The following is a 57,671-nucleotide window of genomic DNA, read 5'->3' on the forward strand; positions in this document are numbered from 1 at the left end:
CTTCTGTGTCTAAGAAGTTACGAATTGTTTTTGTTACGTCGTGACGCATTTTGAATGTGTTGAACATTACAGGACGACGTAAGTCTAAATAACGATATTTTAAACGCACATCTTCTGATGCATCTGTATCATCAGCAATAATGATTGGCGTTGTTTTCGCTGCATTTAATACGTTTACCTTCGTTGCTTGTACTTCAATACGACCAGTTGCCATATTGTCATTAATTGCGCCTTCACCACGCTCAACAACTGTACCTTCCACGTGTAATACGTATTCGCTACGAATTGTTTCTGCTACTTCTAGCGCTTCTTTTGATGTTTCTGGGTTAAATACAACTTGTACGATACCTGTACGGTCACGTAAGTCGATAAAGATTAATCCACCTAAATCACGGCGTTTTTGTACCCAACCTTTTAATTGAACTGTTTGTCCAACTGCTTCTACTGTTACTTTTCCACATGCATGCGTTCTTTCAGCCACTGTAAGTTCCCCCTATATTAATTTCTCTGCTACGTATGAAGCAAATACATCTAATGCTACTTCTTCTTGTTCGCCTGTTGCCATATCTTTTAAGTTAATGATGCCTTTATCTAGCTCATCTTCCCCTAATACAGCTACAAATTTCGCTTTTAGACGATCTGCTGATTTAAATTGTGCTTTCATTTTGCGATCTAAATAATCTTTTTCAACTGATAACCCAGCTTTACGAAGATCAAACGCAACTTTTGCAGCATGGTCTTTTGCTTTTTCTCCAAGCGCTACAACGTAACAATCAATACTATGTTCAATTGGTAATTCAATGTTTTCAGCTTTTAGCGCCATAATTAAACGTTCAATACTCATTGCAAAACCGATACCTGGCATTTCTGGTCCACCGATTTCTTGTACAAGTCCGTTATAACGGCCACCACCGCTTAATGTAGTGATCGCACCGAAACCTTCTGCCTCACTCATAATTTCAAAAACAGTGTGTTGGTAGTAGTCTAAACCACGCACTAAGTTCGGATCTTTTTCAAACGGAACATCCATCATCGTTAATAGTTCTTGAACTTTGTCGTAGTATATTGCTGAATCTTCGTTTAAGTATTCTGTAATAGATGGTGCTGTTCCCATTAATTCATGGTTACGGTCCTTCTTACAGTCTAAAATTCGAAGTGGATTCTTTTCTAAGCGAGATTGACAGTCAGAACAGAATTCGCCGATACGTGGCTCAAAGTGTGCGATTAATGCATCACGGTGTGCTTGACGGCTCGCTGCGTCACCTAAACTGTTTAATACAACTTTAATATTTTTTAAGCCCATGCCGCGGTAAAATTCAACAGCAAGTGCAATTACTTCTGCATCAATTGCAGGGTCATTACTGCCGATTGCTTCGATACCGAATTGTACGAATTGACGATAGCGACCTGCTTGTGGTCTTTCATAACGGAACATTTGACCGATATAGTATAATTTCGTTGGTTGTGTTGCATCACCAAACATTTTATTTTCAACGTAAGAACGTACAACAGGTGCAGTACCTTCTGGACGTAATGTTAAGCTACGCTCTCCACGATCTTGGAATGAGTACATTTCTTTTTGTACGATATCTGTCGTATCACCAACACCGCGTAAAAATAGCTCAGTGTGCTCAAAAATTGGTGTACGAATTTCTTTATAATTGTAACGACGGCAAATTTCGCGTGCTTGCCCTTCGATATACTGCCATAACTCAACAGTGCCTGGAAGAATATCTTGCGTTCCGCGTGGGATTTGAATAGACATATTCAGTTCCTCCTCAAATTGTTTTAATCTTAATAAAAATAAAAAAACTCCCGCCTCTACTGTTTAAACAGTAGGGACGAGAGTATTATACCCGTGGTGCCACCCTAATTGAAGCACGTATGCTTCCACTTTTTTAATAACGCTTAAATGTGCGTTCATCCCTACTAAGCGTATATGCCGTTCAAGTTGAAACCTCTAGAGTGTCATTCAATCAGTCATCATGCAGAAATGTTTTCAGCCTAAGACATTCCTTCTCTTTCCATGTGTGTCTCATTTACTCTTCTCTATCAACGGTTATATTCATATGTAAATATAAAATTACTATACGTTTGTTAAGTAGGATTGTCAAGTGCTCTAAGAACGTTCAATCTGCTTCTTTAAACGCTTTACATCTTGAAGAGAAATCCCAAACTCGGAAGCAAGCTCCATTGAAGTATTGTTTTGCTCTTTTGAAATAAAATCATGAAAATTCACGTTAAATAGTTGATTTGCACCATTTGTAACAGAATGCCCTTTTTCATTCATACGCATACGTATATCCCTCACATTCAATATGGATGTTTTACTTTTTATTGTTCCATATTGATGAAAGAGTTATACATAAACGAAACTGCTATTGATTCCAAATAAATGAACAAAACATACAACAATGTATAAAAAAGAGAGGATTATATAACCCTCTCTTTTTTATCAACACTATTTACTTTCTACAATTAAGGTCACCGGACCATCATTGATTAAAGAAACATCCATCATTGCTCCGAACTTCCCTGTTTCCACATGTAATCCTTGTTTACGAACTTCTTCATTAAAGAAATCGTATAAACGCTCTGCATAATCAGGTTTCGCAGCATCCATAAAGTTTGGACGTCTTCCCTTGCGGCAATCTCCGTATAATGTGAATTGCGAAATAGATAGAACTTGTCCTTCTACATCAAGTACAGAATGATTCATCTTTCCGCTCTCATCTTCAAAAATACGTAAGTTTGCAATTTTTTCCGCAATGTAAGTTGCATCTTTTTCTGTATCTTCGTGCGTAATGCCAACTAGTAATGTTAAACCGAACGGAATTTGTCCTACGATCTCACCGTCTACTGTGACAGACGCTTTCTTTGATCGTTGTAAAACAACTCTCATCTTTCTACACTCCCTATTAATGCATCATGCGTCGTACTGCATAAATTTCTGGAACGCGTTTAATGCGTTCTACTACTTTTTTCAAGTGTTGTAAGTTACGAATCGAGATTGACATATTAATTGTTGCCATCTTATTACGGTCACTTCTACCAGAAACAGCTGAAATGTATGTTTTCGTCTCTGTAACAGCTTGCAGTACTTCATTTAATAAACCGCGGCGATCGTAACCTGAAATTTCAATATCAACGTTATACTCTATTTCTTTTTCAGGGCTACCTTCCCACTCAACTTCTAATAAACGTTCTATCGCTTCTTCTGTATGAACATTTACACAATCACGGCGGTGAATCGATACACCTCGGCCTTTCGTAATATACCCAACGATATCATCACCCGGAACTGGGTTACAGCATTTCGATAAACGGATTAATAAATTATCAGCACCGCTTACCTTTACACCAGAATCCCATTTTCGAATTTTCATCGGTTTACGAACTTCTTTAACTTCAACAATTTCTTCTTCTTCGCGTTGCTTGCGGAACTTGTCCGTTAGTCGCGTAACAATTTGCGAAGCTGTAATTCCGCTATATCCAACTGCTGCAAACATATCTTCTTCATTTGCAAAGTTAAATTTCTCAGCGACGCGTTTTAAGTTATCAGGCGCTAATACTTCTTTCATCTCATACTCTAGACCACGTACTTCCTTTTCAACAAGTTCACGGCCTTTTTCAATATTTTCGTCTCTACGTTGTTTCTTAAAGAATTGACGAATTTTATTTTTCGCATGAGATGTTTGAGCAAGTTTTACCCAATCTTGACTTGGGCCATATGAATGTTTCGACGTTAAAATTTCAATGATATCGCCGGTTTTTAATTTATAATCCAGCGTTACCATTTTCCCGTTTACTTTTGCACCAATTGTTTTATTCCCAATTTCCGAATGGACACGATACGCGAAATCAATTGGAACCGATCCAAGTGGTAATTCCATTACATCGCCTTTCGGTGTAAAGACGAATACCATGTCAGAGAATAAATCAATTTTTAATGACTCCATAAATTCTTCTGCATTAGAAGCTTCATTTTGCCATTCTAATATTTGACGGAACCACGTGAGTTTCTTCTCTAATGTACCTGTTGTTTCTGCTGTTTTTCCTTCTTTGTATGCCCAGTGTGCCGCGATCCCGAATTCTGCAATTTCGTGCATTTCTTTCGTACGAATTTGCACTTCAAGTGGATCACCTTTCGGTCCAATTACAGTCGTATGAAGAGATTGATATAGATTTGCTTTTGGCATTGCAATATAATCTTTAAAACGACCTGGCATCGGCTTCCAGCACGTATGAATAATTCCAAGCACTGCATAACAATCTTTGATACTATTTACAACAACACGTACAGCTAATAAATCGTAAATTTCATTGAACTGTTTATTTTGCAGTGCCATTTTACGATAAATACTGTAAATATGTTTCGGTCTTCCAGAGATCTCAGGTTGAATTGCAACTTCTTTTAATTTCTCACGAATACCAGTCATTACTTCGTCTAAGTATTCTTCACGTTCTGCACGTTTACGCTTCATTAAATTTACAATACGATAATATTGTTGTGGATTTAAATAGCGAAGTGACGTATCCTCTAGCTCCCATTTAATAGTACTAATTCCGAGTCTATGTGCTAAAGGTGCAAAGATTTCTAGCGTTTCATTCGCTATGCGACGCTGCTTCTCTTGAGGCAAATGTTTCAATGTACGCATGTTATGAAGACGATCAGCTAGTTTAATTAAAATAACTCGAATATCTTGAGCCATTGCAATAAACATTTTGCGATGGTTTTCTGCTTGTTGTTGTTCGTGAGATTTATATTTGATCTTCCCAAGCTTCGTAACACCATCAACAAGCATAGCAATTTCTTTGTTAAATTCCCGTTCAATATCTTCTAACGTAATCTCTGTATCTTCCACTACATCATGTAAGAAACCTGCTGATACCGTAGCTGGATCCATGTGTAAATCAACTAAAATACCTGCAACTTGAATTGGATGAATAATATACGGTTCACCCGATTTTCTGTATTGTTCGCTATGCGCATCGCGTGCATATTCATAGGCACGTGCTACTAGCTCAATATCTTCATCCACTAAATATTGACTTGCTTTCTCGAGTACCTGTTCAGCTGTTAGTACCTGCTCATTTGCCATCGAATCACCTTTTATTGAAAATTGACTTTATCTTTATTTAATAGAATAAATTATATTCTATCATTATAACCCAATGATTGTGAATTGTGAAAAGGAAAAGATTTTACTGACATTTCACCATGATTTTTTGTTCAATTATACAAAAGTACCCGCTCCTCTCCAAGAGATTCACGGGTACTTTTTATCACCGTAGTTTTACCTATATAGTGATTAGTATTTTTCTAATACTAATACATCGTAACCATCTAACATTTTACGACCATCTAAGTAAGTAAGCTCTACTAAGAATGCAATCCCTGCTACAACTCCGCCAAGTTCTTCAACTAGCTTAATTGTCGCTTCAATAGTTCCACCTGTAGCTAATAGGTCATCTGTAATTAATACGCGTTGACCTGGCTTAATTGCATCTTTATGGATTGTTAAAACATCTTTACCATATTCTTTACCGTAGTCAACTGTAATTACTTCACGTGGTAATTTTCCTAATTTACGAACTGGCGCAAATCCTACTTCTAACGCATAAGAAACTGGGCAACCGATAATGAAACCACGAGCTTCTGGTCCTACTACAACATCGATATCTCTTTCTTTTGCGTATTCAACGATTGCATCTGTTGCTGCTTTGTATGCTTTACCGTCATTCATTAAAGGTGTAATGTCTTTAAACACAATACCTTCTTTCGGATAATCCGGTACAATTGCGATATGTTGCTTGAAATCCATATTTCTGAATCCTCCTCAGATCTAAAAGGTTTGTAAATACAAATCCTTTACCCTAACTGTTCTACTTCTTTATGATTACGAATCGTTTCAAACCATGTATATAGTTGCTGATATGTGCTATAAACCAATTCTTTTTCTAATTGTAAGTGGTTCATTTTCTCACGATATGTGTTCGATTCAATTAAATCACGCTTTTGTTTTTTGTCTGCCATAAAAATGACGCCATCTTTTATTGTAACAAATTCTAACTCAAAAAACACCTGTGTCATAAAATTTACTGTATCTTTTGACCAACCTTTATGACGACATAGTTGTTCTCCATATTGTCTTAAAGAAAATGGTGTTTTTTGGCTTAAGAAAGAATAGTACCATTTAAAGTGTTCTCTCGTCGGAACTGTACTAAATAAGTGGTTATTCTCTTGATAAAATAGCGTATAAATTCGCGCTGGGAATCCTGCCTTAAATAACTCACGTAATTCATCGGTTCCTTTTGGTAAATCAAGTAACACGATATATTGATCATCTAAATGCGTTACTTCTGAAGCATGCATGAGCTTTTCTTTATAGCTCTCTAAAGAAAATTTATTCAATACCTCTTCAGAAAAATACACCATTGTTATTTTTTCTTTCGGAAGTTCTGCTAAATTTGCTTCTGCATTACGCATACTACGCCAATCAAATAATTGCCACGCCTCTACAGCAATATCTTGTACCATTAGTTGTGGCTTCTTAAAATTATTCCATTCATTGATGGATGCTTCTCCTATTACAGATACTTTTGCAACTGGAGAGATTTCTTTCGCATATGCACCAAAACCAAATCCAATTGTATCCAGTGTTGCTTGTCCATCACGAAGAGCCATTTTTAAATGAGAACCATCTGATCCGATTGCGCGAATGCTTTCTAACTCTGCATCTTTTACTGCAATACGTGGTTTCGGATTTCCAATACCAAACGGGGCTAGTTTTTGCATATCTTCAATTGCCGCTAGCGTTACATCCTCTACTTTGCAAAAAACATCAACTGCTGTAATTGGAATAAAATCTTCTTCTGTTAAAATCGCATCTGCTTGTTCATTTAATCGGCGACGTAATTCATCTACATCATTCATATGTAGCGTCATTCCCGCTGCCATCGGATGCCCTCCGAAGTGTGGCAATAACTCTCTACAATCTGATAAGTTTGCAAACAAATCAAATCCTGCAATACTACGTGCTGAGCCTTTTGCTGTTTCTTTTATAGGATCGATGCTTAATACAATCGTCGGACGATAAAAACGTTCAACTAATTTAGAAGCAACAATTCCAATTACCCCTGGGTTCCAGCCTTCTTTTGCAAGTACTAATACTTTGTTTTCTTCTGGCGGGAAGTTATTTTCAACTTCAGCGATAGCTTCTTCTGTAATTTGCTTTACAATATCTTTTCGCAGTTTGTTCAGCTCATCAATTTCTTCGGCCAACTCTTTCGCTTCCTCTGGATCATCTGATAATAAAAGGTGTACAGCCGGCGCAGCATCTTCTAAACGCCCAACCGCATTAATACGAGGTGCAATTGAGAAGCCAATACTCTCTTCTGTAATTTCACTTTGCGAAACGTTAGCAACTTTAAACAATGCCTTCAAACCAATATTTCTCGTCATACGCATATGTTTTAAACCGCGTTTCACTAGCAACCTATTTTCACCATGAAGTGATACTAAATCGGCTACTGTACCGATTACTGCAATCTCTAATAAATGTTCTGGTACACGGCCTAATAGTGCATGCGCAACTTTAAACGCAACACCTACACCAGCTAAATAGTGAAACGGATATACGCCACCTTCTAATTTCGGATGTATAATCGCAAGCGCTTCTGGCAATTCTGGCGGTGGCTCATGGTGATCTGTAATAATTAGATCTATTCCAAGCTCTTTCGCTACATTCGCTTCATGTACTGCTGCGATGCCAGTGTCGACAGTAATAATCAGTGAGAAACCTGCACTATGCGCCCAACGAAATGCTTCTTCGTTCGGTCCATACCCTTCTGTAAAACGATTTGGAATGTAAAATTCTACTTCTGCACCTAATTCTTGAAGAGCAAGATATAAAACCGTCGTACTACTTACTCCGTCCGCATCGTAATCACCAAATATTAATATTTGCTCTCCATTTTGAATCGCCTTATTTACACGTTCTACCGTTCTATCCATTCCTTCTAATAAAAATGGATCATGAAATTCTTGATTTTCTGTATTTAAAAAATCTAAAATCTTATCTTCTGTATCTAGTCCTCTACCGAGGAATAATGAAACGACAAGTGGCGATAACTGTAATTTACTTGCTAATTCACTCACTCGCTCGTCATTATATTCTTTTTCTTTCCAACGCGTCTTCGGTTGTAACACGAAATCACCCCTTAACCTGTTCATTATACAAGACAGATTAAGGGGTGACAATATAATGCAAACTACGATGCAATATCTATATACTAAAATGTTAATGATGTTTAATTTGGAGAATACGGATTTATATGTACGAATACATTTTGTACATTATCTTGTTTCATAAGTATTTCTTTCACATGTTTTCCAATACGGTGTCCTTCTTCTACGGTAATGTATGGATCTACAGACACTTTAATATCGACAATAACATAATGACCATGCTCCCGTGCATATAAAGAACCAATTTTTTTCACACCATCTACTTGAAGAACGGCCTCTCTAAGCGGAATAACATCCTCCTCATGAAGAACATGGTCAAGCGTTGCATGAATTGCTTCCGCTCCAATGCTCCATGCCATTTTTACAACAAGAAGTGAAACAACTAATCCTGCAATCGGATCAGCATATACGAGCCAGTCTATACCAAACTTACCACCGATTATAGCTGCACAAATACCGATTAAAGCTGCAATTGAAGAAAATACATCCGAACGGTGCTCATATGCATTTGCAATAATTGCATCACTGTTTACTCTTTTCCCTAATCGGAATTTATATTGAAACATTCCTTCTTTCACGACGATTGAAAGAACAACAGCAAATATCGTAATTCCTTTCGGCGGTTCTAGTTCTTGCGAAAAAGCTTTTATAGACGAAATCGCGATTTCAAGTCCCACAATAAATAATAATACCGCAACAATAATCGCTGAAATCGATTCCGCTTTACCATGACCATACGGATGATCCTCATCAGGTGGCTGCTTTGCCGCTCGCAGTCCAAAAAGTACAGCTAGCGAACCTATTACATCTGATGCAGAATGCACGGCATCCGCTAATAACGCTTTACTGTTCCCAATATAACCAATTACCGCCTTTACAATCGCTAATATAATATTACCAACGATCCCGACAATAGCACCAAACTCGGCCTGTTTAAAACGTTCATCTTTTTCCATAATTAAAATCCCTTCTTTTCTTAACCTATCTTTTTATTTTAACAAAAACAGCGATAACACCACCACTTTCTTCCATCTTCTTTCTGTTAAAAAGTTGCTATCTTATTGTATCCACAAACGAAAAAAGAGATGCCTCATAAAGAGACATCATCTTTTCTATACTTGCGGTTCAGATTCTACTTTCTCAACCTTCTTCTTGTTTTTTCCCTTTTTCAAACGACGGTTTTCAAGCATTAACCAAATTTGAGAGGCAACGAAAACAGAAGAGTACGTACCTACAATTAATCCAACAAGTAACGCAAACGAGAAGTTACGTAGTGACTCACTACCGAAGATAAGCAGTGCAATTACTGGGAATAACACTGTTAATACGGTGTTAATCGAGCGACCAAGCGTTTGGCGAATACTTGCATTTACGATTTCTTCTAGATCTTTTATATCGCGCACTCGTTTTTTCTGTTTGTATAATTCACGGTTTCTATCAAATGTAACAATCGAGTCATTAATAGAATAACCGATGATTGTTAGTACTGCAGCGATAAACGTTAAGTCTACCTCTAGTTGGAAAATACTAAACATAACAATCATAACGAATGCGTCATGTAATAATGCAAGCACTGCAGATAACGCATACGTAAATCGGAAACGAATACTTACGTATAAAATGATAACCGCAGAAGCAATTAATACTGCGATAAATGCATTTCGTGCAATTTCTTTACCAATTGTCGGTGAAACTGTACTTACGTTTGGATCTGTACCATATTTATCGTGGAAGAATGTTTTTGTTTTCGCAATTTCATCTTTTGATAAAACACCTAATGTACGAACTGCGAAACCTTTATTGTCATCTCCAGTCGGTACAATATTTTCTTCCTTCACATCAATGTTCAATTCTTTAAAATCTTTATGAACATCAGACACAGTAACGGCTTGTTTTGATTGCAAGTCGATACGTGTACCACTCGCAAAGTCAATACCAAGATTCAATTTGAAAATTGGTAAGATAATTGCACCCGCAATTACAACTACAATCGAGAAGATAAGGAATTTATGACCGATATTTACGAAATTAATACGATCAAATCTCGTTGGCGGATGTACTACCCCTTTTGTTAATGGAATAATATCCTTTTGTTTCACACCAAAATATCCTGGTTTTTTATCAAAGTAACGGCTCTTTACAAGTAAACCTAGTAAGAAACGAGTACCGAATACGTTCGTAATAAAACCAACTAAAATACTTACGATTAAACTTGTTGCGAATCCTTTTACAGAGCTATTACCATAAACGAATAACACACCAGCTGCTGCAAGAGTTGTAACGTTTGCATCTAGAATTGTTGCTAATGAACGATGATTACCAGCGCGGAATGCCGACATCATGGACTTACCAATTTTCAACTCTTCTTTCAGTCTCTCGTACGTAATAATATTCGCATCAACTGCGATACCTACTCCGAGCACTAACGCCGCAATACCTGGCAACGTAAGAACTGCATGCATCCAGTTAAAGACAAGTAATGTAACGAAAATGTATAAACCTAACATAATAACCGCTACAAGTCCTGGTAAACGGTAGAATACAAGCATAAATAAGAAAATAAGAGCGATACCAATCGCACTAGCGAAAATCGTTTGCTCTAACGCTTGTTGACCAAATTTCGCTCCAACAGATGTTGAATACATTTCTTTTAAATCAACAGGAAGTGCACCTGCATTTAATAAAGATGAAAGTTGTTTCGCACTTTCAACTGTGAAGTTTCCACCTACGATAGATACTTCAGCTTGGTTAAATACTTGGTTTACTGTTGCTGCTGATAAGAACTTCGGATTCGGTTTTGCAGATTCTGCTTTGTACGAATCTTTTCCTTCTTCAAAATCAAGCCAAATTACCATTAAATTCGTTGGTGGTGGCATTTTTGAAATTTTTTCAGTTACTTCACGGAATTTTTCAGCGCTCTTTAGTGTAAGACCTACGCTCGCACGGCCTTGCTCATCAAATGTTTGCTTCGCTCCGCCGCCTTTTAAATCCGTTCCGTCCATAAGAAGATTATCATCTACATCACGGAATGTTAATTTCGCTTGTGTTGATAACATTTCACGTGCTTTTTGCTGATCTTGTACACCAGCAAGCTGTACACGAATTCGATCTTGCCCTTCGATTTGAATGTTCGGCTCACTTACACCGAGAACATTGACACGATTCTCAAGAGCACCTACTGTACTTACAAGTACGTCTCGATCGATTTTGTCACCTTTTTTGGCTGGTTTTACTTCATACAGAATTTCAAAACCACCGCGAAGGTCTAGTCCTAGACTAATTCCTTTTGCTATGTCTTTTCCTGCCGCACCAATTACTCCACCGATTAATAAAACGATGAGGAAAAAGGCGGCAATTCTCGTACCACGCTTTGCCATATGTACCCTCTTTCCGCTACTAACACTTTAAATAAATCTCTTACGATTCACTTTTACACGTGTGCATACGTCTAGTTAGTAGACTTCCTTTCTATAATTTTGCTAGCTCATCACTAGCTGTGCCGGTACGTTTTCACGATACCTGCACTTTCATTATTTGTTTTCTCTCTTCACTACCTCCTTTATATATGATCTTAGACATAATTATTTCCTGATTATCAATACCTATCATTATACTGCAAAAGGAAGAACAAACCAATTGCAGTCGGTTATTTATTTTCATATTCATCAAATGACCAAAGTGGCGCTTGATATGCTTCAACAGTTAAATATGTCATATATTCATTAGCACTTACTGTTAATACGTCATTAACTAATTCATACAATCTAACATCGCTGTCTATCTTCTTCCACTTTTTCACTTTAAGAAACTTCCAAATGTCATCATCTGTCACTCTGTCGTAGCCGAACATTTGAAACTCTTCTACTTTACTTTCTAAAACGACTTGTAACTGTCCGCGGTATGATTCTACCAAAGCCTCTCTATCTAACATCTATAACATCTCCTTCTTATTTCGCACGAAAAGTCGCTTTTATTCCCGCTCTAATGGACAGCAATAACTACTTTCAAGAGCACTATCATATTTCACTCTCTTAAATGCTTGTCATTCTTGTCTCGTACGTGCATATAAATTATTGTAAATCATTCCATTGATTTTGAGAAGGTAGGAGAAGAACATGACGAGACAAAGCTTTTTAAAAGGCGCATTTATTTTAATGATAGCCGGCTTTATTACAAAAATACTCGGCTTTATCAACCGCATAGTAATGGCACGTATTTTGGGAGAAGAAGGCGTTGGTCTTTATATGATGGCCGTTCCTACATTCATTTTAGCAATTACATTGACACAAATTGGTCTTCCTGTCGCAATCGCAAAATTTGTAGCAGAAGCGGAAGCTGTGAACGATAAACAAAGAGTTAAAAAAATATTAACCGTATCACTAGCTGTTACATCCGTTATTAGTATCATTTTAACAATCGGAATTATGTTCCTCACACCTATTTTAGCAAAAACATTATTAACCGACGAAAGAACGTACTATCCATTAATGGCCATTTTGCCCGTTGTTCCTGTTATTGCTGTTTCTTCTGTTTTGCGTGGTTATTTTCAAGGGAAACAAAACATGAAACCTAGCGCTTATGCGCAAGTTCTAGAACAAGTCGTCCGCATTACCATTATCGCTATATGCATTCAATTATTTTTACCTTACGGCATAGAATACGCTGCAGCCGGCGCTATGTTATCAGCTGTTCTCGGTGAAGTTGCATCGTTATTATTTTTACTCACGTTATTTCAGCGAGAAAAACATTTATCAATACGCTCTGGATTTTTCACTACTGTAAAGGAAAGCAAAGGGACATTTTATTCTCTGATGGATATTGCCCTTCCAACTACAGGAAGTCGTTTAATCGGCTCCGTTTCATATTTTTTTGAACCTATTGTCGTTATGCAAAGCTTAGCAATCGCTGGTGTCGCTGCTTCTGTTGCAACCCAGCAATACGGTATATTAAACGGTTATGCATTCCCGCTTCTATCACTACCCGCCTTTATTACATACGCTCTCTCTACAGCGCTCGTCCCTTCTATTAGTGAAGCAATGGCAAAAAGACAACATAAATTAGTGGAGCACCGTTTACAACAAGCACTTCGAATTTCATTAATTACCGGCGGATGGTCTGTCGTTATATTATACGTATTCGCTTCTCCTGTTTTAACTCTTATGTATGGATCAGACAGCGCAACAGCATTCATTCAACTTCTTGCGCCTTGCTTTTTATTTCATTATTTCCAAAGTCCACTTACCTCTGTTTTGCAAGCTTTAAACTTAGCAAGAGCTGCAATGATGAATACATTTATTGGAGCCATCGTGAAATTAATCGTTATTTTTGTACTAGCATCAAGGCCAGAATTTCAAATGATGGGGGTTGCTCTCGCTATTGCAGCAAATATTGTAACAGTAACATTTCTTCACTACGCTACTGTTTTAAAAAAGATTACATTTACCATTTACGCAAAAGACTATATTTTCGGCGGACTTGCCATCGGTATCGCAGGCGCCTTCGGTTTTTATCTTCATAAATATATTATTTTCTCTCATGCCCTTGGCATACAAACATTATGGGAAATCACTTTAACAACAATTGTTTATATCGTACTTCTCTTCACTTTCAAACTCATTCGAAAAGAAGAGTTAAGTCGTCTCCCTATCATTCGTAAACTTTCATTTTTGAAATAAGTTGAAACTTTAATCAGTGGGGTAATCTCCACTGATTATTAGTTAAACTAATCATTCTTACTCTTTCAAAGGATAAATCTCTAATCTTCTTTTACATCAACAAAAAATTTTCCGTTTTGAAAACTACAGTATAAAATTTGTGTTACATCGTTATAACCTAAGTTTTTTAATTTCTCAATAAGCCATGCATCTGTATGTTCAATCATTTGTAAATGACTAGATTGAATTTCTCCATCAATAATAAGAGGAAGCGTAAACTGCAATGTATCTTGTTTATTTTTTTGTTTTTGAAAGACAGATAACTTCCCAGACGGTTCCAAAATAGCATATTCTACATCCCGAATATCTCCAACTCCTTGTTCCCTTAATTGCATCATTAAATCATCTATATTATAACGTTGCTTTCTCATCTTCTTTTCATCAATCTTTCCCGCGTTTACAAGAATAGCCGGCTCACCTTCTATTAAATGCCGAAAGCGTTGATACTTTAAGGAAATGACTGACAAAATAATTTGGATGCACATAAGAAAAGTCATCGGAACTAATTGATGCCAAAGTGATTTATCGGTATTTTCAATTGCCACTACAGCCATTTCTCCAAGCATAATAAATACGACTAAATCTAATACACTTAGCTCTCCTATCTCACGTTTACCCATAAGACGAAAAATAATTAAGATGATGATATACAAAAGCATTGTCCGTCCAATTATTGATATCCATTCCATTTCTACATCTCCTTTTTTACGTATAGACTCCCCTATAAAAAAGAAACTAGTCTAACTTAGACAAAAGGAAAATATGCTTGTATTAAAAAGGGGGAATGCATAAATGGATGGAACGAAAAAATTATCAACTGCAATTGGCTTCGGTATTATTACACTACTAATTCTCGCATCTATTACTAGTATGATTATGGCTCTTTTATTAAAGTTTACGAATATAAACGAAGGGACATTAACCGTTACTATTTTTATACTCGCTCTTTTATCTATGCTTATGTCTGGATTTACTGCCGGCAAAAAGGCTCAAGGGAAAGGTTGGCTAGTAGGTCTCACAACAGGTCTCACGTTCACTATACTCGTTTTTCTAGTTAACTATTTAGGCTTTTCTCAAACTTTATCGAACTCACAATTACTTTATCAATTAGCATTAATGGGGGCGAGTACACTCGGTGGTATTTTCGGTGTAAATATGTCAAAGCAAAGTAACTAAAAAAGGCCCTGCATATTTCATGCAGGGCCTTCCAAATTAGTTTTTCACAACTTCACGAATCGCATTGCGATCGAACGTTAAGTGTGAACCACCAGATTTAATAACAATTTTCGTCTCATCTACTGATTCGATTGTACCGTGTAAACCACCGATTGTTACGATAGCATCACCTTTTGCTAACTCACTTTGCATTTGAGCAACTGCTTTTTGACGTTTTTGTTGCGGGCGAATTAATAAGAAATAGAAAATCGCAAACATCGCAACGATCATAACGATATTCATCATACCTGCATTCATCTTTTGTTCCTCCTTTTAAATTATGTATTAGAAGTTTTTAGCATTCGGTTTATTAAAGCCATACTGTTCAAAGAACTCTTCGCGGAAATCGCCAAGACGGTCTTCACGAATAGCTTGTCTCACCTGCTCCATTAAGTTTAACAGAAAATGAAGGTTGTGATAAGACGTTAAACGAATTCCGAACGTTTCATCACATTTCATTAAGTGACGAATGTACGCACGAGAGTAGTTTTTACATGTGTAGCAATCACAGTTTGGATCAAGCGGACCGAAGTCCCTTGCGAATTTCGCATTTTTTACAACGAGGCGACCTTCACTTGTCATACATGTACCATTTCGAGCGATACGAGTTGGAAGTACGCAGTCAAACATATCAATACCACGAATTGCGCCATCGATTAACGAGTCAGGAGAACCTACACCCATTAAGTAACGAGGCTTATTATCTGGAAGAAGTGGTGTTGTGAACTCAAGAACACGGTTCATAATATCTTTCGGTTCACCAACAGATAAACCACCTACAGCGTAACCAGGGAAGTCCATTGAAACAAGATCTTTCGCACTTTGACGACGAAGCTCTTCGTACTCCCCGCCCTGTACAATACCGAATAAACCTTGATCTTGCGGACGTTCATGCGCTTTTAAGCAACGTTCTGCCCAGCGGCTCGTACGCTCTACAGATTTCTTCATATATTCAAAAGTAGCTGGGAATGGTGGACACTCATCAAATGCCATCATAATATCTGAACCTAATGCATTTTGGATTTCCATCGCTTTTTCTGGTGATAAGAATAATTTATCTCCATTTAAGTGATTGCGGAAGTGAACGCCTTCCTCTTCAATACGACGGAAGTCACTTAAACTGAATACTTGGAAACCACCAGAGTCTGTTAAGATTGCACGATCCCAGTTCATAAATTTATGCAAGCCGCCTGCTTCACGAATAATTTCATGACCTGGACGTAGCCATAAATGATACGTATTACTTAAAATAATGCCAGAATCCATTGCTTTTAATTCTTCTGGTGACATTGTCTTAACTGTTGCAAGTGTACCAACTGGCATAAATGTTGGTGTATCAAATGAACCGTGCGGCGTATGCACACGACCTAAACGGGCACCCGTTTGTTTACATGTCTTAATAAATTCATAACGAATTGCTGTCATAACTTACTCCTTTTATTTGTTTCTCATTTTAGCGTGAGATGCAACGAACATTGCATCACCGAAGCTAAAGAAACGATATTTTTCTTTTACTGCTTCATTATAAGCATGAAGTACATTATCTCTATTTGCAAATGCACTTACAAGCATAATTAATGTTGATTTCGGTAAATGGAAGTTTGTAATTAAACCATCAATTGCTTTAAATTCATATCCCGGATACATGAAAATATCTGTCCATCCAGAAGCGGCGCAAAGCTTACCTTCATGATCTGTTGCAATTGTTTCTAACGTACGAGTTGATGTCGTACCTACAGTAATAATACGTCCACCATTCTCTTTCACACGATTTAATAATGCCGCTGTCTCTTCAGACATATGATAATATTCTGCGTGCATATGGTGTTCTTCAATCGTGTCTGCAGAAACTGGTCTAAATGTTCCAAGTCCTACGTGAAGTGTAATGAATGCTAACTGAACGCCTTTTTGCTTTAACTTCTCAAGTAACTCTTCTGTAAAGTGAAGTCCCGCAGTCGGCGCTGCTGCTGAACCGATTTCTTTCGCATATACTGTTTGATAGCGATCGCGATCTTCTAGCGTCTCTTTAATATATGGAGGAAGTGGCATTTCCCCAAGTTCATCTAAAATTTCATAGAAGATGCCGTCATATGAAAATTCAAGCTGACGTCCACCTTGATCTGCAGTTCCTGTGCAAGTTGCTTTTAATTTCCCTTCGCCAAAAGAGATAACAGTTCCTTCTTTTACACGTTTCGCTGGCTTTACAAGCGTTTCCCACTTATCACCTTCTTCTTGTTTTAAAAGAAGTACTTCAATGTGCGCGCCTGTATCTTCTTTCACACCGTGCAAACGAGCAGGCATAACTTTCGTTTCATTTAAAACTAAGCAATCCCCCTCATGTAAGTAAGAAAGAATGTCCGTAAAATGTTTATGCTCAATATCACCTGTTTCACGGTCTAACACCATTAATCTTGATGTTTCACGCTCTTCTAACGGGACTTGTGCAATAAGTTCTTCTGGTAAATGAAAATCAAACAGATTTATATCCATAGCTATATCCACCTATTTCTTATTTAAATCGATTTATTATATACATAATAAAAGATAATACAATACTTAACACAATACATGTAATGATAGGAAAATAAAAGGTAACGTTTCCTTTTTTCACAAAAATATCGCCTGGAAGCCTTCCAATGAACTTCCAAGCTAATCCAACAACGATGAGTAAGATCCCGGCTGTAATAAGCAGCTTTGGCATCTCCGTCATACTTTTGGTATCTCCATTCCGAAATGTTCATACGCAAGCGGCGTTACAATTCGGCCCCTCGGCGTTCGTTGTAAAAAGCCAATTTGTAATAAATACGGCTCATACACATCTTCAATCGTATGAGATTCTTCTCCAATTGTTGCTGAAACCGTTTCTAATCCAACTGGACCGCCACGGAATTTCTCAATAATACCAAGCAGTAATTTATGATCAATATGATCTAGACCTAATTTATCTACTTGCAGTAGCTCTAATGCCATTTGTGTAATTTCCATCGTAACCGTTCCATTACCACGAACTTGTGCGAAATCACGTACACGTCTTAAAAGACGATTCGCAATACGAGGTGTACCACGAGCACGTCTTGCAATTTCTAATGCAGCTAACGAATCGATTTCAACTTCAAATACTTCTGCTGTACGTTCAACAATCGCAGAAAGCTGATCTACTGTGTAGTACTCTAACCTTGAAAGTACACCGAAGCGGTCACGAAGCGGTGCCGATAATGCTCCAGCACGTGTCGTTGCTCCAACTAATGTAAATGGCGGTAAATCTAGGCGTACAGAACGTGCTGAAGGCCCTTTTCCAATTACAATATCAAGGCAAAAGTCTTCCATCGCAGGATACAATACTTCTTCAATTGATCTATGCAAACGATGAATTTCATCAATAAATAATACATCACCTGGCTGAAGCGCTGTTAATACAGCAGCTAAATCTCCTGGTCTTTCAATTGCGGGACCTGAAGTTGTTCTAACATTAACGCCCATCTCATTGGCAATAATATTCGCAAGCGTCGTTTTACCAAGACCTGGTGGTCCATATAAAAGCACGTGATCTAACGTTTCTTCACGCATTTTCGCCGCTTCAATAAATACTTCTAAATTATGTTTCGCTTTATCTTGGCCAATATACTGACGGAGCGTCTGTGGCCGTAATGAATATTCTAAATCCGCATCTTCATATGCAGATTCCCCTGAAAGGAGACGTTCGTCCATTATACTCACCTCTTACCATTTAGTAAAAGACTAAGTGCCTTTTTAATATACTGATCCGTCGTTAATGCTTCTTTTAATAACTCTGGTACAACACGAGAAACTTCGCGTTCTGCGTATCCAAGTGCGCGCAGAGCTTCCAGTGCCTCATCAAGCTCAGCTGATGAACCTTTATTCTCATCAAAACGTTCTGTGTCTGAGAATAAATCAACAAATGCATCTGGTACGACATCTGCTAGTTTTCCTTTTAAATCTAAAATCATTTGGCGTGCTGTTTTCTTTCCGACGCCTGGGAATTTCACTAAAAACTTCTCATCTTCATGCTCAATCGCTTGAACGACCTGTCCTGTTTGACCAGAAGCTAAAATTGCAAGAGCGCCTTTTGGCCCAATGCCAGACACGCCTAACAACTTTGTAAATAATAAACGCTCTTCACGTGTTTTAAAACCGTAAAGTGCCATAATATCTTCTCTCACATAATGATATGTATAGACACGGATTTCTTGCTTACTTCTTTGAAATACATACGGATTTGGTGTGAAAATTTGATAACCAATTCCATTATGATCAATTACGACATATTCCGGCCCTACATACTCCACGTAACCTGTAACATATTCAAACAAAATACGATCTCTCCCTCTTAAATCATGTATTCCATTTTAACATATTTAATGATAGAAAAGCGAGACTGCCCCAACAAATGTTCTCCACTTGAAACTTCTGTTATTTTCCATTGACAGAAAGGTTAAAGCACCTTAATATACAGAAGTCGATAATGATTATCAATACTAATTAAAGGGGTTACATCAGGATGAAACGTAAGCTATTTATTTTATTTACTATTATGCTTGTTGTTCTTTCTATCGTTGGCTGTTCTTCTCAAAAAGAAGAATCGAAAGCAAAAGAACAACCGAAAACAAAAGTTGTAAAACATGCTAAAGGTGAAGCTACAATTCCAGTAAATCCAAAGAGAATTGTTGACTTATCTGGATCAACAGAAGAACTATTACTTCTTGGACATAAACCTGTTGGTACAGCAAATACATATAAAGATAAAATCCAAAATCACTTAACAGACAAGTTAGATGGAGTAAAAGCAGTAGGTTGGTACTGGGCACCTAAAGTTGATTTAGAAGCTGTTACTGCTTTAAAACCAGACTTAATTATTTTAAACAACCGTCAATTAAAAATTTATGATCAACTAGAAAAGGTTGCACCTACAGTTGTTCTAGAAACAAACTTAGAAGACTGGCGCGGTAAGTTTAAAGAAGTAGGTAAACTATTTGACGAAGAAAAGAAAGCAGACAAATGGATTGCAGACTACGATAAAAAAGCAGACTCTCTATCTAAAAAAATTAAAGAGAAAACAAAAGATGAGAACTTTATGTTCGTCGCAGTTACACCACAAAACTTCCGCGTATACGGTAGCTTCGGATACGGTGACATCATCTTTAACGACTTAAAACTTCCAGCAACAAAAGGCACAGATTTAAAACAAACGATGGCGCAAGTATCGCTAGAAGGTCTTGTTGCATTCCAACCTGATCAAATGTTCGTTGTAAACTTCGGCGGCGAAGCTGATAAAGTTTACGAAGACTACAAAAACAGTGCCGTTTGGAAAGACAATAAAGCAGTTAAAAATAATCACGTATATGAAGTATCAAATGAAGTCTTCAATACGAAAGCATTCAATCCAATCGGAAAAGATATGCTAATTGATGAAATCGCAAAAGAAATTTTAGCTAAAAATAAATAAGAAAAAAAGCAGCTCACCATGAGCTGCTTTTTTTCTTACTTTGAACTGCGTATTGCTTCATTTTTTCAATCGTCTTCACAAAACCTTCTTTTGATTTAATACGAATGCCACGTTTCAATTTCGCACGTTCATAGCTCTCAAGCTTTTTCATATCAATTTGAAAGAAAGAATGGATCGCATTATCATTTTTTGGCACACCTTTGAAAATTTGTAATATCCCTTCCTCTGAAACACCAAAATACCCGCTCGTTTTCAATAACGGAGAAATATCATCAACTTTCTTTTGCAATACAATTTGTACATCATCACGATCAACGAGCTGCCATTCTTTATACTGCTGTAAAAACTTTTCTAAATCCGTCACTTTTTCTGTAAGTATTTCTTCGCTTACTTCGCCATCAACATACATACGCTCTAATAAAATTGTAACCTCAGGTTCTTTTTTCGTCACTTCTGGTACTGGCCCTTCCGCCTTCACATTCGTTTCATAAACGAAACAAAACATCATAACGAAAGCTTGCATCGCAATCAGTATCCATTTCATTTCCGTTCACCTCTTTTAGGCAAGATCATACTTTCATTAGTAGTTTTTCCGGAAATGGGGGTTTTATCCCTAATTCATAGAATGCCATCATTAAGAATTATAGTGTTCAATTACTTTTATCTATTTGGAAACACATTGATTATGCGAAAGCTTCTTTATATCTTTATTTGATTGTACTGTTACAATATAAACCCCCATTAGTACAATTATCATTCCAACTATTTGTTGCCACGTAACAGCTGCTCCATATAAGACAACTGATATACCAGTAGCTACAATAGGTGTTAGATTTAAATACACACTCGCTTTGCTTGCACCTAGCTCTTCTACTCCTTTATTAAACACGATATATCCAATTAATGTCCCGCATATGACCATATACAACATTTCTATCCATCCCTGTAAAGAAAATGTTACAACCTTTCCCCATCCATCTTCATATAGAGAAAGGCCTGCTAAAAACACAGTACCCAATACCGTCATACTCATTGTAGTTAACAAAGGGGAGACACCACTCATAACTTTTTTTCCTGTTAAGCTATATAAAACCCCACAGGTTAAAGCAGCTATAAATAAAAGATCTCCCTTATTAAATGCCAAAGACATAAGTATATGCATTGAACCACCCGTAATAACAACTATTACACCGACAAGGGACAAAGTTAAACTTATTCCGACTTTTATACTCCAAGGCTCTTTAAAAAACAATATTGCTCCCAATGTTACAAAAACGGGCATTGTAGCAATGATAAGTGAGCCATTCAGAGTGGAAGTATAGTTAAGTCCCATGAAGAAAAAAACATTGTAGCCAAAAATACCTGTTAACGATACAAATAACAGCCCTTTCCAATTCTTTAATAACAAACTTGTATCCCACTCAGATTTCATAAAAACTATGCCTATTAAAATAAAACCAGCTAAACCAAAACGAATTGTTGCTGCAGTAATTGGTGGAATCTCCGTAATAATATGCTCCGCTGTCGCAAAAGAGCCACCCCAAAACAACGGAACAAGTAACATAATTACGTACATTCGATTTATACTATTCATTTTTATTACCCCTTTTCCACAAAACACGTTTATAAGTTTAAACTTGTTTACTTATCAATCAAAAAAAATTAATAATTTGACTCTATCGCTTGAATTAAATCTTTTACCTGTTTTAAAAACTCTCCAGCCACTATAGAATAAAAAATTTCTTTTCCATTTCGATCGGCTTCAACTAGTTCTGCTTGTTTTAAAATTTTTAAATGATGCGAAACAGCCGGTCTAGAAATTCCCATTTCATCTGTTATTTGTGTTACATTCATCTGTTTGCTTTCTAATAATAGCATAATAATTTGCTGGCGATTCTCATCTCCTAACGCCTGAAATATAGGTGTTACAACCTGAAATTTCTCTAATACAACTTCTGTATTTCTACATTCAAAATTCTCCATATCCTATTCATCCCAACCTTTTATGTCTAAAAAACATGTAATATATTACCATTAAATAGTAACTCTTTCATATACAATTGTAAATAACTTTATTTTCTGACTTTAATTCTAATCAAAAAAGGAAGATTGGATTCCTCCATTCTTCCCATTACATTCATATAAAATGAAAGACGCCTGCAAAGCAGGCGTCTTGATGCGTTTACGGCGAGAGACCAGGCGACCACATTCGCGTGTTTAGCACTTAAGCATATCTCTCGTCTTACGTAAATTAGCTCATCGCTTTGCTAATATAACATTAATAAAGTATAAGTGCAACATGTTTATAAAAATATTTTATTTCCTCTTTCATCCAAATAAATCAAACGCAAATTATAAATTGATAAATGCAATATATATATTACAATAAACATAACAGCGAATTCATCATAAACGGGAGATAGATATTATGAAACAAATGAAGGATGAACGTCTCATTCTGCAAACGTTAAAAAACATACGTATTGTCTTTCTTTTTCAATCACTTGGTATAATCGGTGTTTTAGGCTATATCGGATTCACTGAAGGAATAGATCAAATTACGAAATCTCCATTATGGCTAGTATTTATTCTTACGAGTATGATCCTTAGTTATTTACAGTTAAGTGTTTCAATCGATGTAGAAGAAGGCGAAAAGGAAATAAAGTTAACTCCTTATTACAAAATTGTTCTACGCTCCCTTATTGTAGGAATCGTTATGGCTATTATTTATATCATTTTCAGTCCAGAACCCCCCCTATTTGAAGCTATTTTAACAGGTAGTATTCTCTTCATATGCTTTTTAGGTTCTTATTCCGTTAGTTATTTCATTAAAAAACGTCGTTTACAAGACAACGATGAATAAAGAGGAAGGGCTCCCCCTTCCTCTTTTGTTTTGCTATCGCACTGTACCAGTTAAACCGTAACGAATGTCTCGGAACATATTCACTATATCACGATTAAAATCGTTTGTAACTGTACCGTTACGTAGACGCGTACTCATTGCATCAACACGAGTAAACATATCATTTCTTACAGAAACATATACGTTTCTGTTTCCAACTTCATTTGCAACAGCTTGACGAATTTCGTTCGCCATCGCCGTTTCATTTGTCACTGTGTTACGTGGTTTTACCGCAATCGCTACATCGTTTCCATATACAACTGTAGACACACGGTCTACGTTATTCATACGTTTCACACGATTTGTTATTCTTTCAGCTGTTTTACCATCATTGTTAATGTATGAATTGTTCATTGTAATATTACGAGTTGGATGCGGATTAGCAATTTGTCCATTGTAATTTACATCACGGTAATAATTGTATCCTGTATCGTTACGACCATTTCTATATGTTACATAATCTGTATAACGATCATTACGCGTCACATTATCACGATACTGATGTGTATCATTATAAGATGTACGCTCGTAATTGTAGTTACGTCCATCCATTGCATTGTTTTTTGGTGTACCACATGCAGCTAATGCACTAGTAACTAACAAAGAAGCAGCAATCACTTTTACTTTCGTATTCAATACAAAAACCCCCTCTGTTAGAATGAGCTTCTCTACTGAAAAGCTCCCTCTTATGATGAGTAACAGAGAAGGTTTTTACACTGTTAATATTTCACTGGGAATTTTCTAGCACTTCATAAAAAAACTGCCTTTTCTTAATTAACAGGAATGCAAAAAAGGCGGGAATACTCCCGCCTTTTTAAACTTCTTCTTCGTCCTCTTCTTCTGAAACGGGCTCTCCAAATACATTTGGTGGATCTGGTTGATAATACATCGTTCCTGGCTGTGGTGCATATGCAGACTGAGTTGGTTGATAATATAAAGGATTCGCATATTGCGGACCGCCTGGTTGTGGACTATATAGTCTACTTTCTCCTCCGCATCCACAATCTTCCTCACCCTGCACAAGCGGCGGCATGTTATTATCCATTGGCATCATATTCGGGTTTGGCATAGACGTATGTTGCGGTCCAAACGGCGCTCCTTGCTGATATGGCATTTGATATGGATTTGGTTGTTGATAATACGGATTCGGCGGCATCATGGGCATTTGATAGGGCATCATATTTGGTGGTTGATTGTTATCCATAATCGGCATCATATTCGGCATTTGATTGTTATCCATAATCGGCATCATATTCGGCATTTGATTGTTATCCATAATTGGCATCATATTCGGCATTTGGTTATTATCCATAATCGGCATTATATTCGGCATTTGATTGTTATCCATAATTGGCATCATATTCGGCATTTGATTGTTATCCATAATTGGCATCATATTCGGCATTTGATTGTTATCCATAATTGGCATCATATTCGGCATTTGATTGTTATCCATAATTGGCATCATATTCGGCATTTGATTGTTATCCATAATTGGCATCATATTCGGCATTTGATTGTTATCCATAATTGGCATCATATTCGGCATTTGATTGTTATCCATAATTGGCATTATATTCGGTGGTTGATTGTTATCCATAATTGGCATTATATTCGGTGGTTGATTGTTATCCATAATTGGCATTATATTCGATGGTTGATTGTTATCCATAATTGGCATTATATTCGGTGGTTGATTGTTATCCATAATTGGCATTATATTCGGCATTTGAATATTTGGCGGTATGACTTGTGGAATAACTACATTTTCTTTCGATACATTTGGCGATACTATATTCCCTACGTTTTCTTTCTTCACTTGTGGTGACACTATATTTCCTACATTTTCTTTTTTCACTTGTGGTGACACTATATTCCCTACATTTTCTTTTTTCACTTGCGGTGACACTATATTTCCTACATTTTCTTTTTTCACTTGCGGCGACACTATATTTCCTACATTTTCTTTTTTCACTTGTGGTGACACTATATTCCCTACATTCTCTTTTTTCACTTGTGGTGACACTATATTCCCTATATTCTCTTTTTTCACTTGTGGTGACACTATATTCCCTACATTCTCTTTCTTCACTTGTGGTGACACTATATTCCCTACATTCTCTTTCTTCACTTGCGGCGATATTATATTATTTTTTTTCGTTTGCGGAGAAATGATATTGTTAGGTTTCATTTTACTAATTTGAGGAGCAATTAACTCGCTTCCTTTTTTTATTACATCTGAAATTTTATATTCTTTTTTCGGTTTTATTGGTGGTTGTGGCGGCTGCGGTAATACATTTACCGAAAACTTCGTGTTTTCTTTTTCCGCCGGTTTTTGTTTTTCTATCACAGGTGGTTTTTGAATAACAGACGGTTTTTCTTTTTGAATTGGCTGTTCTTTTTGCACCTCTTTTTGCGGTTTCACCTGTACTTCTTTTTGCGGCTTTACCTGCATCTCCTTCTGTGGTTTCACCTGTACTTCTTTTTGTGGCTTTACCTGCATCTCCTTCTGCGGTTTTACTTGCACTTCTTTTTGTGTTTGTTGCATAGCTGGCTGCTGTGTAATTGGTGCTGATTGATACGTAACTTCTTCTTCATCTTCTATTCCAAGCGGAGTTGGTGTTGCTGCAAATTCTTTTTGCTGCACTTCTTTTACGTATTGCTTTGGAGGTGCTGAACCTGCTCCAGCCTGTTGTTTCATATGAACACTCTTTGATGGCACTTTAATTTTCATACCTGGCATAATTAAATCTGGATTACTAAGTTGTGTATTTGTTTTTTTCAACGTATCAAAATCCACTCCGTACTTTTTCGCAATTTTCCAAAGGGTATCCCCTTTTTGCACGATATGAATTTTCAAATTTTCCCCCTCCTGTATAACTTATCTATAAGTAACAAATCTCATGAAGTAACTCTTTCTAAATAACATTAACTTCTTTTCACTTTTATCACTTCTTCGATTTTCAATATCATTCGAAGTGGAATAAGCATAAAGAACCACAATGATTTCTTCAAAACAATGTATGCCCATTTCGTTCTCGTTATGATTATATGTATGAAAAAAAGCAACGGGAATACCGTTGCTTTACACACGCTCTAACATACGATTTAATGCAAGAACTGCTTCTGCCGTTACTTGTTTGTCTACGCTAATAACGTTAATTTCTTCTCCTCTTTCTATCGTTTCAAGTGTCCATAATAAGTGAGGCAGATCAATTCGATTCATCGTTAAGCACGGACACATAAATGGATTAAGCGAAACAATTTCTTTATCTGGATGTTGCTGAATAATTCGATTCACTAAATTCATTTCTGTACCAATCGCCCATTGGCTACCAGATGGCGCTGATTCAATCATATCAATAATATATTTTGTTGAGCCTGCATAATCTGAAGCAGCTACAACTTCATAGCAACATTCTGGATGTACAATAATATTCATATCCGGATGATTTTTTCGTACACTCTCAATATTCTTCATTGTAAAATTTTGATGAACAGAACAATGTCCTTTCCATAAAATCACTTGAATTTCTTCTATATCCCCATCGTACTCTAATGAATCTGTGTGTGGGTCCCATACTGCCATTTTATCTAACGGGATACCTAAATCGTACGCTGTATTTCTCCCTAAATGTTGGTCTGGTAAAAAGACGAGACGTTCTTTTTGAGTAAACGCCCAAGATACCATTTGCTTTGCATTAGAAGAAGTTACTGTTGCTCCTCCGTTACGACCACAAAACGCTTTAATTGCAGCTGTAGAGTTCACATATGTTAACGGAATCATCGTATCACCAAATAATTTCGTGAGCTCTTTCCATGCTCTTTCTGTTTGTTCAATATCTGCCATATCCGCCATCGAACAACCTGCACGCATATCTGGTAAGATGACAACTTGATCATCTGTAGTTAACATATCTGCTGTTTCCGCCATAAAGTGCACCCCGCAAAACACAATATATTTTGCATCTTTATTGCTCGCTGCAACTTGCGCAAGCTGAAGTGAATCCCCTGCTGCATCTGAAAATTGTACCACTTCATCTTTTTGATAATGATGCCCTGGAACGAATAACATTTTCCCCATTTTCTCTTTAATTTCACGAACACGCTTTTCCATATCTTCCGTTGACATTGTGTAATAACGCTCTGGTAACATCGTTTCAATTGGCTGTACTTTTTCTAAAATACTCATATACGTTTCTCCCCCTCTAAGCCACTTTCCTTACTCTTCAATATTGAAACTAATATCAAGTGCTTTCACTGAATGTGTTAACGCTCCAAGTGAAATATAATCTACCCCTGTTTTTCCGTATTTTGATAAATCTTCAATTGTGATGCCTCCTGAAGCTTCCGTAACGATGGCACTTGGTACAATCTTTGAAAACTCCCGGATTTCATCTGGCGTACGATTATCGAACATAATAATATCCGCACCAGCAGCGACAGCCTCTCTCACCTGTTCCTCAGTTTCTGTTTCCACTTCTACTTTCACCATATGTCCTAACTTTTCTTTCACTGATGTAACAGCTTTTGTAATAGAACCAGCAAAAGCAATATGATTGTCTTTAATCATGACACCATCATATAAACCGAAGCGATGATTAAATCCACCGCCGCACACGACTGCATACTTATCAAACATACGTAGTCCTGGCATCGTTTTTCGCGTATCACAAATACGAGTATAGCTACTATCTAAAGCAAGAACCGCTTTACGCGTCATCGTCGCTATTCCACTCATACGCTGAATAACATTTAATATAACGCGCTCTGCTGTTAATAACGATGCGATTGGACCTTGCACTGTTGCAATAATTTCTCCTTTTTCTACAAGATCCCCATCTTTTTTATGAAGCTCTATTTCAATTCTCTCATCAATTAATTTAAATCCTGATTCAATTACTAAACATCCTGCAAAGACCCCTGTATCCTTCGCAAGAAACGTTCCTTTCGAAAGCAAGTTATCTGGAAAAATAAGCTGAGATGTTACATCTCTTTCTCCTATATCTTCTAAAAAAAATCGGTTTAATGCTTCTTTAACTTTTATCGTGTTCATAAAGCCCCTCTTCCCCTCATCACACAAGTTGTAGTTTTCTCTTTACTCGAACAATCTCTTTCTTTCCTATATTTCTATCTGGATAATCACTCCGGTAATGCCCGCCAATACTTTCTTCTCTTTGCAAGGCTGACACAACTATAAGCTCACAAACCGTTAACATATTAATAAGCGTTATCTCTTCATTCGTAAGAACATCATGTTGTAATATCATATTTCGAACACCATACTTACTAAACCATCTCTTCGCATAAGATAAACTTTGCTCTGTTCGCACAATCCCAACATATTTCATCATGCATTTTTGTATTTCTTCTTTCGTCGGTAAATGATTCAGAACGATAAACTTTGCTTCCTTTTCAGCTAGCATGTTCACCTTTTCTTTTGTCTCTCTAGATAAAATGTGTCGTCCGATTCTTTTTCCAAACACAAGACCTTCTAATAATGAATTACTCGCTAATCTATTTGCACCATGAACTCCGTTACAAGCTACTTCACCGACTGCGTATAAGTTTGGAATAGACGTCTCTCCATCACAGTTCGTTTTCACGCCGCCCATGTGAAAATGAGTACCAGGCACGACTGGAATAAGTTTTTTATTTATATCGACTCCATTTGTTTTACATATCGATGACACGGTCGGAAAGCGTTGTTCAAAGTTTTGAATCATTTCGATGTTTAAGTACACTTTTTCACCCGCAAGTAGCTGTTCATGAATAGCCCGTGCGACTACATCACGAGGTGCTAGATCCTGTTCGGAATGTATATCCATCATAAAACGCTGCCCTTTTCCATTTATAAGGACAGCTCCTTCTCCGCGAACAGCTTCGGACACGAGGCCGGAACAACGCCCACCCGCGTATAACATCGTCGGATGAAATTGTATAAACTCTAAATCTACAAGCTCTCCGCCTGCACGGTACACCATTGCAAGTCCATCGCCTGTAATCGTCTCATCATTAGAAGTAAAGGCGTATAAACCGCCAATACCGCCTGAAGCTAACACCGTATAATCTGCATTGTAACGTTTCAATTCTCCTTTATTGTTGCGAGTTAAAGCCCCAACACATTTATCTTTTTCTATAATAAAATCGAGCACCATTTCCTGTTCCACTACCGTAACGTATGGAGCTACTTCTTGAATAAGATGCTCTAATAAATTCTTTCCTGTTGCATCGCCACCTGCATGTAAAATACGACGTTTTCGATGCGCTCCTTCTTTTCCAAGATGAGGACCTGTTTCATCTCCATCAAATTTCATTCCTCTTTCAATAAGGTTATTAATTTCTTTCGGTCCCTCCTCGACTAAATAACGGACCACTTCTTCATTGTTATAATGACACCCTGCTACTAATGTATCTTCAAAATGATCATTAGGATTGTCATATGTAGCTACCGCTGCGGCAATTCCACCTTGAGCTAAATGTGTATTATTATTACGTTTCGTCTCCTTTGTGATAATAATCACATTCTTTTCGTGACAAATCTCTTTTGCAACACGAAGTGCCGCAACACCACTTCCAATAATTAAGACATCTGCACTTGGCATAATTGTTGCCTCCTACTTTACACTTTTCAACTGTCTTGACACCTATATTTACATAGTTTTAAAATAATGACAAGAGTTTTTTTATAATTCTTATTTTCACTACCATTTAAAAAGTAAAAGAACTGTAACTCTTACTAGAGAGAGGAACTTACATGATGATATATCTTGACTATGCAGCTACTACACCTATGAGCGAGGAGGCGTTACAAACATATATGAAAGCAGCGTCGCAATACTTCGGAAATGAACAAAGTTTACATGATATTGGAGGAACAGCTGCTTCTTTATTACAAGTTTGCCGAAAAACATTTGCGGAAATGATTGGAGGAAAAGAACAAGGAGTATTTTTCACAAGTGGCGGATCGGAATCAAACTATCTTGCGATCCAATCACTTCTAAATCCCCGAACTAAGAAGCATATTATTACGACACCTATGGAACATGCATCCATTCGAAGTTATTTTCAATCTCTAAAATCAAAAGGCTATACGATCACTGAAATTCCTGTTGATAAAAATGGACTCATTTGTTTAGTAGATTTAGAGGCAGCTATTACAGAAGATACTGTGCTAGCAAGTATACAGCATGGAAACTCTGAAATCGGAACCGTTCAAAACATTACAGAAATCGGGGCACTTTTAAAAAAATATAATGTTTTATTTCATACGGATTGTGTGCAAACGTTTGGTAAACTGCCTATCCATGTTTTTGAGATGGGGATTGATAGTCTTTCTGTTTCAGCACATAAAATATACGGACCAAAAGGTGTCGGCGCTTGCTACATAAATCCGCAATCTCGCTGGGAACAAGTATTTCCAGGAACTTCTCACGAAAAAGGATTTCGCCCAGGCACAGTAAATGTTCCCGGCATCGCATCTTTTTTAACAGCTGCTGAAAATATATTAAAAACTCAATGGGAAGAAAGTTTACGTTTTAAAGAGTTACGATCCTACTTTTTAGAGCAAATACAAACACTTCCGCTAGAAATTGAAGTAGAAGGTCATTCTACTTCTTGTTTACCACATATTGTTGGGGTTACAATAAAAGGAATAGAAGGTCAATATACTATGCTAGAATGTAATCGCCATGGTATCGCCATTTCCACCGGAAGTGCTTGCCAAGTCGGTAAACAAGAACCTTCGAAAACTATGCTTGCAATTGGAAAAACGTATGAAGAGGCCAAACAATATGTCCGCTTCTCTTTCGGACAACAAACAACGAAAGATCAAATTGATACTACTATTCATGCACTACACACAATTGGAAATCAATTTTATAGAGGTGTTAAATCATAATGAAACAAAATGACCAAAAAAAGATTTTAGGCGAAGAAAGACGACAGCTTATCCTTCAGTGGCTTCTCGCTGCAAATGAGCCGTTATCTGGGAATGAACTATCGAAGAAGACAAACGTAAGTAGACAAGTTATCGTGCAAGATATTTCCTTGCTTAAAGCACGAAACGAACCAATTATTGCGACTGCCCAAGGCTATTTATATTTAAAACCACAAGAGAAACAACAAGCTTTTGAACGCGTAATCGTATGCCAGCACAAACCAGCAGAAGTACGTCAAGAACTTACAATGCTTGTTGACCATGGCGTTACGATTAAAGATGTAAAAGTTGAGCATCCTGTATACGGTGACTTAACAGCATCCATCATGGTAAGCAATCGCTTTGATGTAGAGCAATATTTACAAAAAATCGAAAACACAAATGCTTCCTATCTTTCACAACTAACAGATGGTATTCACTTACATACAATTGAGGCAGATTCTAAAGAAAAGTTAGATGCTGCTTGTGAGGCGTTAGATAAAGCAGGATTTCTCGTTTATTAATGTAAGGCACAGAGTTTTTATCATTCTCTGTGCTTTTTTAATGCTATAATATTGTAATCAATCGTAAAGGAGATCAAATATGGGAATTGAACTCGTTCACTTTAGCATTGGCAAACCGAAACAAATGAAATATGGCGAAGATAAAGAAATGATAACAGGTATATGTAAAGACCCTACAGAAGAGGCCTTTCTCTCAAAAGACGGATTTCGTGGTGATGACGTAGCGGATTTAAAACATCACGGCGGTCCTGATCGTGCTGTTTGTGTGTACCCACACGAGCATTACGCACTATGGGAAGAGGAATTTCAAACTACGCTTCCAGCTTCCACATTTGGCGAAAACATTACCGTAACAAATATGTTAGAGCGTGATGTTTGCATCGGAGATACATATCAACTAGGTGAAACAATCATTCAAGTGACACAAGCAAGAGTACCTTGTAGCACAATTTCAAAACGCCTTGGCATCCCTGGCATACTGCCACGCATTGTAGCAACTGGATTTACAGGCTACCTATGCCGCGTTCTTCAAGAAGGTACTGTACGTAAAGATTCTAAAATTACATTACTAGAACGTCAACCGAGCAATGTTTCTGTTTTGTTCTCTAACGAAATTTATTTTCATAATAGAAAAGATAAAGATGGTATTGAAAAAATTCTTGCCGTTCCAGAACTAGCTGATATTTGGCGTGGTCAGTTAGAAGATCGTCTTGCGAAGTTAAAATAAAGAATTACACCAGGTAAAACAGTATTGAGTCCATCATACCAGATGGACTCTTTTTATTTTCTCTTCCTTCACGTCCAAACATATAAAAATATATTTCATATTATATATGGACAACCTTTAATTCTTATATGTGAAGGGAGTGATTAATTATGGCGGATTACTTCTTAAAAAATGGAAAAAAATATTATAAGAAAAATGATCGCCCATGTAATTCTTCAAATTCAGATTCAAATAACTGTTTTATACAGAACTATACTATTTTCGGTACGGGAAATACCCCTCAAGATCTTGATATAACAACTGGAATTCCTCGAACTGTATTTGAAAACTTCACTAAAAATCATAATAAGACACTTATTAAATTTAGTTTCAGTCCTGCATTTGCAACAACGATTAGATTAACAATCGCAAGATTAAACCATCGCTCTCCACTTACATTTACCTTAACACCGGGAGATATTAAAACATTTTTAGTAGAAGATGTTGAGAGTATTACTTTCTCAGATACTGTAGCTCCATCTACACTCAATCTATTAATACAACAAACGAATTGTATTTGCTGCAGTAATTCGAACAATGATGAATCCTATTATTATAATAGTTGTAATGATGCGTACTAAAAACCCGACAAAAGAGTTATCTATTCCTAACAGAAGCCGTCCTAAATATCTTTTAGGACGGCTTCTTTATTTTGCTAGCTTAATTAATCACTTACTTCAATAGAATCGATAGCTTACTCTGCCTCAAACCGAGAAACAGCTTTTCATTTCAAACAACTTTAACAACAGCTCCCCTCTACAACCAATAAGAAGAATAACTCCCCAGCACAGTAACAGAAAAACCGAGTGCTTCAAGTTCCATCGTTACGCCTGGCAATAATACGTCATCGTATGCTTTATCAACATCAATTAAGAAAAAGTAATTTCCAAGACCTGTTTTCATCGGACGCGATTCGATTTTTGATAAGTTTAATTTTCTCCATGCGAAAGCTGATAACACTTGATATAGGGCACCTGCATAATCTGCAGGTAACGTTATCATAAGCGTCGTTTTCTCTCCGCGATTCTCTCCGTTATTCGGGAGTACTGCTTTCTTTTTCTTATGGAGTACCAAGAAACGTGTGTGATTATTTTTATGCGTATGAATACTACGTCTCACAATTGTTAATCCGTATTTTTCTGCAGCCGCTTCATTTGCAATAGCGGCAATTTTCTCTTCAGGATGTTCTTTCACATATTGCGCAGCAGCACTTGTAGATGTCATATCTCGAACAGTTACTCCTTTTAATTCTTCATTTAAAAATTTATGGCACTGTGCAATGGCATGCGGATGAGAATGCACTGCATATACTTCATCCCACACTTCTGCATACTGCGGATGTACAAGTAAATGCTGCTGAATTGGTACTGTAATTTCTCCTACAATGGAAAGCGGCTGCTCATGTACAAGGTAATCAACCGTTATATTCACTGAACCTTCTATTGCATTTTCTAACGGTACAACTGCGAAGTCTACATTTTCATTTGCAGCTGCATCTATACAATCTGGAATCGTTCGATATGGTACATGCTCTGCTTCCGGAAAAAAACGACTCACCGCCATATTTGTAAATGTTGCTTCTGGTCCTAAATATCCTACTCGAATCATCGTCTTTTCCCCTCTTTTTCGTTTTCTTACTGTTATACCATACTTTTTTATATTCTTCTATGTAAATTTCGAATATTAAAAAAAAGACTAGCGTTCGCTAGTCTAAATGTTTCTTATATTCTCTTTGAGCGAAGAAGAAATAAATGATACATGCTGCGATATAAAACAGAATGAACAAACCTACTTTTCTTAATGATCCATCCATAAAAAGCGTATTATGAAACGTATATAACGCAACTGCACTATGCATACTCCCTACTATAATTGGCGCAAAAAATAGCATACATAATTGCCAACGAGAAATTTTCCATACTTCTTCCTTCGTCATTCCAAGTTTAGAGAGTGCACCATACTGCTTTCGGTCCGATGCAATATTATGGAACCATTTAAAATAAACGATACTACATGAAGTAAGAAAGAATAATATACTAATAAATGAGCCTACAAATAGAGTAATATCGCCGCCTTCTTTCATATTTACATACAACTCCATATTGCTTCGAAATGCATTATTATTATCTTGTTTCATATGTTTCCGTAAATCTTCATTTAATTTCTTCGTCTTTTCGATATTTGGTAATGTGTAGCCTCTATATATCATTTTTTCAGAATCAGGAACCTGATTTGCTATACTATCAAAATCTTCATCATTCATAACGAAGAACAGACCATTAATGTACGAAGGGTGATGGTTAAATTGAACCCCTTCTTTCTGACCGTTAAATACGAATTGATATGGTTGATTCATTACTTGCAATTGAATCTCTTTTTGATTATATACATTCGAATTATTGTATTTATTATAATAAACGAGTGTCACTGTACCTTTTTTAGGACGATACGTTTTCTGTTTTTGTTTCCTTGCTTCTTGGTTATATTCACTTTCTTTTATAAGCGGTACTATTGTTGTTTCTCCTTTACTAGACTGAAAGGATGCATACACTCCAACAAAACTCATATATTGAAAATCGTCATACCCATATTGATGCAGTAATTTTTCAACCGCACCTTCCTCAAAGACTTCATGAGTAGAAATACCTTTTTCTATGTACGAAAACGAGTGTACCCCTCCAGTTCGCCACATATCTTGCATGCTAGAAAAATATAAGAACACCGTACCTGTTGCTGTAACTACAAACGTCGTTGCCATAGACATCAGAAAGAAAAAGCGACCATTTTCCTTCATTCGATGTGACAATTGATTCACTATAAATAAATAAGGATATGTATACATAATCTTTTTATTTCTCTTTATTATTTCTAACACTTGGGTAGCTCCATGTGTAAAAGAAAAGTACGTTCCAAAAAAGACAAGTATAGACACAGGGAAAAAGTATATCGCTATCGTAGCCATCGTCACTTGTAGCGCCAATGCATACCCGCCCACTAAACAAGCAAAACCGAATAAACAGAGCCACTTTGATGTTTTCTTCTCTTTTTTATCTGTTCGAAATTCTTTCAATAACCGAATGATTTTTATATTCCATATACGTAAAGCACTTATAAAAGATAACAAAATAAAAACGACCATATATGTAATAAATGTTACACCAATCGCCCTTACGTCAAATATGACAGGGAGTTCTTTCGGAAGCCCCAGTAACATACTAAATACCATAAAAAAGAGCTTTAAAAATATCATACCAAGCCCAATACCGAAAATATTCGCGAAGACCCCGATTAAAATTTGCTCGGTCATAATCACTCCTATTACGTTAGACTTCGTTGCTCCCATTAACATATATAACCCTAATTCTTTCTTACGTGCTTCTATGAAAATAGAAGTAGAGTACAAAATAAATATGACGAAAAAAGAAATGATTATAACATTACATATGATAAGTCCCCAGCGTACGTTTTGATACCACATCGTCTCTTGCATATATGGATGCACAATGACAGACATATATGCGTAAGAAGCAAATATTGCAAAACAACTACTTAAGAAAAACACTTTATAATTACGCCAATTTCCTTTTATATTTTGCAGCGCTAGTTGCCGAATGTTCATCTATCGTCCTCCTGTAACTTACTACATAGGCAAAAAGCTAGAGGTTCCCCTAGCTTTTTACGTGTTTTAAATATCCTCTTTGCGCGATCATAAAGTAAATGGCAGAAGCTAAAATGTATGCTCCAATTACAAGCGCACCTGATTTCCACAAATTAATATAAAGCATTTTTCCTAACGTATGAAGAGCAAATCCACTATGAATGGAACCGATTAAAATTGGGATAAAGAAGATAACTCCCATTTGTCGAATCGCAATTTTGCGAATTTCTTTATCTGTCATACCAATTCTCTTTAACGATTTAAATTGAATACGATCTTGTTCTTTATCGTTAAACCATTTAAAGTATGTCATACTACAAGCGAAGAAGAAGAACAGTACCGCTACGAAGAAACCGATGAACATTGTAATTGCTCCACCTTCTCTTATATCCTTATACGCAAACACTGAATTTCTCAATTCCCCTTGCTTTTCTGGTACAATTTCATTTTTCAAATCTAATACAAGATTTTCTGTACTTTTCCAATCCTCAATATAATAACCGTAATATTTCGTCTTTTCTTCATCTGGTACGAGTTTTGCATATTTCTCAAAATCTTGTTCATTTACAATGAGATATTCACTATCATTAAAAACAGAATACTGCGTTGGATTATTTAATTGAACAGACTGCTTTTGTCCGTCAATTATAAATTCATACGGTTTCGTACGATCTATCTTCATCAGTTCATTTGACATATCAACCATAACCATCGTTGCACTACCTGGTGCATTATGAACTTCTGTAGGTTGCTCTCTCTTTTGTTTGCGCACTTCTGCATTATATTCTTTTTCTGAAATAATCGTCATCGGTACTTCATGTTCACTATTAAACAACGTTATTTTCTGTGTTGCTGGTAGTTTAACGTATGTTACTTTTCGTGCATCTTCAAACCCGTGTCTCTTCACAAGCTCCTGTACCTTTTCTTCATTAATAAGGTTATGCGTATTTAACCCCTTTTCCTCATATGAAATAGCATGTGGTGTAAGTTCTACCGTTTTCGCACTCATATTTTCAAAATATACGTACAGTGTACCCACCGCTGAAGATACTACCGCCGTAATGATAGAAATTACAAATAGAAAACGAGCATTATCTTTCATTTTATAAATAAGGTTGCTAAGGACGAACATATTTGGGTACGTATAAAAAGATTGCTTTCTTTTTTGTAATGCTTTTAATACAACTGTACTACCTTGTGTAAATAGTAAATACGTTCCGCCAATTGTCAGTCCTACCACCGGTAAAAAGAGGATGAGGAAATTCAGAAACGTTACTTGGAAGCTAAGTACATATGCAACAATAATACATCCTATACCAACTACACATAACCATGTAAATGCAAACGGCTCTACTTTTTGCTTTCTTGCCTCTCTTAATAAATCAATAATTTGCAAGCGTCCTACTGTCCAAACACTAAACAATGATAGGATTAAAAATAGAATAAAGTATACACCAGCTGTAATAAGAACTGCTTTACTATTCCAAACAAGTGGAAGTGTCTTATCTATTTTTAATAATACGCTTAACGCTTGGAAAAATAATTTTGAACAAAGCATCCCAACCCCAATACCAACTACAATTGCAATACTACCTAACATCAGTTGCTCTAATATAATCATTCGGCCGAGCTGCGATTTCGTTCCGCCTATTAATGTTAGTAGACCAAACTCTTTTTTTCTTGCTCGTAAAAACGTTGAATTTGCATATAAAATAAAGAGTGCCGAAAAGATGACCACAATATAATTCATCGATTCTAATCCTTTTGTGATCATCTTTCTCATACTAATATTACCGCTTACGACATCTGGATGATAAATAAAAGAAGCATACATGAAAAATACGACAATTGATAAACAACTACTTATAAGAAACGCTTTATAGTTACGCCAATTTCCTCTTACGTTATTAAGCGCGAGCTGGCGAAAGTTCATGATATTCTCCTCCTAGCATCGCAAGTACGTCCAGAATTTCTTGGAAAAAGGCTTGTTTCGTTCTTCCTTTATGTATTTCCGAGAAAATTTCTCCATCGCGTATGAAAAGGATACGTTCACAATAACTAGCCGCTACTGGATCGTGCGTAACCATTGCAATCGTTACTTTCTTTTGCTCGTGTAAATCTTGCAGAGCGCCCATTAGCGATTTTGCTGACTTCGAGTCTAAGTTTCCAGTTGGCTCATCTGCTAAAATTAACGTCGGTTCATGAATGATTGCTCTCGCTGCTGCTGCACGTTGTTGTTGTCCCCCAGATACTTCGTATACTTTTTTATTTAAAATTTCTTCGATGTTTAAAAACTTCGCAATTTCCAGTACTTTCGCATCAATTTCATTTACAGATTTCTTCGCCATTACAAGTGGTAAAATAATGTTTTCTTTAATGGATAACGTATCAAGTAAATTAAAATCTTGGAAGATGAACCCTAAATGTGTACGGCGAAACTCCGCTAATTTTGCAGCACGCATTTGATTAATTTCTTCACCATTTACAAGCACATGACCTGAAGTTTGCTTATCAATTGTTGCTAATAAATTTAAAAGCGTCGTTTTCCCACTTCCTGAAGGACCCATAATCCCTACAAATTCGCCTTCTTCTATTTTAAAATTTATATCGTTTAAAGCAGTCGTCGCTACTGAACCTTTTGATTGGTACACCTTCGTTAATCCTTTTACTTCAAGAACACTCATTTCTAATCCCCCTACGTGTTTTCTTCTTACATTTACTATAAGAAAAATAAGAAAAAGAAACGAGTGATTTCCCTTACAAAACGTTTTGTTATCTTACAGTTTTGTCATTTTTCTCATCAATGTATGATATTCTTCATCTTTTGCAAATTGGAACGTGAATGTTGTCCCTTCTCCTTCAGCCGATTGGACATACATTCCATGATGTAAATTATCGCAAATTTCCTTCGTAATATATAAGCCCATCCCAGTCGCTTCTCTCGTTTTACGTCCATTTATTCCCGTAAAAAATGGATCAAATATGCGCTTTACGTCTTGCTCTGGAATACCAATTCCATTGTCCTTAATATGTAATAACACCTTTTGATTTTTCTCTTCAATTTGAAATTGAATTTCTTTTTTCTCTGCCGCTGAAATTTTTGTATACTTGATTGCGTTTACAACAATTTGACCTATAGCAATACTCAGCCATTTTCTATCAGATGCAACCATACAAGTATCTTCTTCAAACATCACTTTCGGAAATACAGACGATTGAATAAAGGATTTCCGATTTTCATTAATAATACCTCGCACGACATCTATAACATTTACTACTTCTATCTTATAATCTTTCGCAAACTGCTCTAGTCTTGCCATATGTAACGCTAAATCTAAACCATTTAGTATACGGTTATTTTCTTCACGAATACTTTCAACTGTTGCTCTTGCCTCACGATGCTCTTTGCCAAACTTTTGCAGCAATAATTCAATAACAGATACTGGTGTTTTCATTTGGTGAATCCATTGGTTCATAAATATCATTTGCTGTTGCTCTTTCGCATGCTGTTTATGAACTTCATTCATATATTGCTGTCTTAATAACGTAAAAGATTCAACGACCATTTCTTGCTCTGATGTATAAGATTCATCAATAAGTAAAGAGTCATGTAATGTATTTCCACCAGTAACATACTTTTCGATCCTCTTTAAAAACACACTCCGTTTTCGGTAATCGTAAATGAGGTATACAGTAAACACAACTGTTCCTAATAAAAGTCCATATAACCACGTACTCCAATCAATGGATTTCTTTTCTAAAAGACTTTGCAGCTGTAAAACGAGCCCAAATAAACAAAGGCTAACAATATAAGAAAGAATTAAAGAAAAGCGGTCCATAAGGTAATTTTTAACCTTCATGCCCTTCGCCCCACTCCGTAAAAAGCGCATAACCATATCCACGTTTCGTTACAATTGCATTTTTAATGCCTAACTCCTCTAGTTTCTTCCTTACACGTTTTACATTTACGGTTAATGTATTATCATCCACAAATGCTACTTCATCCCATAGAGCTTCTAACAGTTCTTCGCGCGTTACATATTGATTCACCTGTTTCATTAAACACTCTAATAAGTAAAACTCATTTTTTGTCAGTTCAGTTTGTTGTCCTTGCCACTCAACAATATGCTGAGACGGGAATAACAACAGTCCATTTACACCTAAACAATCACTCTCAGCGGCAGAAGCATACTCTCCGTAACCACGGCGAAGTGCACTCTTCACCTTTGCCATTACGATATCTAAATGGAATGGCTTCGTAATATAATCATCGCCGCCATTTTCAATCGCCATTACTTGATCCATTTCTCCTGTTCTTGCAGAAACAAAAATAATTGGTGCATTCGATACAGTACGAATTTGACGACACCAATAAAAACCGTCAAAGTACGGTAAATTAATATCAAGTAACACGAGATGAGGATTCACTTTTACAAACTCATCTTTTATTTGACGTAAATCACTTGCTCTAAATGATTGATAGCCATACCTTTCTAAATGCTCTTCTAATATTCCCGCGATTTTCTCATCATCTTCTACAATTAATATTTTATACATGTTCGTTTTCTCCCCATAAAAAAATTCTTCTAAAACCACTCCCCTTTTTATTATAAATTGAAAATTTAATTAGTGGGGATTTTTTCCTATATAAATCCGATTTTTACGATATAAAAAAAGACTGCCGTATTTCGGCAGTCTTAATCGATAAATTCAAATTCATATTCAAGAATTTTTACAATATCTCCGTCTTTTGCACCACGTGCACGAAGCGCTTCATCAATACCCATTCCGCGCATTTGACGAGCGAAACGACGTACAGATTCATCACGTGAGAAGTCTGTCATCTTGAATGTTTTCTCGATATCGTAACCAGAGATAACAAACGTGCCATCACTTTCACGTGTAATTTCAAATTTAACACCTTCAGTATCAAATTTGTACATTACACTTGTATCAGACTCATCCGCAACTTCATGTATTGGGAATTCTGGTGTTGTTTCTATTAAGTTCGCTACTTCAAACAGTAAGTCACGAACCCCTTGTCTTGTTACAGCTGAGATTGGGAAGATTTTTACTTCGTCTCCCACTTTCTCTTTAAATGCTTGTAAGTTTTCTTCTGCATCTGGCATATCCATTTTGTTTGCAACAACAACTTGTGGACGCTCAGTTAAGCGAAGATTGTATTCTTTTAATTCATTATTAATCGTTACGTAATCTTCATATGGATCACGGCCTTCTAAACCAGACATATCAATAACATGCACGATTACACGTGTACGCTCAATATGACGTAAGAATTGGTGTCCAAGTCCGACGCCAGCATGTGCGCCTTCAATTAGTCCTGGAAGGTCAGCCATAACGAAGCTGCGGTTATCACCAGTTTCAACAACACCAAGATTTGGAACGATTGTTGTGAAGTGATACTCTGCAATTTTCGGACGCGCTGATGATACAACAGATAATAATGTAGATTTACCTACACTTGGGAATCCAACAAGTCCAACGTCTGCTAGTACTTTAAGTTCTAGAATAACATCACGCTCTTGACCTGGTTCCCCGTTCTCAGCGATTTCTGGCGCTGGGTTCGTAGCTGTTGCAAAACGTGAGTTACCACGGCCACCGCGGCCACCTTTTGCAATTACAGCAGTTTGTCCATGCGTTACTAAATCGGCAAGAATTTGACCAGTTTTTTCATCTTTTACTACTGTTCCTGGTGGAACCTTTACAAGTAAATCTTCAGATTTACGTCCGTGCTGACCTTTACTCATTCCGTGCTGACCGCGATCAGCTTTGAAATGACGTTGGTAGCGGAAGTCCATTAATGTACGTAAGCCTTCCTCAACTACGAAAACAACATCTGCACCTTTACCGCCGTCGCCACCTGCTGGGCCACCTTTTGGTACATACTTCTCACGACGATACGCAACCATACCGTTACCACCGTCGCCGCCTTTTACATATATCTTGACCTGATCTACAAACATTATTTCACCACACTTTTTTCAATTGGTTGTAATATAACTGAGACTTCTTCGTCTCGCACTGTATAAGAAATGGAATACCATTTATTGTTTTGGGTCGCAAGCCAATTCTGTAGTTCTTCTACACTCGTTAGCTTACCACGAAAATCAAAAAAGAAACGAGCATTATCCGCGTCACATTCAATTGTGATACAAACATAATTTTCAACATATACGTCTAAACTATGCTGAAGCATCGAGAAAAATTGATTCGTCCATGTACATACAGTCTCATCTAAGTGAGATAAGTTATGTAATTTCCCTAATACTTCGTACTCCAATAAGCACGGCTGCTGTTTCCAATTATATGTTAAAATCCACTCTGAAAATAAAGGCATTGATAGCCCCATCAGATTGGATTCTTGTCTCGCTTCTTGGACAAAACGATCGATGAGACTATGAATTTCTTCCACTTTTCCAAGGGAAAGGTTTCCTTTCACCATCTGCATACGATTGAGCCAATCATGTCTTGAATGGCGCAATGCATCTATAATTGTCCATTTTTCATTCATTTAGATACCCCTTAATATAGAAAAACTCTAACCTGCACTCAGGTTAGAGTTTTCCGTGAGTTCTTATGCTTCTTGAGCAACAGGATATACGCTCACTTGTTTGCGGTCACGACCAAGACGCTCAAAGCGTACTACGCCGTCAACTTTCGCGTATAAAGTGTCATCGCCACCACGACCAACGTTAACACCTGGATAAATTTTTGTACCGCGTTGACGGTAAAGAATTGAACCACCTGTAACCGTTTGACCATCTGCGCGTTTAGCACCAAGACGTTTTGACTGAGAGTCACGACCGTTCTTTGTACTACCTACACCTTTCTTAGATGCGAAAAACTGAAGATCTAATCTTAACATACGTTACACCTCCTGCACTTTTTCTATTAAACGGATATACTTTCCGTAATCAAGTTCGATCGTCTTAAGCGAAACAACTAATCCTTCTAAAAGCGTTTGTGCTTTTTCTGCTGTATGAACGTCTAAATCATTAGGCAATTCATACGTTAAGAATCCGCCATCACTTCCGAGTTCAATAGTTGCTTGCACATTACAAAGTTCTTCCACTGCATTTATAGAACCAAACACAACCGCTGTAGTTCCAGCACAGACAAGGTCTTGTCCATGTGGCGCATAATCGGCATGTCCAGTCATTTTAAATGATTGGATACTTCCTAATTTCGTGCGACTTATCGTAATTTTAATCATGTTAACCAGAATTAAGCGTTGATAGCTTCAACAACTAGCTTAGTGTAAGGTTGACGATGACCTTGTTTCTTACGATTGTTCTTTTTCGCTTTGTATTTGAAAACGATAATTTTCTTAGCGCGACCTTGTTTTTCAACTTTCGCAGTAACTGTTGCACCTTCTACAACTGGGCTACCAACTTTAACGTTTTCGCCACCAACGAAAAGAACTTTGTCAAAAGTAACAGTTTCACCAGCTTCAACATCTAATTTTTCAATGTAGATTGCTTGACCAGCTTCAACTTTAATTTGTTTTCCACCTGTTTCGATAATTGCGTACATACTTGCACCTCCTCTTAATTACTAAGACTCGCCAAAAACGAGGTAGACATAAATGCCTTTAGGGAACCTGTCTTGTGCGGTTGTAGCATATAGCCGTTTAGGTGCTATAAACTATAACATAAAGATGTTATCATGAATCATAGACGGTTGTCAATAAATGTTCTGCTAACTATTTTTTCCGCTCTACAATTTCTTTTTTACTTCCAAAACGAACGATAGCATACTTTTCGATATTATCATCTTTGAAATAAATTTCAAATGGAATATTTTTTTGTAATTCTTTTTGCAAAAACTGTTTTTGCAGTTCTTTAGGCGCAGCGATTAATACCGCTTCATCTTCTATATTGCCATATGTGATTAGTTCTCTCTCTAACTCATACGCAATTGTTTCATGCGACATCACATAACCCGTCGCTTTGCAAGGTACACACTCTTTTAATAATACGTCCCGTAAAGAATGCTTTTTACGTTTACGTGTCATTTCCAAAATCCCTAGCTCCGTAAAGCCGAGCACCCTTGTATATGTGCGGTCATCTTGCATAGCAGCTATAAGACATTCTCTTACCTTTTCTTTATCTTCTCTTTTTTTCATATTAATAAAATCAATTAATATCATACCACCAATATCACGAAGTCTTAATTGGCGTGCAATTTCTTCAGCTGCCATCTCATTTGTGCGAAGTACTGTATCTTGTAAATTTTGTTTTCCCGTAAACTTGCCCGTATTCACATCAATTACAGTCATCGTCTCCATTTGTTCTACAATTAAATAAGCACCATTTGGAAGCCACACAATTTTTTGGAGTGCTTTCTCAATTTCACGCTCTATTCCAAAATGGTTAAACATCGAAGACTTTTCATTATAAAAAGATACTTTTTCTTTTCCAACTTTGTCTTCTAATTCTTTTACTATACTTCTTGTATCTACAACTACTTTTTCAATGGTTTCAATTGGATTCTCTTGAAATACACGATCTAAAAAGGTCGCCGGTCGATGAAGTAATAACGGCGCCTTTCCTTGGCCCTCTTTTCTTTTTAACTCTTCATACAACTGTTGTAACCCTTGCATTTCAGCTTGTATTTCTTCAATTGCTCCTTTTTCAGAAGCAGAGCGGAAAATGTATCCCCCCGTTCCCTCTATTTCAATTTGGAGTAACTGTTGTCTTCTTTTATTATTTTTTATTTTTCGAGAAACAGCGCGCATCTCATCAAACGGCATATAAACGACATATTTCCCGGTAAATTCTATATTCGCTGTCAATTTAGGCCCTTTCGTATCAATTGCCTCTTTCACAACTTGTACGAGTATCGCTTGCCCTTCATGTATACGATAAGAAGATGGTACATCATCGTATGAAAGGTAAGCATGTTTTTCTAAACCGATGTTTACAAAAGCTGCATTCATTCCAGCAATTGTTCTTACGACACGTCCAACATAAATATGCCCAACAATCTCTTGCTCTTCATTACGTTTCCATAAAAACTCAACAATTTTTTTCTTCTCTTCAATTGCAACGCGCTTTTCCGAACCAGCGTAATTCACATATAACGTTTTCAAAATTATTTCCTCACTTTATAATCTTCTTTGCTTTTACAATAATAAAAGGTTAGTGCTATCGTCAACACTAACCGATTAATTCTTCAACTGATGAAGTTGTTCGTTTTTCAGTAAAATATGCATAGAGCAATTCATTTTCATCCAATGTGTAATGCTCTTTATATTTTCCACGGACGATAATAGAATGCTTATATCCTCTACGAAATTTTGTGAAGATCGTATATAAACGATCTTCCGTTTGCACTTCAATAGGTGCAATCTTTTCGATTCCTCTTTTGTTTCCATAATAACGTTCTAATAAAAAACGCATAAATGCATACCGTCTTTGTTTCCACTCTTGATATAATGACACTGCTAAAAATATGAGTAGTACCCACATCATAATATTGTTACTATTCCAGAGTAACTGCCATCCTAATATTACACCAAAAAAAACACATGACAATTGCATCATCTTTTCATGTGCTTGTAAATAAGGGAAACGATATGATAATACATTAAACAATACTTTCCCGCCATCTAACGGCCAAATAGGGAGTAAATTAAATGCTAAAATAATTATATTATTCCACATAAAGAAATAATATAAATCTGTATTCAGCCAACCGACTTCGAACAACATATAACCTACCAGCATCATCCAAACATGTTGAATCGGTCCTGCAATTACGACAACAAGTTCCTCTTTCAATGACTTATTACCATGTTCCTCAAGCTCGGCCACGCCACCAAACGGCAAAAGTTGAATTCTTTTTATACGCCAATTATAGTGTGCTGCTGCAAAAGCATGCCCAAGTTCATGAATAAGAACAATACAAAATAACAGTAGTAACTCTTTAAAACGCGCAGTAAAAATACCAATGACAATAATAACCCAAAATAATGGATGCACGGAAATTTTCGTTAAAACGTCCCTATATTTAATCAAATGATATCACCTGGATCGGATCAATAAATTTTTCATTCTTTTTTATTGCGAAATAAAACTTTCCATTTTTATCATTTGTATCATTACTCACCGTTCCAATTTTTTGTTTCTTTGAAACGTAATCATATAATTTCACTGACATATCGTTTAAGTTTGCATACCATGACTCCGTACCATCTGCATGTTGAATTTGAACTGTATTTCCAAGTTCCTCTTTCTTGCCTGCAAAAACAACTAACCCTTCATTTACTGACTCCACTTTTGCATTTGTAGCTGTTTGGACAAATACACCTTGGCCATTTTTTTGAAACCCTTGCATTACCTTTCCAGAAGCAGGAATTGCATAATCCTTTTGCTGAATACTTCCTTCTTTTTTCTCGTTCGGCGAATAGAATACGAGCGGTTTTCCAAATTGCTTTTCATACCATTTCGCTACAGTAGCAAACTGAAATTCCTCTTTCATCACTTTTTCTGTAACAGCTTTAGCTCCATTGAATGAAGAAGGAGCATTCTTATATAAAATAGCAACCGAAAGAACTAATATTGCTGATAATAAAACTTTGAAGAAAAAGACTTCCTTTCGAAATAAAGGATGCATTTCCTTTTCTCCATCTTCAATAAATACCGCTTCACTATCAAAATTCCCTCCGTTAAAATACTGCTCTTCCTCCATCCTTTCTTGCTCGGCCTTCCTTTTTGCAATCCGCTTTTTAATTTCTTCTACGCGTCTATTCTTCATACTGTCTCCTTTCTTTCGTTAAGCTAATTTCATTAGAAACAGTTGTATACAGTTTGTACATATGTATGAGCTAAGAAAGAAAGATATTCGTGTGAAGAAAAAAGAAAGCACCTCGCATATGTGCGAAGTGCTCTTAACGGATTCCAAAGAAGTTTTTCACCTTTGCAAATACCGATACCTTTTCTTGTTCAAATGCTTGTAATGGTACATTCTCACCTAACAAGCGTCTTGCAATATTACGATAAGCCAACGCTGCTTTTCCGCTTGGTTGCAACGCCACAGGTTCACCTGTATTTGTAGCTCGAATAACTTCATCGTCATCTTCGACAACACCAAGAAGCTCGATTGACAATGTACGTACAATTTCATCAACATCTAACATATCCTGTTCATGAAGCATATGACTACGTACACGGTTAATAACAAGTTTCGGTGGTTCAATATCCTCTTTTTCTAAAAGCCCAATAATACGATCCGCATCGCGCATTGAGGATACTTCTGGAGTCGTAACAACGATTGCTTTATCCGCACCAGCTACCGCATTTTTAAATCCCTGCTCAATCCCCGCAGGACAATCGATTAATATGTAATCATAATCTTGACGTAATACTTGTATTAATTCATCCATTTGTTCAGGTGTTACCGCTGATTTATCACTCGTTTGTGCTGCAGGTAATAAATAAAGATCATCAAAACGTTTGTCTTTAATAAGAGCCTGAGGTAAACGGCAACGCCCTTCAACGACATCAACAAGATCAAATACAATACGATTTTCCAGCCCCATTACTACGTCTAAATTTCGAAGACCGATATCTGTGTCAATTAAGCACACTTTCTTTCCAGATAACGCTAGGGCCGTACCAATGTTCGCAGATGTAGTAGTTTTACCTACTCCGCCTTTTCCAGATGTAATTACTATTGCCTCTCCCACAGCTATACAATTCCCCTTTCTAACTTTGTTAAATTAGGTCTAAGATGAGTGAGAAGTTGCAGGCGATCGACAACAATGTGATTGTTCTCATTAATATACGCACATTCTGCCGCCTCCGCTCCGTCTTCTTTCTCTTCCGGAGCCCGCATTGCCACATCACTAATTCGAAGTTGCATCGGGTTCATAACAGATGCAGCGATTACAGCATCCGAATCCCCATAATACCCAGCATGTGCAATTCCTCTTAATGATCCTACGACAAAAATATTCCCCCCAGCGATAACCGTTCCGCCTGGATTAACATCTCCAATTAACAACAAATTTCCTTTTACATGTAAAACTTGTCCAGAGCGAACAATTTTGGAAATAGGGACAATTTCTGTTTCTTCTTTCCAAGCTATTGCTTCTGCTTTAGTGATAACATCACTTTCAATTGAATCCACAACAAGATTCTTTTTATTACGAATTAACGTACGAATCTCTTCTTGTTGGACTTCTGTTAAATAACGATTTCCTACTTTCACATGCACTTCAATTAAAGAGCGCCCATCACCATCGTAGTAATGTGTAGAAAGTTTTTCGTCTAATTCCACCAATAATTCTGAGAATGAACAACAATCATCTAAATGAAGCGTTATCCCATCTTTTGTCCCTTTTATCGTTACATTTTGTTGCTTTTTTTCTTCCACTAAAGTTCACCCCACCGATTCAATTCGACATAAAATTAGAAAATCCTTTTTTCTTTTTCTTCCATCGCTTTTGAAAGACGCACTATATATCGTCTCAGTGGGAAACAAACTATCAATAAGAAAATAGCATTTAACAATAAAGTAGAAAGGAGACGATCTGTGAAAAAGACATACGCTGGCATATGAGTACGTCCTAATAAAGTTAAGAATCCATACACATAATACTCTAGTGCTACAACGCTAGCTAATATGATAGAAACAACAATAAATAAATTCAATTGTAGTACTTTCATCACACTATATACTAAATAAGCTAAAATCGGATAAACAAAAATATATATCCCGACAAGTTCTGTGTATACGGTATCAAATAAGAAGCCAAATAATAGTCCGTAATAAATCCCTTGGACCGGACTATAATACACTGTAATAAAACATAAGACGATTATAAAGAAATGCGGTGCTGCTATGCTGTCTTTCCAAAACACATCCGTTGGAACAACAGTAGCAAACATATTTTCAAATAGAAACACAAAAAGGAGCAAAAGAGGAAGAGCTGCTCTTTTTAATATCTTCATCATCTCTTCTTCTCCTCCTATTCTAATGGCGCTGAAGGTGTTGCACGTTTAGCAACCGTAATATGCTCTACGTCATTTAAATCAGCGGCAGGTTTTACATAAGCTGTTTTTGTTAAGCCATATGCATCCGGCTGAACTTCAACGATTTTTCCAATTACAAGACCTTTCGGGAAAATATCACCCAGTCCAGATGTTACAACTAGTTGATCTTTCTCTACCGGTGCATCAGAGCCAATCTTTGTGAAAAGAAGTAATTGCTTTTCTTTGTCATAACCTTCAATCAATCCAAAGATTTTCTCTTGCCCTTGTACAATAGCAGAAACGCGATTTGTTCGGCTCATAGAACTTAGTAATTCTACTGATGATGTAAACTGAGATACACTTTTCACTCTTCCAACTAACCCTTGTGAAGTTACTACAGCCATATCTTTTTTAATTCCTTGCTGTGCCCCTTTATCAATTCCAATTAAATCGTACCATTTATCTGGATTACGAGAAACAACAGTAGCTGGAATTTCAGTATACCCGCTATTTAACTCTTTTTTACCAGTTAGCTCTTGTAGCTTCTTGTTATCATCTTCTAATTGTTTTACTTTCCCTGATAGACCTGCATAATTATCTAATTTTGCTTTTAATTCTTTATTCTCTTCATACGTGCGCTTTACATCCTCTACATTTTCGAAGAATCCAGCTACGTATTTCGCTGGCTTTTGGAATACACGTTCTACAACACCGACAGTATCTTTAACAAACTGCTCTGGCCATGTTAAACTGTTCCGTTCTTTCAATGAGATTCCAATCAATGCCACGAGAAGAATAATACTAACCAACAAAACAATTAATCTTTTGTTTAAGAAAAACTGTGGCACGTTCACACCCTCTTAATTTCACTGATTTTTATTTTGCAATATTATCGAGCAGCAGTTTTGAAAAGATCGATATTGTCTAATGCTTTACCTGTTCCAATTGCTACGCAATCTAATGGATCTTCTGCAACAAGAACTGGCATTTTCGTTTCTTCACTAATTACTTTATCTAAATTACGTAGTAATGCCCCGCCACCTGTTAATACGATACCGCGGTCCATAATATCAGCCGCTAATTCAGGTGGAGTTTTTTCTAACGTATTTTTAACTGATTCTACAATCGCATCTACTGTATCTTTTAATGCATCTGCAATTTCTTCTGGCTGAATTAGTACTGTTTTTGGTAAACCACTTACTAAATCACGACCGCGAATTTCCATAGGCTCGATACCTTCGGGCTCGCCTGCAGAACCAATTTCTAATTTTAATGCTTCAGCTGTTCTTTCACCGATCATTAAGTTATAGCTTTTCTTAATGTACTGAATGATTGAATCGTCCATATCATCACCAGCAACACGGACTGACTGGCTTGTTACAATACCACCTAGAGAAATAATTGCAACTTCTGTTGTACCACCACCGATATCAACAACCATACTACCAGTTGGTTCCCAAACAGGTAAGTTTGCACCAATTGCTGCTGCAAATGGCTCTTCGATAGGATAAGCATCACGAGCACCCGCTTGACGAGTCGCATCGATTACTGCACGTCTTTCTACAGCTGTAATACCAGATGGTACACATACCATTACATACGGCTTACGTGAGAAGAAACCGTTTGATTTTTGAGCTTGTTGAATGTAATATTTCATCATTGTTGCAGTTGTTTCGTAATCAGCAATTACACCGTCTTTCATCGGGCGAAGTGCCACAACGTTCCCTGGTGTACGACCAATCATTTGTTTTGCGTCGCTACCTACAGCAACGATTTGTTTCGTATCAGTTTGTAACGCCACTACTGAAGGTTCACGTAAAACTACACCTTTTCCTTTTACATATACAAGCGTGTTCGCAGTTCCTAAGTCTATTCCAAGATCGCGAGTAAATCCACCAAATCCAAACATATTATTTATCTTCCTTTCTTGTTTTCACGGACTCATTTTTTCTTAATTTATATTATAAAAACAGTACGTTTTTTATATCTTTATCCTTTTTGTAGATAAATTTCTACAAAAAACTCATAAATCACATTATAAAACAAAATAAGTAAAAAGCATAGTCTTAAATATGACCTTTTTCCTTTAAACTCACGAATTTATGGTCACCTATTATAATATGATCAAGCACTTCAATTCCGATAATCTGGCCGCATTCTACTAAGCGTTTTGTTACTTCAATATCTTCACGGCTCGGCGTGGGATCTCCTGAGGGATGGTTATGAAGACATATGATAGAGGCTGCTGCACGACGGAAGGCTTCTTTAAAAACCTCCCTCGGGTGTACAATTGACGTGTTTAAACTTCCAATAAAGATCGTTTGCCTATGTATAACTTGATTTTTTGTATTTAAATATAAACAAACAAAATGCTCTTGTTGTAAAAAACGCATTTCTTCCATCATGTATTTCGCACAATCTTCTGGACTTCGAATACTATATCTATTTTGATATTCTAAACGTACCATTCTTCTGCCTAGTTCAAAGGCTGCCATAAGTTGCGATGCCTTTGAAATCCCAATACCATGTATACTAATTAGCTCCTCTAATGTTGCATCTTTCAACATACGTAAGCCATCAAATTGGTGTAAAATTTTATCTGACAACTTTAAAACTGTTTCTTCTTTAGAACCTGTTCTGAGTAACACTGCGAGAAGCTCTCGATTTGATAAACTTCCAGCACCTTCTAACAATAAACGCTCCCGTGGCTGTTCTTCTCTTACAACATCACGAATACCGTTCATCTCTCCACCCCTTTATTTGTTCTCTCAAAGAAAACCCCATGCAATTTTACGCATGGGTTACATCAATATCAAATTGTTTTAATTCCCGAACGAGACGTGCAATTGGTAAGCCAACTACACTATAGTAGTCCCCTTGAATATTTTGAACGAAAATAGATCCTTTACCTTGAATCCCATAACTACCGGCTTTATCAAGAGGTTCTTTCGACGCGACGTATGTATCAATTTCCTCTTCTGTTAACTCCCAAAATGTAACTTCTGTACGCTCATAAAAAGTAACCGTTTTTTCTTTTGCTATAATCGCAACACCTGTATACACTTCATGTGTTTTCCCTGATAGTAATTGTAACATCGCTTTCGCCTCATCCTCATTAGAAGGCTTACCAAGAATACGCGACTCATATGTAACAATTGTATCTGCACCTAACACAATGTGATCACTATTATTTTCTGCCACCGCTGATGCTTTTTGCAAGGCAAGCGACATTACAATATCAGAAGGCGATGAATATGCACCAATTGTTTCCTCTACTTCACTTACAACGATTTCAAATGGCACACTAGCTAACTCAAGTAATTCCTTCCTCCGAGGTGATCCTGAAGCTAAAATTATTTTTCTCATATTTTCTCCTTCCTTTCTCACATGAAGCAGAACAATTTATATTAATCGTATCAAAGGAATAGTTTGCCCACAAATGAAAGAAATATTAATTTCTCTAACTAAAATAAAACTTCTTTATTGCATACGATTATATTCCCGTCATAGAGAAAGCACTTTGCTCTAAATTCAAAAGAAAAGAAAGAAGTACATGTACTTCTTTCTTACTCATTTTATTATCCTATCATTTCACTTTCTACGAAACAATTTTTTCATACGAGAGTAAACCATCAATAATAACTTGATTTAATTTCGCCAAAGATTCTTTATCCATCTTCCCATCTTTTACTGTTTGTACAGCTACCGACGTATACATATACAGTTTCTTTGCTTCTTCTCGTTTCATACTTTCCCCTTCTTTTTCAACCTTTTTCCATTCTTTTTCAATTGCTTCTATATCTTTTGGGCTGCTTTTTCCACCAACTTGTACGCTAGAAGCATATTTTGCTAAATGAGTGTATAATGGCTGCACTTTTGTTAAAAATGTCCCTACTTCTTTATCATCTTTCAGCAATGCTTTATCTGTTATATCCCAGCTCTTTTTTAAAACGGAGACACCATCATTTTTATACTTAGTCATTAATTGATTTATAGACTGTTCATCACTAGCAATACCAACAACTATTGCATACTTATCACCGCTCGGTCTCAAAGCACCAATGCCCCCATTGCCTTTCCATTCTTCAAGAGCTGCCTGTCCCTTTTCTTCAGAAGAATAAAGCCCCCCTTGAACAAAAAATAATTTCATCGGATCCAATGACGTTCCTGCCTGTGCTTTTTGTTTTTCTTCTTTCGGTGCTGGTGTTTGTTCTGCCGTTCCACCCACCTTTGATTCTCCATTTCCAGTCGGCCTTGAAGCTGTCACTTCACTTCCTCCTGTCGTTCCTTGTCCAGTAAGTAAATGAAGCATCCCCATTCCAAACGCCGTACCGATAATGATTGCAGTTGCAACGATTATAATTAATGTATTACTCCACTTCTTTCGGTATTTTTCCACAGACATTGATTTCGCTTTTTGAAACGGAACAACATTTTTCGGTCGTTCACTTTCTACTACCATCCATTCAAATTCATCTTTCTTTTTTTCCTCATACTTCGCTTCTGTTCCATTCACTTTCACTGAGATCGTTCGTGATTGCTTGTCCATACACTCACACCTCACCTCTTATCGTTGTCCGCATCATATCATATTCATTTCATAAAAAAACGAGATATTTGTCAGAGGAATTCGCCAAATAACCCTATATATTTATCTTATATGTATGCATTTGACTTCATTTGTAGAACAAAAAAACTAGATAGCAAAGACTATCTAGTTTTTCTCGCGAATATATTTTCGTACTTCAGAAATGAAATAAAGAGAACCCGTTATGATAAAAACATCATTTTCTGCTATCTTTTCAACTTTTGTATCAATTGCCTCTTTCCAATTTTCAAAAACTAATTTTGATTCTTTCTGTGAATATGATGCAAGCTTGTCAGCAGAAATAGCACGATCAAAGGCGAATGTTGTAAAAATAATTTCATCTGCAATGGTTTCTAATTGGCCTACCATGTTATGTAATTGTTTATCACCAAGGGCAGTAAATAACACTATTACATTTTTATCTTTGTAATGCGCTTCTACTGTTTTCACAAGGCTTTCGATACCTTCTGGATTATGAGCACCATCTATAATAATATCCGGGTTACTTTGCAGCTTTTCAAAGCGCCCAATCCAATATGCTTCCAGTAATCCCGTTCTTATTTCCTCTTCTTCAATTAAAAATGATAAATATGTTTTTACATACATTACTGCCATAAGTGCTAACGCTGCATTTCCTACTTGATGAATGCCTTTCATTGAGATTTGCAAATCTTCAAATGCGGAAAAAGGACAAGTAAAATCAAACTGTTCCCCATCTTCATTAGACTGTTTATGTAACGCTGTAAAATGCTTGCTAAGTTCGTATAAGTTTGCATGGTTTTCCTTTGCAACATTTTGAATGACTTGCAAAGCTTCTTCATCTTGTACACCAGTAATTACCGGCACGCCAGACTTAATAATCCCCGCCTTTTCATATGCAATTTCCCCTAATGTATTTCCTAAAATATGCATATGATCGTGACCGATATTCGTAATAATCGTGAGGACAGGGTGTATAACATTGGTAGAGTCAAAACGTCCACCAAGCCCTGTTTCAAATAAAACAACATCACAGAAATTGACTTTACCGAAATAGCAAATCGCCATAACAGTAATAATTTCAAACTCTGTCGCTTCCCCTAAATCCGTTTCATCTAGTTTTTCAACGACTGGTTTTACCATCTTTACAAGTTCAGTAATCTCTTCGTCTGCAATTGGTGTTCCATTCACACTAATGCGTTCATTAAATGATTCGATGTAAGGAGAGGTAAACGTTCCTACCTTATATTTCGCGCCTTCTAACATGTAACGCATATATGTTAACGTTGAACCTTTTCCATTTGTACCAGCAAGATGAACACATTTTATATGACGCTCTGGATTTCCAAGTTCTGCTAGCATCCATTTCATTCTTTCTAATCCTGGCTTAATTCCAAATTTCAATCGGCTATGAATCCACCCTATCGCTTCTTCGTATGTATGTATCACGTATGTTTTTCCCCTTTCAAAAGACAACTTTCATAGTTCTATTATACGCAAAGAAAAGAGACTCACCAATATAGTGAGTCTCTAAAAACATTTTTACTTTTCAAGATCTGCTAGACGTTGACGAACTGCTTCGCGTTTTTCTAGGTAATCTTGCTCTTTCGCACGCTCTCCTTCAATAACCGCTGCAGGAGCTTTCGCTACGAAACCTTGGTTAGAAAGTTTCTTCTGTACACGTTCTACTTCTTTATCGAATTTCTCAAGTTCTTTCTCAAGACGAGCTCTCTCTTCATCAAGATTGATAAGATCAGCTAACGGTAAGAATAACTCTGCACCTGATACGATTGCAGTCATTGCTTTTTCTGGCGCTTGTAAGTCCGTTTGAATTGTTAATTCGCTTGGGTTACAGAAACGCTCAATGTAAGAGCTGTTTTTCGTAAGTTGAGCAAGTACAGCCTCATCTTTTGCTTTAATTTGCATTTGAACTTTTTTGCTCATTGGCGTATTTACTTCTGCACGGATGTTACGAACAGAGCGAATGATATCAACTAGAAGGTGCATTTCTGCCGCAGCTTCCGTATCTTGTAAATCTTCGCGAACTGTTGGCCACGCAGCTACTGTAATAGACTCGCCTTCATGCGGTAAATGTTGCCAAATTTTCTCTGTTACGAATGGCATGAATGGGTGTAATAGACGCATTGTTTGATCTAATACGTAAGCTAAAATAGAACGAGTTGTTTTCTTAGCTGCTTCATCTTCACCGTATAGTGGAAGTTTCGCCATTTCAATATACCAATCACAGAAATCGTCCCAAATGAAGTTGTATAATGAACGACCAGCTTCACCGAACTCATATTTATCCATGTTACGTGTTACGCTTTCGATTGTTTCGTTTAAGCGAGTTAAGATCCACTTATCTGCTACTGATTTTTCACCAGTTAAATCGATTTCTTCATACTTCATATCATCCATGTTCATTAATACGAAACGTGATGCGTTCCAAATTTTATTAATGAAGTTCCAAGTAGATTCTACTTTTTCCATGCTAAAACGTAAATCTTGACCTGGTGCACTTCCTGTTGATAAGAAGAAACGCATTGCATCTGCACCGTACTTCTCGATAACATCCATTGGGTCAATACCGTTACCAAGAGATTTACTCATCTTACGACCTTGCTCGTCACGAACTAAACCGTGAATTAATACATCTTTAAATGGACGCTCTCCTGTAAACTCTAAACCTTGGAAAATCATACGAGATACCCAGAAGAAGATGATATCATAACCCGTTACTAGTGCATCTGTTGAATAGTAACGTTTGAAATCTGCTGAATCTTCATTTGGCCAACCAAGTGTTGAGAATGGCCATAACGCTGAACTGAACCATGTATCAAGTACGTCGTTATCTCGATTCCAGTTTTCAATATCTGCTGGTGCTTCTGTACCTACGTATACTTCACCAGTTTCTTTATGGTACCAAGCTGGAATACGGTGTCCCCACCATAATTGACGAGAAATACACCAGTCATGAATATTTTCCATCCAACGTAAATATGTGTTTTCAAAACGCTCTGGTACGAACGTTACTTTTTCTTCTTCTTTTTGTTGAAGCGCTACTGCTTTTTCAGCAAGTGGAGCCATTTTTACGAACCACTGTGTTGATAAATAAGGCTCAACAACTGCACCGCTACGCTCACTATGACCTACTGAATGCATATGTGGCTCGATTTCTACTAATACGCCAGCTTCTTGTAAGTCTTTTACTAATTCTTTACGGCATTCGAAACGATCCATACCGTTATACTTACCAGCTTTTTCGTTCATTGTTCCATCTTCGTTCATTACTAATATGCGTGGTAAGTCATGACGGTTACCTACTTCAAAGTCATTCGGGTCATGAGCTGGTGTAATTTTTACAACGCCCGTTCCGAAATCTTTTTCTACGTACTCATCAGCAATAATCGGAATCTCACGGCCTACGATTGGAAGTGTAACTGTTTTTCCGATTAAATGTTTGTAACGATCGTCTTCTGGATGAACTGCTACTGCTGTATCACCAAGCATCGTTTCTGGACGAGTTGTCGCAAGACGAATGTGACCAGAACCATCTGTTAACGGATAGTTCATATGATAGAATGCACCTTGAACTTCTTTATGAATTACTTCAATATCAGAAAGAGCTGTACGTGTTGCTGGATCCCAGTTGATGATATATTCACCACGGTAAATTAAGCCTTTTTCGTATAAT

The 57,671-nt window shown here is 36.8% G+C and carries 56 protein-coding genes, 1 pseudogene and 2 other annotated features (2 of these 59 running past the window's edge); of the genes and pseudogenes, 8 read left to right on the forward strand and 49 right to left on the reverse strand.

The genetic code is table 11. The features are described 5' to 3' along the window. From aspS to BHV55_RS22105, 10 genes are all read right to left on the reverse strand, one after another. On the reverse strand, positions 1 to 481 hold the 5' end (the start) of the coding sequence (gene aspS / locus BHV55_RS22060) for an aspartate--tRNA ligase (RefSeq protein ID WP_000840901.1). 1,295 nt of this gene lie to the left of the window's left edge; only the first 481 of its 1,776 coding nucleotides appear in the window; it begins with the start codon at positions 479 to 481; its stop codon lies off the left edge, out of view. Positions 482 to 493: 12 nt separating this feature from the next. Beyond that, positions 494 to 1,765 carry a histidine--tRNA ligase gene (gene hisS / locus BHV55_RS22065; protein ID WP_070756964.1) on the reverse strand — a complete coding sequence of 424 codons (1,272 nt, stop codon included), beginning with the start codon at positions 1,763 to 1,765 and terminating at the stop codon, positions 494 to 496. A 69-nt stretch (positions 1,766 to 1,834) separates the two neighbouring features. After that, positions 1,835 to 2,065 (reverse strand) — a binding site (T-box leader). Between the two features lie 54 nt (positions 2,066 to 2,119). Beyond that, positions 2,120 to 2,296 carry a hypothetical protein gene (locus BHV55_RS22070; RefSeq protein ID WP_001242605.1) on the reverse strand — a complete coding sequence of 59 codons (177 nt, stop codon included), beginning with the start codon at positions 2,294 to 2,296 and terminating at the stop codon, positions 2,120 to 2,122. Positions 2,297 to 2,461: 165 nt separating this feature from the next. Next, on the reverse strand, positions 2,462 to 2,902 hold the full coding sequence (locus tag BHV55_RS22075) for a D-tyrosyl-tRNA(Tyr) deacylase (RefSeq protein ID WP_001266965.1): 441 nt from the start codon (positions 2,900 to 2,902) through the stop codon (positions 2,462 to 2,464). A gap of 16 nt (positions 2,903 to 2,918) precedes the next feature. Beyond that, positions 2,919 to 5,102 carry a GTP diphosphokinase gene (relA, locus tag BHV55_RS22080; RefSeq protein ID WP_001262811.1) on the reverse strand — a complete coding sequence of 728 codons (2,184 nt, stop codon included), beginning with the start codon at positions 5,100 to 5,102 and terminating at the stop codon, positions 2,919 to 2,921. Between the two features lie 210 nt (positions 5,103 to 5,312). Further along, positions 5,313 to 5,825 (reverse strand): adenine phosphoribosyltransferase, encoded by a 513-nt coding sequence (locus BHV55_RS22085; RefSeq protein WP_000346215.1) that lies wholly within the window; start codon positions 5,823 to 5,825, stop codon positions 5,313 to 5,315. A gap of 47 nt (positions 5,826 to 5,872) precedes the next feature. Continuing rightward, complete coding sequence (recJ, locus tag BHV55_RS22090; RefSeq protein WP_000941238.1) at positions 5,873 to 8,212, reverse strand: single-stranded-DNA-specific exonuclease RecJ; 2,340 nt, start codon at positions 8,210 to 8,212, stop codon at positions 5,873 to 5,875. 101 nt (positions 8,213 to 8,313) lie between these two features. Beyond that, positions 8,314 to 9,207, reverse strand: coding sequence for a cation diffusion facilitator family transporter (locus tag BHV55_RS22095; protein WP_000409741.1), 894 nt, complete (start codon positions 9,205 to 9,207; stop codon positions 8,314 to 8,316). Between the two features lie 156 nt (positions 9,208 to 9,363). After that, on the reverse strand, positions 9,364 to 11,628 hold the full coding sequence (gene secDF / locus BHV55_RS22100) for a protein translocase subunit SecDF (protein ID WP_001119066.1): 2,265 nt from the start codon (positions 11,626 to 11,628) through the stop codon (positions 9,364 to 9,366). Between the two features lie 269 nt (positions 11,629 to 11,897). After that, entirely contained in the window at positions 11,898 to 12,182 is a 285-nt protein-coding gene (locus tag BHV55_RS22105) for a post-transcriptional regulator (RefSeq protein WP_000886978.1), read from the reverse strand. Positions 12,183 to 12,366: 184 nt separating this feature from the next. Here BHV55_RS22105 and spoVB point away from each other — a divergent pair, with 184 nt between their 5' ends. Continuing rightward, the gene (gene spoVB / locus BHV55_RS22110) at positions 12,367 to 13,926 is read left to right on the forward strand and encodes a stage V sporulation protein B (RefSeq protein WP_000198300.1); all 1,560 of its coding nucleotides are present in this window, start codon (positions 12,367 to 12,369) and stop codon (positions 13,924 to 13,926) included. A gap of 80 nt (positions 13,927 to 14,006) precedes the next feature. Here the strand turns inward: spoVB and BHV55_RS22115 are convergent, their stop codons facing one another. Beyond that, positions 14,007 to 14,654, reverse strand: coding sequence for a DUF421 domain-containing protein (locus BHV55_RS22115; protein ID WP_000454817.1), 648 nt, complete (start codon positions 14,652 to 14,654; stop codon positions 14,007 to 14,009). Positions 14,655 to 14,757: 103 nt separating this feature from the next. Here BHV55_RS22115 and BHV55_RS22120 point away from each other — a divergent pair, with 103 nt between their 5' ends. After that, positions 14,758 to 15,141 carry a TIGR04086 family membrane protein gene (locus BHV55_RS22120; RefSeq protein WP_000349131.1) on the forward strand — a complete coding sequence of 128 codons (384 nt, stop codon included), beginning with the start codon at positions 14,758 to 14,760 and terminating at the stop codon, positions 15,139 to 15,141. 36 nt (positions 15,142 to 15,177) lie between these two features. On the opposite strand, the gene yajC is transcribed toward BHV55_RS22120, so the two are convergent. From yajC to ruvA, 6 genes are read right to left on the reverse strand one after another with little or no spacing between them, the layout of a single operon-like run. Next, positions 15,178 to 15,438, reverse strand: coding sequence for a preprotein translocase subunit YajC (yajC, locus tag BHV55_RS22125; protein ID WP_000991115.1), 261 nt, complete (start codon positions 15,436 to 15,438; stop codon positions 15,178 to 15,180). 27 nt (positions 15,439 to 15,465) lie between these two features. After that, positions 15,466 to 16,605: a tRNA guanosine(34) transglycosylase Tgt gene (tgt, locus tag BHV55_RS22130; protein ID WP_000125365.1), complete on the reverse strand. Its 1,140-nt coding sequence runs from the start codon at positions 16,603 to 16,605 to the stop codon at positions 15,466 to 15,468. A 12-nt stretch (positions 16,606 to 16,617) separates the two neighbouring features. After that, on the reverse strand, positions 16,618 to 17,670 hold the full coding sequence (gene queA / locus BHV55_RS22135) for a tRNA preQ1(34) S-adenosylmethionine ribosyltransferase-isomerase QueA (RefSeq protein WP_000354034.1): 1,053 nt from the start codon (positions 17,668 to 17,670) through the stop codon (positions 16,618 to 16,620). Between the two features lie 19 nt (positions 17,671 to 17,689). Next, positions 17,690 to 17,890 carry a DUF2905 domain-containing protein gene (locus tag BHV55_RS22140; protein WP_000138162.1) on the reverse strand — a complete coding sequence of 67 codons (201 nt, stop codon included), beginning with the start codon at positions 17,888 to 17,890 and terminating at the stop codon, positions 17,690 to 17,692. Continuing rightward, the gene (gene ruvB, locus BHV55_RS22145; protein WP_000344449.1) at positions 17,887 to 18,888 is read right to left on the reverse strand and encodes a Holliday junction branch migration DNA helicase RuvB; all 1,002 of its coding nucleotides are present in this window, start codon (positions 18,886 to 18,888) and stop codon (positions 17,887 to 17,889) included. Before ruvB ends, BHV55_RS22140 begins: the two co-directional genes overlap by 4 nt. 5 nt (positions 18,889 to 18,893) lie before the next feature. Beyond that, positions 18,894 to 19,511, reverse strand: a complete 618-nt coding sequence (gene ruvA, locus BHV55_RS22150) for a Holliday junction DNA helicase RuvA (protein WP_000464513.1) — start codon at positions 19,509 to 19,511, stop codon at positions 18,894 to 18,896. Positions 19,512 to 19,699: 188 nt separating this feature from the next. Here ruvA and BHV55_RS22155 point away from each other — a divergent pair, with 188 nt between their 5' ends. Further along, entirely contained in the window at positions 19,700 to 20,644 is a 945-nt protein-coding gene (locus BHV55_RS22155; RefSeq protein ID WP_048567729.1) for an iron-hydroxamate ABC transporter substrate-binding protein, read from the forward strand. A gap of 13 nt (positions 20,645 to 20,657) precedes the next feature. Here the strand turns inward: BHV55_RS22155 and BHV55_RS22160 are convergent, their stop codons facing one another. The 3 genes from BHV55_RS22160 to BHV55_RS22170 all read right to left on the reverse strand — a co-directional run bounded on the left by BHV55_RS22160 (position 20,658) and on the right by BHV55_RS22170 (position 22,627). Further along, positions 20,658 to 21,188, reverse strand: coding sequence for a BofC C-terminal domain-containing protein (locus BHV55_RS22160; RefSeq protein WP_000871174.1), 531 nt, complete (start codon positions 21,186 to 21,188; stop codon positions 20,658 to 20,660). 120 nt (positions 21,189 to 21,308) lie between these two features. Beyond that, positions 21,309 to 22,238 (reverse strand): DMT family transporter, encoded by a 930-nt coding sequence (locus tag BHV55_RS22165; RefSeq protein ID WP_048567727.1) that lies wholly within the window; start codon positions 22,236 to 22,238, stop codon positions 21,309 to 21,311. 68 nt (positions 22,239 to 22,306) lie between these two features. After that, entirely contained in the window at positions 22,307 to 22,627 is a 321-nt protein-coding gene (locus tag BHV55_RS22170; protein WP_000426922.1) for an ArsR/SmtB family transcription factor, read from the reverse strand. Positions 22,628 to 23,072: 445 nt separating this feature from the next. Between BHV55_RS22170 and BHV55_RS22175 the strand changes: the two genes are divergently transcribed. Further along, the gene (locus BHV55_RS22175; protein ID WP_070756965.1) at positions 23,073 to 23,507 is read left to right on the forward strand and encodes a branched-chain amino acid ABC transporter substrate-binding protein; all 435 of its coding nucleotides are present in this window, start codon (positions 23,073 to 23,075) and stop codon (positions 23,505 to 23,507) included. Between the two features lie 33 nt (positions 23,508 to 23,540). Here BHV55_RS22175 and BHV55_RS22180 read toward each other — a convergent pair whose 3' ends face one another. From BHV55_RS22180 to nadB, 5 genes and pseudogenes are all read right to left on the reverse strand, one after another. Next, positions 23,541 to 24,182 (reverse strand): YhcN/YlaJ family sporulation lipoprotein, encoded by a 642-nt coding sequence (locus tag BHV55_RS22180; protein WP_001093542.1) that lies wholly within the window; start codon positions 24,180 to 24,182, stop codon positions 23,541 to 23,543. A gap of 2,067 nt (positions 24,183 to 26,249) precedes the next feature. Continuing rightward, positions 26,250 to 26,406: pseudogene (gene safA / locus BHV55_RS27940) on the reverse strand (SafA/ExsA family spore coat assembly protein); the annotation flags it as partial. A gap of 225 nt (positions 26,407 to 26,631) precedes the next feature. Next, positions 26,632 to 27,738 (reverse strand): quinolinate synthase NadA, encoded by a 1,107-nt coding sequence (gene nadA / locus BHV55_RS22190; protein WP_048567724.1) that lies wholly within the window; start codon positions 27,736 to 27,738, stop codon positions 26,632 to 26,634. Between the two features lie 30 nt (positions 27,739 to 27,768). Next, positions 27,769 to 28,602 carry a carboxylating nicotinate-nucleotide diphosphorylase gene (gene nadC, locus BHV55_RS22195; protein WP_001092209.1) on the reverse strand — a complete coding sequence of 278 codons (834 nt, stop codon included), beginning with the start codon at positions 28,600 to 28,602 and terminating at the stop codon, positions 27,769 to 27,771. Between the two features lie 19 nt (positions 28,603 to 28,621). Then, positions 28,622 to 30,151, reverse strand: a complete 1,530-nt coding sequence (gene nadB, locus BHV55_RS22200; protein ID WP_016111794.1) for an L-aspartate oxidase — start codon at positions 30,149 to 30,151, stop codon at positions 28,622 to 28,624. Between the two features lie 152 nt (positions 30,152 to 30,303). Here nadB and BHV55_RS22205 point away from each other — a divergent pair, with 152 nt between their 5' ends. The 4 genes from BHV55_RS22205 to BHV55_RS22220 all read left to right on the forward strand — a co-directional run bounded on the left by BHV55_RS22205 (position 30,304) and on the right by BHV55_RS22220 (position 33,335). Beyond that, a complete protein-coding gene (locus tag BHV55_RS22205) occupies positions 30,304 to 31,446 on the forward strand; it encodes an IscS subfamily cysteine desulfurase (RefSeq protein WP_000973761.1) in 1,143 nt (380 codons plus the stop codon). Continuing rightward, the gene (locus BHV55_RS22210; RefSeq protein ID WP_000812240.1) at positions 31,446 to 31,988 is read left to right on the forward strand and encodes a transcription repressor NadR; all 543 of its coding nucleotides are present in this window, start codon (positions 31,446 to 31,448) and stop codon (positions 31,986 to 31,988) included. Before BHV55_RS22205 ends, BHV55_RS22210 begins: the two co-directional genes overlap by 1 nt. 79 nt (positions 31,989 to 32,067) lie before the next feature. Next, positions 32,068 to 32,715 (forward strand): MOSC domain-containing protein, encoded by a 648-nt coding sequence (locus tag BHV55_RS22215; RefSeq protein WP_000510668.1) that lies wholly within the window; start codon positions 32,068 to 32,070, stop codon positions 32,713 to 32,715. Between the two features lie 149 nt (positions 32,716 to 32,864). Then, on the forward strand, positions 32,865 to 33,335 hold the full coding sequence (locus tag BHV55_RS22220) for a hypothetical protein (protein WP_000796370.1): 471 nt from the start codon (positions 32,865 to 32,867) through the stop codon (positions 33,333 to 33,335). Between the two features lie 175 nt (positions 33,336 to 33,510). Here BHV55_RS22220 and pheA read toward each other — a convergent pair whose 3' ends face one another. From pheA to BHV55_RS22335, 24 genes are all read right to left on the reverse strand, one after another. Then, positions 33,511 to 34,362 carry a prephenate dehydratase gene (gene pheA / locus BHV55_RS22225; protein WP_000621701.1) on the reverse strand — a complete coding sequence of 284 codons (852 nt, stop codon included), beginning with the start codon at positions 34,360 to 34,362 and terminating at the stop codon, positions 33,511 to 33,513. A 97-nt stretch (positions 34,363 to 34,459) separates the two neighbouring features. Further along, positions 34,460 to 36,373, reverse strand: coding sequence for an ABC transporter permease (locus BHV55_RS22230; RefSeq protein ID WP_001026367.1), 1,914 nt, complete (start codon positions 36,371 to 36,373; stop codon positions 34,460 to 34,462). Between the two features lie 49 nt (positions 36,374 to 36,422). Further along, the gene (locus BHV55_RS22235; RefSeq protein ID WP_070756967.1) at positions 36,423 to 38,345 is read right to left on the reverse strand and encodes an ABC transporter permease; all 1,923 of its coding nucleotides are present in this window, start codon (positions 38,343 to 38,345) and stop codon (positions 36,423 to 36,425) included. Beyond that, positions 38,320 to 39,096, reverse strand: coding sequence for an ABC transporter ATP-binding protein (locus BHV55_RS22240; protein WP_000114529.1), 777 nt, complete (start codon positions 39,094 to 39,096; stop codon positions 38,320 to 38,322). Before BHV55_RS22240 ends, BHV55_RS22235 begins: the two co-directional genes overlap by 26 nt. A 93-nt stretch (positions 39,097 to 39,189) precedes the next feature. After that, positions 39,190 to 40,272, reverse strand: coding sequence for a HAMP domain-containing histidine kinase (locus tag BHV55_RS22245; RefSeq protein WP_000865399.1), 1,083 nt, complete (start codon positions 40,270 to 40,272; stop codon positions 39,190 to 39,192). Further along, entirely contained in the window at positions 40,262 to 40,969 is a 708-nt protein-coding gene (locus tag BHV55_RS22250; RefSeq protein WP_001986640.1) for a response regulator transcription factor, read from the reverse strand. Before BHV55_RS22250 ends, BHV55_RS22245 begins: the two co-directional genes overlap by 11 nt. A gap of 140 nt (positions 40,970 to 41,109) precedes the next feature. Continuing rightward, on the reverse strand, positions 41,110 to 42,396 hold the full coding sequence (gene obgE, locus BHV55_RS22255; protein WP_000497128.1) for a GTPase ObgE: 1,287 nt from the start codon (positions 42,394 to 42,396) through the stop codon (positions 41,110 to 41,112). Continuing rightward, entirely contained in the window at positions 42,396 to 42,944 is a 549-nt protein-coding gene (locus BHV55_RS22260) for a sporulation initiation phosphotransferase B (protein ID WP_001003584.1), read from the reverse strand. The genes obgE and BHV55_RS22260 overlap by 1 nt, the downstream gene beginning before the upstream one ends. A 63-nt stretch (positions 42,945 to 43,007) precedes the next feature. Continuing rightward, positions 43,008 to 43,298, reverse strand: a complete 291-nt coding sequence (gene rpmA / locus BHV55_RS27370; RefSeq protein WP_000944958.1) for a 50S ribosomal protein L27 — start codon at positions 43,296 to 43,298, stop codon at positions 43,008 to 43,010. A 3-nt stretch (positions 43,299 to 43,301) separates the two neighbouring features. Continuing rightward, on the reverse strand, positions 43,302 to 43,646 hold the full coding sequence (locus tag BHV55_RS27375; protein WP_002001054.1) for a ribosomal-processing cysteine protease Prp: 345 nt from the start codon (positions 43,644 to 43,646) through the stop codon (positions 43,302 to 43,304). An 11-nt stretch (positions 43,647 to 43,657) separates the two neighbouring features. After that, positions 43,658 to 43,966: a 50S ribosomal protein L21 gene (rplU, locus tag BHV55_RS22270; protein WP_000270907.1), complete on the reverse strand. Its 309-nt coding sequence runs from the start codon at positions 43,964 to 43,966 to the stop codon at positions 43,658 to 43,660. 14 nt (positions 43,967 to 43,980) lie between these two features. Next, positions 43,981 to 44,058 (reverse strand) — a sequence feature (ribosomal protein L21 leader region). A 77-nt stretch (positions 44,059 to 44,135) separates the two neighbouring features. Beyond that, a complete protein-coding gene (locus BHV55_RS22275; RefSeq protein ID WP_000855488.1) occupies positions 44,136 to 45,524 on the reverse strand; it encodes an Rne/Rng family ribonuclease in 1,389 nt (462 codons plus the stop codon). Positions 45,525 to 45,591: 67 nt separating this feature from the next. Further along, positions 45,592 to 46,452: a stage IV sporulation intramembrane metalloprotease SpoIVFB gene (spoIVFB, locus tag BHV55_RS22280; protein ID WP_000599056.1), complete on the reverse strand. Its 861-nt coding sequence runs from the start codon at positions 46,450 to 46,452 to the stop codon at positions 45,592 to 45,594. Further along, a complete protein-coding gene (spoIVFA, locus tag BHV55_RS22285; RefSeq protein ID WP_000797471.1) occupies positions 46,445 to 47,191 on the reverse strand; it encodes a stage IV sporulation protein SpoIVFA in 747 nt (248 codons plus the stop codon). Before spoIVFA ends, spoIVFB begins: the two co-directional genes overlap by 8 nt. A 133-nt stretch (positions 47,192 to 47,324) precedes the next feature. After that, on the reverse strand, positions 47,325 to 48,122 hold the full coding sequence (gene minD / locus BHV55_RS22290; protein WP_000503309.1) for a septum site-determining protein MinD: 798 nt from the start codon (positions 48,120 to 48,122) through the stop codon (positions 47,325 to 47,327). Between the two features lie 2 nt (positions 48,123 to 48,124). Then, entirely contained in the window at positions 48,125 to 48,811 is a 687-nt protein-coding gene (gene minC, locus BHV55_RS22295; protein ID WP_000391525.1) for a septum site-determining protein MinC, read from the reverse strand. A gap of 35 nt (positions 48,812 to 48,846) precedes the next feature. Continuing rightward, a complete protein-coding gene (gene mreD / locus BHV55_RS22300) occupies positions 48,847 to 49,392 on the reverse strand; it encodes a rod shape-determining protein MreD (protein WP_048567788.1) in 546 nt (181 codons plus the stop codon). Between the two features lie 14 nt (positions 49,393 to 49,406). After that, a complete protein-coding gene (mreC, locus tag BHV55_RS22305) occupies positions 49,407 to 50,258 on the reverse strand; it encodes a rod shape-determining protein MreC (protein WP_001135488.1) in 852 nt (283 codons plus the stop codon). A gap of 41 nt (positions 50,259 to 50,299) precedes the next feature. Next, on the reverse strand, positions 50,300 to 51,319 hold the full coding sequence (gene mreB / locus BHV55_RS22310; RefSeq protein ID WP_000466736.1) for a cell shape-determining protein MreB: 1,020 nt from the start codon (positions 51,317 to 51,319) through the stop codon (positions 50,300 to 50,302). A 157-nt stretch (positions 51,320 to 51,476) separates the two neighbouring features. Continuing rightward, positions 51,477 to 52,154, reverse strand: a complete 678-nt coding sequence (gene radC / locus BHV55_RS22315) for a DNA repair protein RadC (RefSeq protein WP_001013391.1) — start codon at positions 52,152 to 52,154, stop codon at positions 51,477 to 51,479. A gap of 46 nt (positions 52,155 to 52,200) precedes the next feature. Then, the gene (locus BHV55_RS22320; protein WP_048567789.1) at positions 52,201 to 52,776 is read right to left on the reverse strand and encodes a Maf family protein; all 576 of its coding nucleotides are present in this window, start codon (positions 52,774 to 52,776) and stop codon (positions 52,201 to 52,203) included. A 232-nt stretch (positions 52,777 to 53,008) separates the two neighbouring features. Then, positions 53,009 to 53,959, reverse strand: coding sequence for a stage II sporulation protein B (locus tag BHV55_RS22325; protein WP_070756968.1), 951 nt, complete (start codon positions 53,957 to 53,959; stop codon positions 53,009 to 53,011). A gap of 165 nt (positions 53,960 to 54,124) precedes the next feature. Beyond that, positions 54,125 to 55,426: a bifunctional folylpolyglutamate synthase/dihydrofolate synthase gene (locus BHV55_RS22330; protein WP_048567790.1), complete on the reverse strand. Its 1,302-nt coding sequence runs from the start codon at positions 55,424 to 55,426 to the stop codon at positions 54,125 to 54,127. A 93-nt stretch (positions 55,427 to 55,519) separates the two neighbouring features. Beyond that, a protein-coding gene (locus BHV55_RS22335) for a valine--tRNA ligase (protein WP_070756969.1) crosses the window boundary here: on the reverse strand, positions 55,520 to 57,671 show its 3' portion. The gene runs 494 nt beyond the window's last position; 2,152 of the gene's 2,646 nt are visible here — the last part of the coding sequence; the start codon falls outside the window, past its right edge — the gene reads right to left on this strand; its stop codon occupies positions 55,520 to 55,522.

Origin of the sequence: Bacillus sp. RZ2MS9 (assembly GCF_001816185.2) — a bacterium.
Classification (GTDB): Bacteria; Bacillota; Bacilli; order Bacillales; family Bacillaceae_G; genus Bacillus_A; species Bacillus_A cereus.

Excerpts from the sequence above, each read along its gene's own strand:
- hisS (WP_070756964.1), bottom strand. The coding sequence starts at position 1,765 with ATGTCTATTCAAATCCCACGCGGAACGCAAGATATTCTTCCAGGCACT.
- BHV55_RS22070 (WP_001242605.1), bottom strand. The coding sequence starts at position 2,296 with ATGCGTATGAATGAAAAAGGGCATTCTGTTACAAATGGTGCAAATCAA.
- BHV55_RS22075 (WP_001266965.1), bottom strand. The coding sequence starts at position 2,902 with ATGAGAGTTGTTTTACAACGATCAAAGAAAGCGTCTGTCACAGTAGAC.
- relA (WP_001262811.1), bottom strand. The coding sequence starts at position 5,102 with ATGGCAAATGAGCAGGTACTAACAGCTGAACAGGTACTCGAGAAAGCA.
- BHV55_RS22085 (WP_000346215.1), bottom strand. The coding sequence starts at position 5,825 with ATGGATTTCAAGCAACATATCGCAATTGTACCGGATTATCCGAAAGAA.
- BHV55_RS22095 (WP_000409741.1), bottom strand. The coding sequence starts at position 9,207 with ATGGAAAAAGATGAACGTTTTAAACAGGCCGAGTTTGGTGCTATTGTC.
- secDF (WP_001119066.1), bottom strand. The coding sequence starts at position 11,628 with ATGGCAAAGCGTGGTACGAGAATTGCCGCCTTTTTCCTCATCGTTTTA.
- BHV55_RS22105 (WP_000886978.1), bottom strand. The coding sequence starts at position 12,182 with ATGTTAGATAGAGAGGCTTTGGTAGAATCATACCGCGGACAGTTACAA.
- spoVB (WP_000198300.1), top strand. The coding sequence starts at position 12,367 with ATGACGAGACAAAGCTTTTTAAAAGGCGCATTTATTTTAATGATAGCC.
- BHV55_RS22115 (WP_000454817.1), bottom strand. The coding sequence starts at position 14,654 with ATGGAATGGATATCAATAATTGGACGGACAATGCTTTTGTATATCATC.
- BHV55_RS22120 (WP_000349131.1), top strand. The coding sequence starts at position 14,758 with ATGGATGGAACGAAAAAATTATCAACTGCAATTGGCTTCGGTATTATT.
- yajC (WP_000991115.1), bottom strand. The coding sequence starts at position 15,438 with ATGAATGCAGGTATGATGAATATCGTTATGATCGTTGCGATGTTTGCG.
- tgt (WP_000125365.1), bottom strand. The coding sequence starts at position 16,605 with ATGACAGCAATTCGTTATGAATTTATTAAGACATGTAAACAAACGGGT.
- queA (WP_000354034.1), bottom strand. The coding sequence starts at position 17,670 with ATGGATATAAATCTGTTTGATTTTCATTTACCAGAAGAACTTATTGCA.
- BHV55_RS22140 (WP_000138162.1), bottom strand. The coding sequence starts at position 17,890 with ATGACGGAGATGCCAAAGCTGCTTATTACAGCCGGGATCTTACTCATC.
- ruvB (WP_000344449.1), bottom strand. The coding sequence starts at position 18,888 with ATGGACGAACGTCTCCTTTCAGGGGAATCTGCATATGAAGATGCGGAT.
- BHV55_RS22155 (WP_048567729.1), top strand. The coding sequence starts at position 19,700 with ATGAAACGTAAGCTATTTATTTTATTTACTATTATGCTTGTTGTTCTT.
- BHV55_RS22160 (WP_000871174.1), bottom strand. The coding sequence starts at position 21,188 with ATGAAATGGATACTGATTGCGATGCAAGCTTTCGTTATGATGTTTTGT.
- BHV55_RS22165 (WP_048567727.1), bottom strand. The coding sequence starts at position 22,238 with ATGAATAGTATAAATCGAATGTACGTAATTATGTTACTTGTTCCGTTG.
- BHV55_RS22170 (WP_000426922.1), bottom strand. The coding sequence starts at position 22,627 with ATGGAGAATTTTGAATGTAGAAATACAGAAGTTGTATTAGAGAAATTT.
- BHV55_RS22175 (WP_070756965.1), top strand. The coding sequence starts at position 23,073 with ATGAAACAAATGAAGGATGAACGTCTCATTCTGCAAACGTTAAAAAAC.
- nadA (WP_048567724.1), bottom strand. The coding sequence starts at position 27,738 with ATGAGTATTTTAGAAAAAGTACAGCCAATTGAAACGATGTTACCAGAG.
- nadC (WP_001092209.1), bottom strand. The coding sequence starts at position 28,602 with ATGAACACGATAAAAGTTAAAGAAGCATTAAACCGATTTTTTTTAGAA.
- nadB (WP_016111794.1), bottom strand. The coding sequence starts at position 30,151 with ATGCCAAGTGCAGATGTCTTAATTATTGGAAGTGGTGTTGCGGCACTT.
- BHV55_RS22205 (WP_000973761.1), top strand. The coding sequence starts at position 30,304 with ATGATGATATATCTTGACTATGCAGCTACTACACCTATGAGCGAGGAG.
- BHV55_RS22210 (WP_000812240.1), top strand. The coding sequence starts at position 31,446 with ATGAAACAAAATGACCAAAAAAAGATTTTAGGCGAAGAAAGACGACAG.
- BHV55_RS22215 (WP_000510668.1), top strand. The coding sequence starts at position 32,068 with ATGGGAATTGAACTCGTTCACTTTAGCATTGGCAAACCGAAACAAATG.
- BHV55_RS22220 (WP_000796370.1), top strand. The coding sequence starts at position 32,865 with ATGGCGGATTACTTCTTAAAAAATGGAAAAAAATATTATAAGAAAAAT.
- pheA (WP_000621701.1), bottom strand. The coding sequence starts at position 34,362 with ATGATTCGAGTAGGATATTTAGGACCAGAAGCAACATTTACAAATATG.
- BHV55_RS22230 (WP_001026367.1), bottom strand. The coding sequence starts at position 36,373 with ATGAACATTCGGCAACTAGCGCTGCAAAATATAAAAGGAAATTGGCGT.
- BHV55_RS22235 (WP_070756967.1), bottom strand. The coding sequence starts at position 38,345 with ATGAACTTTCGCCAGCTCGCGCTTAATAACGTAAGAGGAAATTGGCGT.
- BHV55_RS22240 (WP_000114529.1), bottom strand. The coding sequence starts at position 39,096 with ATGAGTGTTCTTGAAGTAAAAGGATTAACGAAGGTGTACCAATCAAAA.
- BHV55_RS22245 (WP_000865399.1), bottom strand. The coding sequence starts at position 40,272 with ATGAAGGTTAAAAATTACCTTATGGACCGCTTTTCTTTAATTCTTTCT.
- BHV55_RS22250 (WP_001986640.1), bottom strand. The coding sequence starts at position 40,969 with ATGTATAAAATATTAATTGTAGAAGATGATGAGAAAATCGCGGGAATA.
- obgE (WP_000497128.1), bottom strand. The coding sequence starts at position 42,396 with ATGTTTGTAGATCAGGTCAAGATATATGTAAAAGGCGGCGACGGTGGT.
- BHV55_RS22260 (WP_001003584.1), bottom strand. The coding sequence starts at position 42,944 with ATGAATGAAAAATGGACAATTATAGATGCATTGCGCCATTCAAGACAT.
- rpmA (WP_000944958.1), bottom strand. The coding sequence starts at position 43,298 with ATGTTAAGATTAGATCTTCAGTTTTTCGCATCTAAGAAAGGTGTAGGT.
- BHV55_RS27375 (WP_002001054.1), bottom strand. The coding sequence starts at position 43,646 with ATGATTAAAATTACGATAAGTCGCACGAAATTAGGAAGTATCCAATCA.
- rplU (WP_000270907.1), bottom strand. The coding sequence starts at position 43,966 with ATGTACGCAATTATCGAAACAGGTGGAAAACAAATTAAAGTTGAAGCT.
- spoIVFA (WP_000797471.1), bottom strand. The coding sequence starts at position 47,191 with ATGAAGAATAGACGCGTAGAAGAAATTAAAAAGCGGATTGCAAAAAGG.
- mreD (WP_048567788.1), bottom strand. The coding sequence starts at position 49,392 with ATGATGAAGATATTAAAAAGAGCAGCTCTTCCTCTTTTGCTCCTTTTT.
- mreB (WP_000466736.1), bottom strand. The coding sequence starts at position 51,319 with ATGTTTGGATTTGGTGGATTTACTCGCGATCTTGGAATAGACTTAGGA.
- radC (WP_001013391.1), bottom strand. The coding sequence starts at position 52,154 with ATGAACGGTATTCGTGATGTTGTAAGAGAAGAACAGCCACGGGAGCGT.
- BHV55_RS22320 (WP_048567789.1), bottom strand. The coding sequence starts at position 52,776 with ATGAGAAAAATAATTTTAGCTTCAGGATCACCTCGGAGGAAGGAATTA.
- BHV55_RS22325 (WP_070756968.1), bottom strand. The coding sequence starts at position 53,959 with ATGGACAAGCAATCACGAACGATCTCAGTGAAAGTGAATGGAACAGAA.